52 protein-coding genes (2 of these 52 only partly in view) are annotated in these 55,289 nt (G+C 73.1%); 39 read left to right on the top strand and 13 right to left on the bottom strand.

Annotated elements, in window-relative coordinates:
• The 4 genes from Tsedi_RS02710 to Tsedi_RS02725 all read left to right on the top strand — a co-directional run.
• Positions 1 to 188, top strand: the 3' portion of a protein-coding gene (locus tag Tsedi_RS02710) for a DUF1289 domain-containing protein (protein ID WP_143893353.1). Its footprint begins 55 nt before the window's first position; 188 of the gene's 243 nt are visible here — the last part of the coding sequence; the start codon falls outside the window, past its left edge; the stop codon is at positions 186 to 188.
• Between the two features lie 206 nt (positions 189 to 394).
• Positions 395 to 2,155 carry an NAD(P)H-dependent oxidoreductase subunit E gene (locus tag Tsedi_RS02715; protein WP_143893355.1) on the top strand — a complete coding sequence of 587 codons (1,761 nt, stop codon included), beginning with the start codon at positions 395 to 397 and terminating at the stop codon, positions 2,153 to 2,155.
• Positions 2,152 to 5,007: a molybdopterin-dependent oxidoreductase gene (locus tag Tsedi_RS02720; RefSeq protein WP_143893357.1), complete on the top strand. Its 2,856-nt coding sequence runs from the start codon at positions 2,152 to 2,154 to the stop codon at positions 5,005 to 5,007. Before Tsedi_RS02715 ends, Tsedi_RS02720 begins: the two co-directional genes overlap by 4 nt.
• A gap of 91 nt (positions 5,008 to 5,098) precedes the next feature.
• Positions 5,099 to 5,545 carry a universal stress protein gene (locus Tsedi_RS02725; RefSeq protein WP_143893359.1) on the top strand — a complete coding sequence of 149 codons (447 nt, stop codon included), beginning with the start codon at positions 5,099 to 5,101 and terminating at the stop codon, positions 5,543 to 5,545.
• Here the strand turns inward: Tsedi_RS02725 and Tsedi_RS02730 are convergent.
• Positions 5,526 to 6,080 carry a thioredoxin family protein gene (locus Tsedi_RS02730; protein WP_143893361.1) on the bottom strand — a complete coding sequence of 185 codons (555 nt, stop codon included), beginning with the start codon at positions 6,078 to 6,080 and terminating at the stop codon, positions 5,526 to 5,528. The two genes, Tsedi_RS02725 and Tsedi_RS02730, sit on opposite strands and share 20 nt — an antisense overlap.
• A 137-nt stretch (positions 6,081 to 6,217) precedes the next feature.
• Here Tsedi_RS02730 and uvrA point away from each other — a divergent pair, with 137 nt between their 5' ends.
• Positions 6,218 to 12,001, top strand: coding sequence for an excinuclease ABC subunit UvrA (uvrA, locus tag Tsedi_RS02735; RefSeq protein WP_143893363.1), 5,784 nt, complete (start codon positions 6,218 to 6,220; stop codon positions 11,999 to 12,001).
• Between the two features lie 39 nt (positions 12,002 to 12,040).
• On the opposite strand, the gene Tsedi_RS02740 is transcribed toward uvrA, so the two are convergent.
• From Tsedi_RS02740 to Tsedi_RS02755, 4 genes are read right to left on the bottom strand one after another with little or no spacing between them, the layout of a single operon-like run.
• On the bottom strand, positions 12,041 to 12,346 hold the full coding sequence (locus tag Tsedi_RS02740) for an addiction module antidote protein (RefSeq protein ID WP_143893365.1): 306 nt from the start codon (positions 12,344 to 12,346) through the stop codon (positions 12,041 to 12,043).
• On the bottom strand, positions 12,343 to 12,498 hold the full coding sequence (locus tag Tsedi_RS02745) for a type II toxin-antitoxin system RelE/ParE family toxin (RefSeq protein ID WP_143893367.1): 156 nt from the start codon (positions 12,496 to 12,498) through the stop codon (positions 12,343 to 12,345). Before Tsedi_RS02745 ends, Tsedi_RS02740 begins: the two co-directional genes overlap by 4 nt.
• 13 nt (positions 12,499 to 12,511) lie before the next feature.
• Positions 12,512 to 12,961, bottom strand: coding sequence for a hypothetical protein (locus Tsedi_RS02750; protein ID WP_143893369.1), 450 nt, complete (start codon positions 12,959 to 12,961; stop codon positions 12,512 to 12,514).
• The gene (locus Tsedi_RS02755; protein ID WP_143893559.1) at positions 12,891 to 13,328 is read right to left on the bottom strand and encodes a winged helix-turn-helix domain-containing protein; all 438 of its coding nucleotides are present in this window, start codon (positions 13,326 to 13,328) and stop codon (positions 12,891 to 12,893) included. The genes Tsedi_RS02750 and Tsedi_RS02755 overlap by 71 nt, the downstream gene beginning before the upstream one ends.
• 137 nt (positions 13,329 to 13,465) lie before the next feature.
• Between Tsedi_RS02755 and modA the strand changes: the two genes are divergently transcribed.
• The 7 genes from modA to Tsedi_RS02790 all read left to right on the top strand — a co-directional run bounded on the left by modA (position 13,466) and on the right by Tsedi_RS02790 (position 22,231).
• Complete coding sequence (gene modA / locus Tsedi_RS02760) at positions 13,466 to 14,269, top strand: molybdate ABC transporter substrate-binding protein (RefSeq protein WP_143893371.1); 804 nt, start codon at positions 13,466 to 13,468, stop codon at positions 14,267 to 14,269.
• 12 nt (positions 14,270 to 14,281) lie between these two features.
• A complete protein-coding gene (gene modB, locus Tsedi_RS02765) occupies positions 14,282 to 14,935 on the top strand; it encodes a molybdate ABC transporter permease subunit (protein WP_342781085.1) in 654 nt (217 codons plus the stop codon).
• Between the two features lie 10 nt (positions 14,936 to 14,945).
• Positions 14,946 to 16,097 carry an ABC transporter ATP-binding protein gene (locus Tsedi_RS02770; RefSeq protein ID WP_143893375.1) on the top strand — a complete coding sequence of 384 codons (1,152 nt, stop codon included), beginning with the start codon at positions 14,946 to 14,948 and terminating at the stop codon, positions 16,095 to 16,097.
• Positions 16,098 to 16,168: 71 nt separating this feature from the next.
• The gene (locus Tsedi_RS02775) at positions 16,169 to 19,651 is read left to right on the top strand and encodes an MHYT domain-containing protein (protein WP_143893377.1); all 3,483 of its coding nucleotides are present in this window, start codon (positions 16,169 to 16,171) and stop codon (positions 19,649 to 19,651) included.
• Entirely contained in the window at positions 19,644 to 20,684 is a 1,041-nt protein-coding gene (locus tag Tsedi_RS02780; RefSeq protein ID WP_143893379.1) for an HD domain-containing phosphohydrolase, read from the top strand. Before Tsedi_RS02775 ends, Tsedi_RS02780 begins: the two co-directional genes overlap by 8 nt.
• A gap of 25 nt (positions 20,685 to 20,709) precedes the next feature.
• On the top strand, positions 20,710 to 21,057 hold the full coding sequence (locus Tsedi_RS02785; RefSeq protein ID WP_143893381.1) for a hypothetical protein: 348 nt from the start codon (positions 20,710 to 20,712) through the stop codon (positions 21,055 to 21,057).
• A 73-nt stretch (positions 21,058 to 21,130) separates the two neighbouring features.
• The gene (locus tag Tsedi_RS02790) at positions 21,131 to 22,231 is read left to right on the top strand and encodes a YeeE/YedE family protein (protein WP_143893383.1); all 1,101 of its coding nucleotides are present in this window, start codon (positions 21,131 to 21,133) and stop codon (positions 22,229 to 22,231) included.
• A gap of 9 nt (positions 22,232 to 22,240) precedes the next feature.
• On the opposite strand, the gene Tsedi_RS02795 is transcribed toward Tsedi_RS02790, so the two are convergent.
• Complete coding sequence (locus Tsedi_RS02795) at positions 22,241 to 23,461, bottom strand: MFS transporter (protein ID WP_185970558.1); 1,221 nt, start codon at positions 23,459 to 23,461, stop codon at positions 22,241 to 22,243.
• A gap of 136 nt (positions 23,462 to 23,597) precedes the next feature.
• Between Tsedi_RS02795 and rplU the strand changes: the two genes are divergently transcribed.
• The 4 genes from rplU (at position 23,598) to proB (ending at position 26,672) form a co-directional block, all read left to right on the top strand.
• Positions 23,598 to 23,912, top strand: a complete 315-nt coding sequence (gene rplU / locus Tsedi_RS02800; RefSeq protein WP_143893386.1) for a 50S ribosomal protein L21 — start codon at positions 23,598 to 23,600, stop codon at positions 23,910 to 23,912.
• 11 nt (positions 23,913 to 23,923) lie between these two features.
• Complete coding sequence (gene rpmA / locus Tsedi_RS02805; RefSeq protein ID WP_143893388.1) at positions 23,924 to 24,184, top strand: 50S ribosomal protein L27; 261 nt, start codon at positions 23,924 to 23,926, stop codon at positions 24,182 to 24,184.
• Positions 24,185 to 24,314: 130 nt separating this feature from the next.
• Positions 24,315 to 25,436 carry an Obg family GTPase CgtA gene (cgtA, locus tag Tsedi_RS02810; protein WP_143893390.1) on the top strand — a complete coding sequence of 374 codons (1,122 nt, stop codon included), beginning with the start codon at positions 24,315 to 24,317 and terminating at the stop codon, positions 25,434 to 25,436.
• Between the two features lie 120 nt (positions 25,437 to 25,556).
• On the top strand, positions 25,557 to 26,672 hold the full coding sequence (gene proB / locus Tsedi_RS02815; protein WP_246099159.1) for a glutamate 5-kinase: 1,116 nt from the start codon (positions 25,557 to 25,559) through the stop codon (positions 26,670 to 26,672).
• Positions 26,673 to 26,693: 21 nt separating this feature from the next.
• Here proB and Tsedi_RS02820 read toward each other — a convergent pair whose 3' ends face one another.
• Positions 26,694 to 27,224 carry a CNP1-like family protein gene (locus Tsedi_RS02820; protein WP_143893394.1) on the bottom strand — a complete coding sequence of 177 codons (531 nt, stop codon included), beginning with the start codon at positions 27,222 to 27,224 and terminating at the stop codon, positions 26,694 to 26,696.
• Positions 27,221 to 27,919: an RNA pyrophosphohydrolase gene (locus tag Tsedi_RS02825; RefSeq protein WP_143893396.1), complete on the bottom strand. Its 699-nt coding sequence runs from the start codon at positions 27,917 to 27,919 to the stop codon at positions 27,221 to 27,223. Before Tsedi_RS02825 ends, Tsedi_RS02820 begins: the two co-directional genes overlap by 4 nt.
• Positions 27,920 to 27,980: 61 nt before the next feature.
• Between Tsedi_RS02825 and Tsedi_RS02830 the strand changes: the two genes are divergently transcribed.
• Positions 27,981 to 29,726, top strand: coding sequence for a proline--tRNA ligase (locus Tsedi_RS02830; RefSeq protein ID WP_143893399.1), 1,746 nt, complete (start codon positions 27,981 to 27,983; stop codon positions 29,724 to 29,726).
• Positions 29,727 to 29,728: 2 nt separating this feature from the next.
• The gene (locus Tsedi_RS02835; protein ID WP_143893401.1) at positions 29,729 to 30,430 is read left to right on the top strand and encodes a lytic transglycosylase domain-containing protein; all 702 of its coding nucleotides are present in this window, start codon (positions 29,729 to 29,731) and stop codon (positions 30,428 to 30,430) included.
• A gap of 13 nt (positions 30,431 to 30,443) precedes the next feature.
• Here the strand turns inward: Tsedi_RS02835 and Tsedi_RS02840 are convergent, their stop codons facing one another.
• The 5 genes from Tsedi_RS02840 to hemA all read right to left on the bottom strand — a co-directional run bounded on the left by Tsedi_RS02840 (position 30,444) and on the right by hemA (position 35,268).
• The gene (locus Tsedi_RS02840) at positions 30,444 to 31,451 is read right to left on the bottom strand and encodes an AAA family ATPase (RefSeq protein ID WP_143893403.1); all 1,008 of its coding nucleotides are present in this window, start codon (positions 31,449 to 31,451) and stop codon (positions 30,444 to 30,446) included.
• A gap of 104 nt (positions 31,452 to 31,555) precedes the next feature.
• On the bottom strand, positions 31,556 to 31,882 hold the full coding sequence (gene grxD / locus Tsedi_RS02845; protein ID WP_143893405.1) for a Grx4 family monothiol glutaredoxin: 327 nt from the start codon (positions 31,880 to 31,882) through the stop codon (positions 31,556 to 31,558).
• Positions 31,883 to 31,922: 40 nt separating this feature from the next.
• Positions 31,923 to 32,831 carry a peptide chain release factor N(5)-glutamine methyltransferase gene (prmC, locus tag Tsedi_RS02850; RefSeq protein ID WP_143893406.1) on the bottom strand — a complete coding sequence of 303 codons (909 nt, stop codon included), beginning with the start codon at positions 32,829 to 32,831 and terminating at the stop codon, positions 31,923 to 31,925.
• A gap of 11 nt (positions 32,832 to 32,842) precedes the next feature.
• Complete coding sequence (gene prfA / locus Tsedi_RS02855; protein WP_143893408.1) at positions 32,843 to 33,958, bottom strand: peptide chain release factor 1; 1,116 nt, start codon at positions 33,956 to 33,958, stop codon at positions 32,843 to 32,845.
• Positions 33,955 to 35,268, bottom strand: coding sequence for a glutamyl-tRNA reductase (hemA, locus tag Tsedi_RS02860; RefSeq protein WP_143893410.1), 1,314 nt, complete (start codon positions 35,266 to 35,268; stop codon positions 33,955 to 33,957). Before hemA ends, prfA begins: the two co-directional genes overlap by 4 nt.
• A 28-nt stretch (positions 35,269 to 35,296) precedes the next feature.
• Here hemA and Tsedi_RS02865 point away from each other — a divergent pair, with 28 nt between their 5' ends.
• The 21 genes from Tsedi_RS02865 to flhA form a co-directional block, all read left to right on the top strand.
• Positions 35,297 to 35,572, top strand: coding sequence for a hypothetical protein (locus Tsedi_RS02865; RefSeq protein WP_246099149.1), 276 nt, complete (start codon positions 35,297 to 35,299; stop codon positions 35,570 to 35,572).
• Between the two features lie 143 nt (positions 35,573 to 35,715).
• Complete coding sequence (locus tag Tsedi_RS02870) at positions 35,716 to 39,615, top strand: DUF3683 domain-containing protein (protein ID WP_143893414.1); 3,900 nt, start codon at positions 35,716 to 35,718, stop codon at positions 39,613 to 39,615.
• On the top strand, positions 39,612 to 40,052 hold the full coding sequence (locus Tsedi_RS02875; RefSeq protein WP_143893416.1) for an HIT family protein: 441 nt from the start codon (positions 39,612 to 39,614) through the stop codon (positions 40,050 to 40,052). Before Tsedi_RS02870 ends, Tsedi_RS02875 begins: the two co-directional genes overlap by 4 nt.
• A gap of 12 nt (positions 40,053 to 40,064) precedes the next feature.
• Positions 40,065 to 40,484, top strand: a complete 420-nt coding sequence (locus Tsedi_RS12145; protein WP_185970559.1) for a hypothetical protein — start codon at positions 40,065 to 40,067, stop codon at positions 40,482 to 40,484.
• 25 nt (positions 40,485 to 40,509) lie between these two features.
• Positions 40,510 to 40,917: a gamma-butyrobetaine hydroxylase family protein gene (locus Tsedi_RS02885; RefSeq protein ID WP_143893418.1), complete on the top strand. Its 408-nt coding sequence runs from the start codon at positions 40,510 to 40,512 to the stop codon at positions 40,915 to 40,917.
• A 63-nt stretch (positions 40,918 to 40,980) separates the two neighbouring features.
• Positions 40,981 to 41,715, top strand: a complete 735-nt coding sequence (locus Tsedi_RS02890; protein WP_143893420.1) for a class I SAM-dependent methyltransferase — start codon at positions 40,981 to 40,983, stop codon at positions 41,713 to 41,715.
• Positions 41,716 to 41,734: 19 nt separating this feature from the next.
• Positions 41,735 to 42,709, top strand: a complete 975-nt coding sequence (locus tag Tsedi_RS02895) for a Tim44 domain-containing protein (protein WP_143893422.1) — start codon at positions 41,735 to 41,737, stop codon at positions 42,707 to 42,709.
• Positions 42,710 to 42,786: 77 nt separating this feature from the next.
• Positions 42,787 to 43,404 carry a hypothetical protein gene (locus tag Tsedi_RS12150; RefSeq protein ID WP_185970560.1) on the top strand — a complete coding sequence of 206 codons (618 nt, stop codon included), beginning with the start codon at positions 42,787 to 42,789 and terminating at the stop codon, positions 43,402 to 43,404.
• Positions 43,401 to 44,954, top strand: coding sequence for a ubiquinone biosynthesis regulatory protein kinase UbiB (ubiB, locus tag Tsedi_RS02905; RefSeq protein WP_143893424.1), 1,554 nt, complete (start codon positions 43,401 to 43,403; stop codon positions 44,952 to 44,954). Before Tsedi_RS12150 ends, ubiB begins: the two co-directional genes overlap by 4 nt.
• Positions 44,955 to 45,067: 113 nt before the next feature.
• A complete protein-coding gene (locus Tsedi_RS02910; protein ID WP_143893426.1) occupies positions 45,068 to 45,379 on the top strand; it encodes an FmdB family zinc ribbon protein in 312 nt (103 codons plus the stop codon).
• Positions 45,366 to 46,040, top strand: a complete 675-nt coding sequence (locus Tsedi_RS02915) for a DUF502 domain-containing protein (RefSeq protein ID WP_246099150.1) — start codon at positions 45,366 to 45,368, stop codon at positions 46,038 to 46,040. Before Tsedi_RS02910 ends, Tsedi_RS02915 begins: the two co-directional genes overlap by 14 nt.
• Before the next feature lie 39 nt (positions 46,041 to 46,079).
• Positions 46,080 to 47,873, top strand: a complete 1,794-nt coding sequence (gene aspS / locus Tsedi_RS02920; RefSeq protein ID WP_143893430.1) for an aspartate--tRNA ligase — start codon at positions 46,080 to 46,082, stop codon at positions 47,871 to 47,873.
• Between the two features lie 43 nt (positions 47,874 to 47,916).
• Positions 47,917 to 48,228 (top strand): ElaB/YgaM/YqjD family protein, encoded by a 312-nt coding sequence (locus Tsedi_RS02925; protein WP_143893432.1) that lies wholly within the window; start codon positions 47,917 to 47,919, stop codon positions 48,226 to 48,228.
• Positions 48,229 to 48,258: 30 nt separating this feature from the next.
• The gene (locus Tsedi_RS02930) at positions 48,259 to 48,669 is read left to right on the top strand and encodes a phage holin family protein (protein ID WP_143893434.1); all 411 of its coding nucleotides are present in this window, start codon (positions 48,259 to 48,261) and stop codon (positions 48,667 to 48,669) included.
• Positions 48,638 to 49,000 carry a YqjK family protein gene (locus Tsedi_RS02935; protein ID WP_185970561.1) on the top strand — a complete coding sequence of 121 codons (363 nt, stop codon included), beginning with the start codon at positions 48,638 to 48,640 and terminating at the stop codon, positions 48,998 to 49,000. The genes Tsedi_RS02930 and Tsedi_RS02935 overlap by 32 nt, the downstream gene beginning before the upstream one ends.
• Before the next feature lie 4 nt (positions 49,001 to 49,004).
• The gene (gene motA / locus Tsedi_RS02940) at positions 49,005 to 49,862 is read left to right on the top strand and encodes a flagellar motor stator protein MotA (protein ID WP_143893438.1); all 858 of its coding nucleotides are present in this window, start codon (positions 49,005 to 49,007) and stop codon (positions 49,860 to 49,862) included.
• Between the two features lie 35 nt (positions 49,863 to 49,897).
• On the top strand, positions 49,898 to 50,860 hold the full coding sequence (motB, locus tag Tsedi_RS02945) for a flagellar motor protein MotB (protein WP_143893440.1): 963 nt from the start codon (positions 49,898 to 49,900) through the stop codon (positions 50,858 to 50,860).
• Positions 50,861 to 50,889: 29 nt separating this feature from the next.
• On the top strand, positions 50,890 to 51,276 hold the full coding sequence (gene cheY / locus Tsedi_RS02950) for a chemotaxis response regulator CheY (protein ID WP_143893442.1): 387 nt from the start codon (positions 50,890 to 50,892) through the stop codon (positions 51,274 to 51,276).
• A 25-nt stretch (positions 51,277 to 51,301) separates the two neighbouring features.
• Positions 51,302 to 51,955 (top strand): protein phosphatase CheZ, encoded by a 654-nt coding sequence (locus Tsedi_RS02955; RefSeq protein ID WP_143893444.1) that lies wholly within the window; start codon positions 51,302 to 51,304, stop codon positions 51,953 to 51,955.
• 105 nt (positions 51,956 to 52,060) lie between these two features.
• Complete coding sequence (flhB, locus tag Tsedi_RS02960; RefSeq protein ID WP_143893446.1) at positions 52,061 to 53,200, top strand: flagellar biosynthesis protein FlhB; 1,140 nt, start codon at positions 52,061 to 52,063, stop codon at positions 53,198 to 53,200.
• A 32-nt stretch (positions 53,201 to 53,232) separates the two neighbouring features.
• A protein-coding gene (flhA, locus tag Tsedi_RS02965) for a flagellar biosynthesis protein FlhA (RefSeq protein ID WP_143893448.1) crosses the window boundary here: on the top strand, positions 53,233 to 55,289 show its 5' portion. 37 nt of this gene lie beyond the right edge of the window; the window shows 2,057 of its 2,094 coding nt (coding positions 1-2,057); its start codon is at positions 53,233 to 53,235; the stop codon falls past the right edge of the window.

Raw genomic sequence — 55,289 nt, forward strand, 5'->3', positions numbered from 1 at the left:
GCCAGCCGGCCGGCGCGCCGGTGCCGTCACCGTGCGTCGGTGTCTGCCGCATCGACGACGCCACGGGCCTGTGCGCCGGCTGCTGGCGCACGCTGGACGAGATCGCCGCCTGGGGCGGCAGCGACGACGCCACCCGTCGCCGCATCTGGCAGGCGGTGGAGGCGCGGCAGGCCGCCGCCGCGCGCTGAAGGCCCGCCGCTGGCGCGGCGCGTGACCGGGGGGCTGGCGCCGCGGCCCGAAACCCGGGATGATTCGACCGGGCCGGCCCTTGTGTGGCGGCTGCCGCGCCGCCCTCATCGGCGCGGGCCGGGCGCCTCAGCGGCCGAGGCACATGCATGAAAATGCATAATCGTGACCAAAAGCCGGGGTTCGTCCCGCTTCAAGAGGATGTGGCATGAATCATGATGCATTGGAAGGCGCTGCGCGACCGCGTGGCGGGCGTCCGTTTCCCAAGGGGCGGACGCCGACGCCGCAGGCCCGCGCCACGGTGGCCCGGCTGTGCGCGGGACTCGAGCCGCGGCGCGACCTGCTGATCGAGCACCTGCACCGGCTGCAGGATGCGCTGGGCGGGCTCACGCGCGACGTGCTGGCGGCGCTGGCCGAGCGGCTGCGCCTGAGCCAGGCCGAGGTCTACGAGGTCGCCACCTTCTACCACCACTTCCGTGTGCTGGAGGAGGCCGAGGCGCCGCCGCGCGTGACGGTGCGCGTCTGCACCAGCCTGCCGTGCGCACTGGCCGGCGCCGAGGGGCTGCTGGCGCGCGTGCGCGCCGCGCTGGCCGCGGACGACGGCGTGGCGGTGGAGGCGGTGCCCTGCATCGGCCAATGCCACGCGGCGCCCGCGGCCTGCGTCGGCCGCCGGCAGGTGGCGCCGGCCGAGGAAGAGGCGGTGGTGGCGCTGGCCCGCGCCGGCGCGACCGCGCCACGCCGTGCCCCGGCGCACGGCGCGCCGCCGCAGCCGCACGACTACGCGCAGCTGGAGCGCCTGCTGCGCGGCGAGCTGCGCCCGATCGACGTGCTGCGCGAGCTGGAGGCCAGCGGCCTGCGCGGACTGGGCGGGGCGGGCTTTCCGGCCTGGCGCAAGTGGGCCACGGTTGCCGGCCAGCCGGGGCCGCGCCACGGCGTCGTCAACGTCGACGAGGGCGAGGTCGGCACCTTCAAGGACTGGCACCTGCTGGCGCACGACCCGCGCCCGGCGCTGGAGGGCATGCTCATCGCCGCCGCCGTGGTGGGCCTGCGCCACCTGTGGATCTACGTGCGCGACGAGTACCCGGACGTGCACGCGCTGCTGGAGGAGGAGCTGCGGGCGCTGCGCGAGCGCCTGGCCGTCTGGCAGCAGCGCCACCCGCATGCCTTCGGCGACCCGGACGCCCCCCGCCCGGACGGCACGCGCGCGCTGCTGCCGGCAGGCGGGCCGGCGATCGAGCTGCGCCGCGGCGCCGGCGCCTACGTCTGCGGCGAGGAGTCGGCGCTGATCGAGTCGCTCGAGGGCAAGCGCGGCCTGCCGCGCCTGCGCCCGCCGATCGTCGCCCAGCGCGGCGTCTTCGGCCGTCCGACGCTGGCGCACAACGTCGAGACGCTGGCGTGGCTGCCGACGCTGCTGCGTGACGGCGGCGCGGCCTGGGCGGCCGGCGGCGTGCGCGGCCGCTCCGGCTGGCGGCGCTACAGCGTCAGCGGCCGCGTGCGCCGGCCCGGCTGCTACCTGCGCCCGGCCGGCACCACGCTGCGCGAGCTGATCGAGGCCGCCGGCGGCATGGCCGACGGTCACGAGCTGTACGCCTTCCTGCCGGGCGGCGCCTCCGGCGGCATCCTGCCGGCGGCGCTGGCCGACGAGCCGCTGGACTTCGACACGCTGGCCGCGCACGGCGCCTTCGTCGGCTCGATGGCGGTGGTGGTGCTGTCGCAGGCCGACCGCGCGCGCGACGCCGCGGCGTCGCTGCTGCGCTTCTTCGCGCACGAATCCTGCGGCCAGTGCACGCCGTGCCGTGCCGGCACCGCGCAGGCGCTGGCGCTGCTGCAGGACGAGGTGTGGGACCGCGAGCGCCTGGCGGACCTGTCGCAGGTGATGCGCGAGGCCTCCATCTGCGGGCTGGGGCAGGCCGCGCCCAACCCGTTCGACAGCGTGCTGCGCTTCTTTTCGCATGAGGTGACGCGATGAACGCCCCCGCCGAGGCTGCCGCGATCGAGTTCACGCTGGACGGCCGCGCCGTCGCGGCCCGCCCGGGCGAGACGCTGTGGGACGTGGCGCGCCGCGTCGGCGTCGAGCTGCCGCACCTGTGCCACCGGCCGGGCCTGCCCCCGGCCGGCAACTGCCGCGCCTGCGTCGTCGAGGTGGCGGGCGAGCGCACGCTCGCGGCCTCGTGCTGCCGCGCGCCGCAGCCTGGCATGCAGGTGCGCACCGACAGCGAGCGCGCCGTGCGCGCCCGCCGCACGGTGCTGGAGCTGCTGCTGGCCGACGCGCCCGGCAGCGCGGAGCTGAAGCTGGACAGCGAGCTGGCCCACTGGGCGCAGCGCGCCGGGGCGGCGGCCGGCCGCTGGCCGGCGCGCGGGGCGGTGCAGGCGCACGCGGCGCCCGACGCCAGCCACCCGGCCTTCACCGTGCGGCTGGACGCCTGCATCCAGTGCACGCGCTGCGTGCGCGCCTGCCGCGACGTGCAGGGCAACGACGTGCTGGGCCTGGCCGGCCGCGGCGGCCACGCGCGCATCGTCTTCGACCAGGGCGACCGCGTGGCCGACAGCACCTGCGTGGCCTGCGGCGAGTGCGTGCAGGCCTGTCCGACCGGCGCGCTGGCGCCGGCCAACGGTGCCTACGCGCGCCGCGCCGAGCGCGTGGTGCGCTCGGTGTGCCCGTTCTGTGGCGTCGGCTGCGCGGTGGATCTGCACGTGCGCGGCGGACGGCTGGAGCGCGTCGACGGCGCCCCCGGGCCGGCCAACGACGGCCGGCTGTGCGTCAAGGGCCGCTTCGGCATGGACTACGTGCACCATCCGCAGCGCCTGACCACGCCGCTGATCCGCCGCGCCGACGCGCCCAAGGACCCGTCGCTGCTGACGCGCGGGCCGGACGGCCGCCCGGATCCCGCGGCGCTGCGGGCGCAGTTCCGCCCCGCCACGTGGGAGGAGGCGCTGGACGTCGCCGCCGCCGGGCTCGCCCGCGTGCGCGACGCCGCGCGCGCGCAGGGCCTGCGCGGCCGCGCGGTGCCGGTGGCGGGCTTCGGCTCGGCCAAGGGCAGCAACGAGGAGGCCTACCTGTTCCAGAAGCTGCTGCGCAGCGCCTTCGGCACGCACAACGTCGACCACTGCACGCGCCTGTGCCACGCCTCCAGCGTCGCGGCGCTGATGGAGGGCATCGGCAGCGGCGCGGTCAGCAACCCGGTGCGCGACTGCGCGCACGCCGACCTCATCCTGGTGATCGGCGCCAACCCGGTGCAGAACCACCCGGTGGCGGCCACCTGGATCAAGAACGCCGTGCGCCGCGGCGCGCGCCTGGTGCTGGCCGACCCGCGCCGCACCGAACTGGCGCGTCACGCCTGGCGCACGCTCACCTTCACCCCCGGCACCGACGTGGCGCTGCTCAACGCGCTGCTGCACGTCATCGTCACCGAGGGGCTGGTCGACGAGGCCTTCGTCGCGCAGCGCGTGCGCCCCGGCGACCTCGAGGCGCTGCGCGCGCACCTGCAGGCCTTCAGCCCGGAGGCGATGGCGCCGATCTGCGGCATCGACGCCGCCACGCTGCGCGAGGTGGCGCGCGCCTACGCCACGGCGCCGGCGGCGATGATCTTCTGGGGCATGGGGGTGGCGCAGCACGCCCACGGCACCGAAAACGCGCGCGCGCTGATCGCGCTGGCGCTGCTGACCGGCCAGATCGGCCGCCCCGGCACGGGGCTGCACCCGCTGCGCGGCCAGAACAACGTGCAGGGCGCCAGCGACGCCGGGCTGATTCCGATGGTGCTGCCGGACTACCGCCGGGTGGCCGACCCGGGCGCGCGCGCCGCCGCCGAGGCCGCCTGGGGCCTGCCGTCCGGCTTCCTGCCCGAGGAGCCCGGCCTGACGGTGGTGGAGATCCTCGACGCCGCCCACGAGGGCCGCATCCACGCGATGCTGATCCAGGGCGAAAACCCGGCGATGAGCGACCCCGACGCGGCGCACGCGCGCGCCGCGCTGGCGCGGCTGCAGCACCTGGTGGTGATCGACATCTTCCTGACCGAGACCGCGGCGCTGGCCGACGTGGTGCTGCCCGCCACCGCCTGGCCGGAGAAGACCGGCAGTGTCACCAACACCGACCGGCTGGTGCAGCTCGGCCGCCCGGCGCTGGCGCCGCCCGGACAGGCACGCGCCGACGCCTGGATCCTGGAGCAGCTGGCGCGCCGGCTGGGGCTGGACTGGGACTACGGCATCGACCCGCTGGGCGGCGCGCCCGAGCCGGGCAGCGGCATCGGCCGCGTGTTCGACGAGATGGCCGGGCTGATGCCGGCGCTTTCCGGGCTGTCGTGGGCGCGGCTGCTGCGCGTCGGCGCCATCACGCACCCGGTGCCTTCCCCGGACGACCCCGGCCACCCGATCGTCTTCACCGAGCGCTTTCCGACCGCCGACGGGCGCGCGCGCCTGGTGCCGGCGCGGCTGGTGTCGCCTGCCGAGGATCCGGACGCCGCCTATCCCTACGTGCTGATCACCGGCCGTCAGCTCGAGCACTGGCACACCGGCGCGATGACGCGCCGCAGCGCGGTGCTGGACGCGCTGGAGCCGGCGCCGCACGTCAGCCTGCATCCGGCGCTGCTGGCACGGCTTGGCCTGCGCGCCGGCCAGCCGGTGCGCCTGCGCACGCGGCGCGGCAGCGTCACGGTGGCCACACGCGCCGACGAGGCGGTGCCCGACGGCGTGGCGTTCCTGCCGTTTGCCTACGCCGAGGCGGCGGCCAACCTGCTGACGATCGCGGCGCTCGATCCGGTGGCCAAGATCGCCGAGGTCAAGCACTGCGCGGTGGCGATCGAGCCGGTGGCGGTCGACGCTTGACGCGGCGCAAGCCGTGCCGCCGCCACCGTGCACCGCTGCGGCGGCGCTGGGCTAAGATGGCGCCATCTCACCCCAGGCAGGAGGCATTCCGATGTTCAAGAAGATCCTCGTCCCCGTCGACGGCTCCCGGCTCTCGCACGCGGCGGGCGAATTCGCCGCCGACCTGGCGCGCCAGCACGGCGCGCAGGTGATCGGCGTCTACGTCATCGACCCGTTCCCCTACATCGGCATCGGCGACGCCTCGGCCGTGGGGCTGCAGGCCTACCTGGCCGAGGCCAAGGCGGCCGCCACCCAGGCGCTGGAGGATCTGCGCCAGGCGTGCGCGCAGCGCGGCGTACCGTTCGCCGGCGACACCATCGAGCGCAACGTCGTCTACGAGGGCATCCTCGAGACGTGCGACACCGAGGGCTGCGACCTGATCGTGATGGCCTCGCACGGCCGCAAGGGCGTGCAGGCGCTGATCCTGGGCAGCGTGGCGCAGAAGGTGCTCACGCACGCCAAGGTGCCGGTGCTGGTGGTCAAGCCTGCCGCCACTTGATCGAGCAGCCGATGCTGGCGACCTGCTCGCGCGGGCCCTGGCCCGTGGCGGCGATCAGCTTCATCGCCTCCAGCAGGTCGCACGGCGTGCCCTCCGGCGCGGTCTCCTTGCGCGAGGCGTCGAAGCGGCCGCGGTACTGCAGCTCGTCGGCGGCGTTGAGGCCGAAGAAGTCCGGCGTGCACACCGCGCCCCAGGCGCGCGCCACGTCCTGCGACTCGTCGTACAGGTACGGGAACGGAAAGCCGCGCTCGCGCGCGACGCGCTGCATCTGCTCGAAGGAGTCCTCCGGGTAGGCGGTGGCGTCGTTGGACGAGATCGCCGCCACGCCGATGCCCAGCTCGAGCAGCTGGCGCGTCACCGGCACCAGCCGCGGCAGGATCGCCTGCACGTACGGGCAGTGGTTGCAGATGAACATCACCAGCGTGCCCTTGGGGCCGCGCACGTCCTCGTAGCGCCAGCGCCGGCCGTCGACACCGGGCAGGTCGAAGCCAGGGGCCTTCCAGCCAAAGTCGCACACGGGGGGGATGGCTGCCATCGGTTCGTCGCTCCTCGGGAGTGAAACCAGGTTACAGAAGCGCAGTGTAACGGCCCCCGCCCGGGTGTGCAGCGGCCTCGCCCCGGGGTCATCCGGGCGCTCCTAGAATGTCGGGCCACTCCGCCGCCGTGCCTGCCATGACCGCGCGTCCCGCCCTGCCGACCCCCGATCCCGCCACCCCCGACGGGGAAGGCCGCCCGCTGCAGGGCGTCATCCGCATCCGCGGCGCGCGCCAGCACACGCTCAAGAACCTCGACCTCGACCTGCGCACCGGCGAGATCACGGTCGTCACCGGCGTGTCCGGCTCGGGCAAGTCGTCGCTGGTGTTCGACACCCTGTTCGCCGAGGGGCAGCGGCGCTACGTCGAGACCTTCTCGGCCTACGCGCGCCAGTTTCTCGACCGCATGGACAAGCCGGCGGTGGACCGCATCGAGGGCGTGCCGCCGGCGATCGCGATCGACCAGGTCAACCCGGTGCGCAACTCGCGCTCCACGGTCGGCACGATGACCGAGCTCAACGACCACCTCAAGCTGCTGATGGCGCGCGCCGGGCGGCTGTTCGACCGCGTCACCGCGCAGGAGGTGCGTCCGGACACCCCGGCCAGCATCGCCGCCGACGTGCGCGCGCGCGCCGCGGCGGCGGGCGACCCGCGGCTGGTGGTGACGTTCGCGGCGCGCATGCCCGCCGACACCCCGGACGACACGGTGCAGCAATGGCTGGCCGCCGGCGGCTGGACGCGCGTGCAGCACGACGAGGTGCAGGGCGGCGCGCGCGTGCTGGAGGTGGTGGTCGACCGCCTGCGCGCCGGCACGGCCGAGCCGGCGCGCCTGCTGGAGGCGCTGCAGACCGCGCTGCGCCATGGCGGCGGGCGCCTGACCGTGTGGGCGCAGGACGGCGACGGCTGGCAGCGCTGGCGCTATTCGGAGGGCTGGCACTGCCCCGACAGCGACGAGCGCTACCAGGCCCCGCGGCCGGCGCTGTTCTCGTTCAACAGCCCGGCGGGGGCCTGCGAGACCTGCCGCGGCTTCGGGCGCGTCATCGGCGTGGACTGGGACCTGGTGATCCCGGATCCGAAGCTGACGCTGCGCGCCGGCGCCATCAAGCCGATCCAGACGCCGGCGTTCCGCGAGTGCCAGGACGACCTGCTGCGCCATGCGGAGGCGGCGGGCATCCCGCGCGACACGCCGTGGTCGCACCTGAGCGAGGCGCAGCGCCGCTGGGTGCTGGAGGGCGACCCGGCCTTCAGCGGCGACTGGCAGCGTCAGTGGTATGGCATCCGGCGCTTCTTCGACTATCTGGAGAGCAAGGCCTACAAGATGCACATCCGGGTGCTGCTGTCCAAGTACCGCAGCTACACGGAGTGCCCGGCCTGCCGCGGCGCGCGCCTGAAATCCGAGGCGCTGCTGTGGCGCGTCGGCACCCAGGCCGACGCCGACGCGGTGCTGCCACCGGCGCAGCGCTTTCTGCCGAACGGGGTGGCGTGGAGCCGCGCCCAGCTGGAGGCGCTGCCGGGCCTGTGCCTGCACGACCTGATGCGCCTGCCGATCGGGCGGCTGCGCGCGTTCATGGAGCGGCTGGCGGCGGGGCTTGGGCCCGAGCGCGGCGCCGACGCGCAGGCGCTGCGGCTGGTGCTCGACGAGATCCTGGCGCGGCTGCGCTACCTCGGCGAGGTGGGGCTCGACTATCTGACGCTGGATCGGCAGAGCCGCACGCTCTCCGGCGGCGAAGTGCAGCGCATCAACCTGACCACGGCGCTGGGCACCTCGCTGGTGCATACGCTGTTCGTGCTCGACGAGCCCTCCATCGGCCTGCACCCGCGCGACCTCGAGCGCATCAACCGCGCGATGGCGCGCCTGCGCGACGCCGGCAACACGCTGGTCGTCGTCGAGCACGATCCGGCGGTGATGCTGGCCGCCGACCGCATCCTCGACATGGGCCCCGGCCCCGGCGAGCAGGGCGGCCGCATCGTCTTCGACGGCACGCCGGGGGAGCTGCTGCGCGCCGATACGCTGACCGCGCAGTACCTGAGCGGGCGGCGCCAGATCGGCTTCGGCGTCAAGCGCGCCGTCACCGAGGCCACGCCCAAGCTGATCGTGCAGGGCGCGCGCCAGCACAACCTGCAGGGGCTGGACGTGGCGATCCCGCTGCAGCGGCTGGTGGTCGTCACCGGGGTGTCGGGTTCCGGCAAATCGACGCTGGTGCAGGACATCCTGGCCCCGGCGCTGCGGCGCCACTTCGGCCAGCCGACCGAGGCCCCCGGCGCGCACGACGCGCTGCTCGGCGCGGACTGGCTGGAGGACGTGGTGTTCGTCGACCAGTCGCCGCTGGGCAAGACGGCGCGCTCCAACCCGGTCAGCTACGTCGGCGCCTGGGATCCGATCCGCGCCTTGCTGGCGGCGGCGCCGCTGGCGGTCTCGCGCGGCTGGACCGCGGCCAAGTTCAGCTTCAACACCGGCGACGGGCGCTGCCCGACCTGCGGCGGCTCGGGCTTCGAGCACGTCGAGATGCAGTTCCTCTCCGACGTCTATCTGCGCTGCCCGGACTGCGGCGGCACCCGCTACCGCCCCGAGGTGCTGGAGGTGACGCTGGAGCGCGGCGGCCGCACGCTCAGCGTGGCGGACATCCTGGAGCTGACGGTGGCCGAGGCGGTGCGGCTGTTCGCCGACGACGTCGACGTGGTGCGCGCGCTGCAGCCGTTGCTGGACGTGGGGCTGGACTATCTGCGGCTCGGCCAGCCGCTGCCGACGCTGTCGGGCGGCGAGGCGCAGCGGCTCAAGCTTGCCGGCCACCTGGCCGAGGCCGCCACCCGGCGCGCGGCGCCGTCCGGGCGGCGCGGCGCCCGCCGCGCGGCCCCGTGGGCCGGGCCGGCGCGCGGCGCGCTGTTCCTGCTCGACGAGCCGACCACCGGGCTGCACTTCGACGACATCGCCAAGCTGATGCGCGCGCTGCGCAAGCTGCTGGAGGCCGGGCATTCGCTGGTGATCATCGAGCACAACCTCGACGTCATCCGCGCCGCCGACTGGGTGATCGACCTCGGCCCCGAGGGCGGCGACGGCGGCGGGCGGCTGGTGTTCGCCGGCACGCCGGAGGATCTGCGCGCCCACCCCACCAGCCACACCGGCGCGGCGCTGCGCGCCTACGCCGAGGCGCTGGGCGCGGCGCAGCGCGTGGCCGAGGCCGGCGCCGCCTGGCCGCAGGCCGCCCCCGCGCGGCCCGCCGCGCCGCAGGCGGTGCAGATCGTGCACGCGCGCGAGCACAACCTGAAGAACGTCAGCGTCACCGTCCCGCACGGCTGCTTCACCGTCGTCACCGGGGTGTCGGGCTCGGGCAAATCGACGCTGGCGTTCGACATCCTGTTCCAGGAGGGCCAGCGCCGCTATCTCGAAAGCCTCAACGCCTACGCGCGCAGCATCGTGCAGCCGCCCGGCCGGCCCGACGTGGACGCCGTCTGGGGCATCCCGCCGACGGTGGCCATCGAGCAGCGCCTGAGCCGCGGCGGGCGCAAGTCCACCGTCGGCACCGTCACCGAGATCTGGCATTACCTGCGGCTGCTGTGGGTCAAGCTCGGCGTGCAGCACTGCGTGCACGACGGCGCCGCGGTGCAGCCGCAGAGCGCCGATGGCATCGCCGCCCAGTTGCTGCGGCGCCACCGCGGCCAGCCGATCGCGCTGCTGGCGCCGCTGGTGGTGGCGCGCAAGGGGCTCTACACCGAATGGGCGCAGTGGGCGGCGCAGCGCGGCATCACGCACCTGCGGGTGGACGGCGCCTTCGTGCCGGTGCAGCCGTTTCCGCGTCTGGATCGCTACAAGGAGCACACGTTGGAGCTGCCGGTGGCGGTGCTCGCGCCCGACCCGGCGCAGGAAGACGCGCTGCGCGGCGCGCTGCGGTTGGCGTTGCAGCACGGCCGCGGCGTGGTGCACGTGCTGGCCGGCGTGGCCGGGCTCGATGGGCTGATCCCGGGAGCGCCCGGCCCCGCGGGTGGCACGGTGGACGTGTTCTCCACGCAGCGGGCCTGTCCGGTGTGCGGCACCAGCTACCCGCAGCCCGATCCGCGCCTGTTCTCCTACAACAGCCCGCACGGCTGGTGCCCGGACTGCGTCGGCACCGGGCTGAAGCTGACGCGCGCGCAGCGCGAGCTGCTCGACGACCGGCTCGCCGGCGACGAGCGGGGCCGCGCGCGCACGCTGGCCGAGCCGGAGCTGGACGACCTCGCCGACGAGCCGTGCCCGAGCTGCGGCGGCGCGCGCCTGAACCCGGTGGCGCGCGCGGTGCGCTTCCGCGGTCAGTCCATCGCCGACGTGGCGCGCCTGACGCTGGAGGCGCTCGCGGACTGGGTGGCGGCGCTGCGCGCCCCGGGCGCGCTGGACGAGCGCGAGGCCGCCATCGCGCGCGACCTGCTGAACGAGATCGAGGCGCGGGTGGGCTTCCTGCGCCGCGTCGGGCTGGGCTACCTGACCCTGGATCGCGGCGCGCCGACGCTGTCGGGCGGCGAGGCCCAGCGCATCCGCCTGGCCGCGCAGCTCGGCAGCACCCTGCAGGGCGTGTGCTATGTGCTGGACGAGCCGACCATCGGCCTGCACCCGCGCGACAACCGCATCCTGCTCGACGCCCTGCACGCCCTGCGCGCGCACGGCAACACGCTGGTGGTGGTCGAGCACGACGAGGACACCATCCGCCGCGCCGACCACGTCATCGACATGGGGCCGGGCGCCGGGCGGCAGGGCGGGCGCGTCGTCGCGCAGGGCACGCTGGCCGACGTGATGGCCGCGCCCGAGTCCCTCACCGGCCGCTACCTGGCGCAGGCGATGCGCCACCCGTTCCAGCCGCGCCGAGCGGTGGATGAGGCCACCCCGAGCCTGTGGGTGCGCGGCGCGCAGCGCCACAACCTGCAGCGGCTGGACGTGCGCGTGCCGCTGCAGCGGCTGGTGGTCGTCACCGGCGTGTCGGGCTCGGGCAAATCGACGCTGGCGCGCGAGGTGCTGCTGGCCAACCTGCAGCGCGCGCTGGCCGCGCCGCCCCCCGACGCCAGGCCGGGCCGCGGGCGGCGCCGCGCCGCCGCCACCGGCCCCGTCTGGAGCGGCTGCGACGCGCTGGAGGGCTGGGCGCAGGTGCAGCGCGTGCTGGAGGTCGACCAGACCCCGATCGGCAAGACCCCGCGCTCGTGCCCCGCCACCTACGTCGGCTTCTGGGACGCGATCCGGCGCCTGTTCGCCGAGACGCTGGAGGCGCGCGCGCGCGGCTGGGGGCCGGGGCGCTTCAGCTTCAACGCCGGCGAAGGGCGCTGTCCGGTCTGCGAGGGGCAGGGCCTGCGCACCATCGAGATGGCCTTCCTGCCCGACGTCAAGGTGCCGTGCGAGGCGTGCGGCGGCGCGCGCTTCAACGACGAGACGCTGGCCGTCACCTGGCGCGGCAGGACCATCGGCGACGTGCTGGCCATGCCGGTGGACGAGGCGGTCGAGTTCTTCGCCTCGATGCCGGCGATCGCGCAGCCGCTCAGGCTCCTGCAGGACGTGGGTCTGGGCTACCTGACGCTCGGCCAGCCGAGCCCGACGCTGTCGGGCGGCGAGGCGCAGCGCCTCAAGCTCGTCACCGAACTGACCAAGGTGCGCGACGACGTCGGGCGGCGCGGCCAGAAGGCGCCGCACACGCTCTACGTGCTGGACGAGCCCACCGTCGGCCTGCACATGGCCGACGTCGAGCGCCTGATCCGCGTGCTGCACCGGCTGGTGGACGCCGGCCACAGCGTCGTCGTCATCGAGCACGACCTCGACCTGATCGCCGAGGCCGACTGGATCCTCGACCTCGGCCCCGAGGGCGGCGCCGGCGGGGGCCGCCTGGTCGGCGCCGGCACGCCGGAGGAGCTGGTGCGCCTCGGCACCCACACCGGGCGGGCGCTGGCGCCGGTGCTGGCGCGGGCGTGAGCGGCGTGCGCGGCCGTGTCCGCGTCGCCCGCACGGGCGTCAGGACGTCGAGGCCGGCTGCGCCACCAGCTTGACGCCCAGCGCCTTGCAGACCCGCAGGATGGTGTCGAAGCGCGGGCTGGCCCCCGGGCGCAAGGCCTTGTAGAGCGCCTCGCGGCCGAGGCCGGATTCCTTGGCGATCTGCGTCATGCCGCGCGCGCGGGCGATCGTGCCCAGCGCCTGCGCCAGTGCCGATGGATCTTCTTCCTCCAGCACCACCGACAGGTAGGCGGCGATGTCGGCCTCATCGTGCAGGTATTCGGCCGCATCGAACTCGGGCAGGCTGGTGATGTCGAGTTTGTTCATGGGCGATCCTCCACCAGAGACGCGGCAACTCTCTGCGCGGCGGCGATGTCGGTTTGCTGGGTGCTCTTGTCGCCGCCTCCGAGCATGACGATCAGCACATCGGCGTGCTGGACGTAGTCCATCCGCCAGCCGGGACCGAAGTGCTCGCGCATCTCCCACACGCCTTCATTCACCGGCCGGACGCCCCGGCCGGGCGGCCGCCGGGTTGCCTTTGACCGACAGCGTGAGCCGCGGCCGCGCGATCGGCGGGCAGCCGTCGCGGTCGGGTTTTCCCAGACGCACCGATGCGACCCGCAGCTCCCCGCGGCCGTAGCGGGCGATCGCCTCGACCGGCGACGCGGCGTCGCGCACCTGCGCGACCGCGGGCGAGAAGATGAAGCGGCGCGGCTCGTCCGGTCCGGCCTCGGCCCGGTAGGGGCGCGCGGTGCAGGCGCGGGGGTCGGCGAGAAAGTGCCAACCCTCGATCTCGCGCGGGTTCGGCTGGAAATGCAGCGGCGGGGTCAGGCGCGCGAGGTTGTCGGCGTCGGGCCGCTGCGGCGGGACCTCAGGAGCTGGACCCTGGCGCCACCTCGTCCGGCCCGTCGTTGGCCTCGTCGTCGGTGTCCAGCCCCGCATCCTCGCGGATCAGCGTCAGCAGCTCGCGCAACGGCGCTTCCACCGCCGCGGCGGCGCGCGCCTCCACCTCGCGGTACAGCGCCAGCACGCGCCGCCCCAGCGGCGTCAGCTCCGCGCCGCCGCCGTGGCTGCCGCCGCGCTGCTTGGTCACCAGCGGCTCGACGAAGTCGCGGTTCATCGCCTGCACCAGCGACCAGACGCGCTGGTAGCTCATGCCCAGGCGCCGCCCGGCCTCGGCGATCGAGCCGGTCTCGGCGATGCCCTGCAGCACGTCGGCCTTGCCGGGGCCGATCGCCACCGCGTGCTTGACCTGGATGCGAAAGCGCGTGCGCGTTTCCAGCGGCGAGACGTGCAGGGAGGGCTTCATGGCGGCAGGGGGAGGTTTCGCGATGGTCATTATCTGCCATTGGCGATATCGCGATGCTAAGATATCGAGAGCATGTCCGCGAGCGCCTTGCCCGGCCCCGTTCTGCCACCCTCCCGCTGCCTCCCGAGGAGCCTTCGATGCCATCGCCCCTGCGCCGCTGGATCACCGTCGCCGCGCTGACGCTGGCCGCCACGGCCGGCCTGCAGCGCCCCGCCTTGGCCCAGTCCTCTTCCGCCGCCCCGCCGACCGTGGCCGCCGCCGCCGACCTCAAGTTCGCCGTGGAGGAGGTCGCCAGGCTGTTCGAGCAGCGCACCGGCCACAGGCTGCGGCTGGTGTTTGGCTCCTCGGGCAACTTTTACTCGCAGATCCTGCAGGGCGCGCCGTTCCATCTGTTCATGTCGGCCGACGAGGACTTCGTCTTCAGGCTGGCCGATGCCGGCAAGACGCTGGACCGCGGCCGGCTCTACGCCTACGGCCGCATCGGCATCATCGTGCCCAAGGGCTCGCGCCTGAAGGCCGACGGCGAGCTGAAGGACCTGGCCGCGGCGCTGAAGGACGGCCGGCTGCGCAAGTTCGCCATCGCCGCGCCGGATCATGCACCGTACGGCAAGCGCGCCAAGGAGGCGCTGCAGCACGCCGGGCTGTGGGAGGCCATCGAGCCCAGGCTCGTCTACGGCGAGAACATCGCGCAGACGGCGCAGTTCGCCACCTCCGGCTCCACCGAGGGCGGCATCATCGCGCTGTCGCTGGCCAAGGCGCCGCAGGTGGCCGCACTGGGCGACTTCGCGCTGATCCCGGAGTCCTGGCACCGGCCGCTGGCGCAGCGCATGGTGCTGATGAAGGATGCGCCCGAGGCAGCCCGGCAGTTCTATGCGTTTCTGAGCACGCCGGAGGCGCAGGCCATCATGGTGCGCTACGGCTTTGCGATGCCGAAGGAGTGAGTCTTGGACTGGATGGCGCTGGCGCTGTCGCTGGAGCTGGCGCTGGCCACGCTGCTGGTGCTGCTGCCGCTGGGCCTGTGGATGGGGCGCTGGCTGGCGCGCGCCCGCTTCGTCGGCAAGTCGCTGGTGGAGGCGGCGGTGGTGCTGCCGCTGGTGTTGCCGCCGACGGTGCTCGGCTACTACCTGCTGGTCTCGCTCGGTGCCGCGTCGCCGCTGGGGGCGTGGATGCTGGAGCATTTCAACATCCGGCTCACGTTCAACTTCCTGGGTCTGCTGATCGCCTCGGTGGTGTTCAACGTGCCGTTCATGGTGCAGCCGATCCAGCGCGCGTTCGAGGCCATCCCGGCCAACCTCACCGAGGCCGCCGCGGTGCACGGCCTGTCGCGCTGGCAGACGCTGTGGCGGGTGGAGCTGCCGCTGGCCTGGCCGGGCATCCTGTCGGCCGCGGTGCTGACCTTCGTGCACACGCTGGGCGAGTTCGGCGTCGTGCTGATGGTCGGCGGCAACATTCCCGGCGAGACCAAGACGATCGCCATCAGCATCTACGACCGCGTGCAGGCGTTCGACCTGCAGGCGGCCGACCGCATGGCGCTGCTGCTGCTCGTCCTGTCGCTGGTGGCGGTGGCGGCGTCGTTCTTCGCCGCGGCGCGCACGGTCAAGCGATGAGGGCCCCCTCATGAGTGGTGCCTTGCACGTCGAGATCGACCAGCACGAGCCGATGCCGCTGCACGGCACGGTGCAGTGCCAGCCCGGCGAACTGCTGGCGCTGGTGGGGCCGTCGGGCGCGGGCAAGACCTCGCTGCTGCGCTGCCTGGCCGGGCTGATGCGCCCGCAGCGCGGCGTCATCCGCGTCGGCGACGAGGTCTGGGTGGACACGCAGGCCGGGGTATTCGTGCCGCCGCAGCGCCGCCACGTCGGGCTGGTGTTCCAGAACTACGCGCTGATGCCGCACCTGAGCGCGCTGGACAACGTGGCGCTGGCGCTGCTGCACCGGCCGCGCAGCCAGCGCCGCGCCGAGGCGGCGCGCTGGCTGGAGCACGTGCGCCTGACGCCGGAGCAGATGCAGCGCCGGCCCGCCAGCCTCTCGGGCGGGCAGCAGCAGCGCGTGGCGGTGGCGCGGGCGCTGGCGCGCCAGCCGCGCCTGCTGCTGCTGGACGAGCCGTTCTCGGCGGTCGATCAGATGAACCGGCAGGGTCTCTACGACCTGCTGGCCGACCTGCGCAAGGATCTGGCGATCCCGATCATCCTCGTCACGCACGACCTGATCGAGGCGCGCCACCTGGCCGACCGGCTGGTGGTGATGGACCAGGGCCAGGTGCTGCAAAGCGGCACGCCGGCGCACATCTACCGCAGCCCGCGCAACGCGCGCGTGGCCGACCTGGTGGGCGTGCAGAACCGCTTCCAGGGTGTGTGGCTGGGGCCGCGCGACGACGCCGACCGCGCCGCCGGCGCCGGCTGGCTGCAGTGGCTTTTGCCGGACGGCTCGCCCGCGCCGCTGAAACTGCGCGTGCGCGACAAGGGCAAGATTCCGGCCGGGCAGCGCGTCACCTGGGTGGTGCAGGGCGACGGCCTGCACCTGGACAGCGAACGGGCCGCCGGTTCCTACACCCCCGGCACCTGCGAGCAGGCGCTGGCCACCACCGTGCGCACGGTGCGCAACCTCGGCGAGACGACCATGGCCAGCGCCAGCGTCGATGGCCTGCCGGGCGTGGAGCTGCGGCTGGTGCGCTCCGGCCCGCTGCGCCAGGCGCTGCAGCCGGGCCAGCCGCTGCGCGTCTGGCTGGACTGCGACTGGGTGCACGTGATGCCGACGCGCGGCGCGCGCTGAGCGGCCGCGCGCGCCGCCCCGCGCGCGCCACGGCATGCCTTTATGATGGTCGCGAAGCGGTCGGGGGCGGCATGGACGCGTGGTGGCAGCGATGGTTCGCGTGGCGGGATGAGGCCGGGCCGCTGGCCCCGGTGGTCTACGACCCGTGGCTGGTGGCGCTGTCGCTGCTGATCGCCTGCGCCGGCGGGGTGGCGGCGATGCAGCTGGTCAGCCTGGCGCGCCGCGCGGACCGCTTCGGCCCCGCGGTGGCGCGCGGCGCCTACGCGCTGGCATCGCTGGCGCTGGGCGTCAGCGTCTGGGCGATGCACTTCATCGGCATGCTGGCGGCGGACCTGTGCCAGCCGGTGCGCTACGACCCCTGGATCACCGCGCTGTCGATGCTGCCCAGCGTCGCGGCCTCCGCGGCCGGGCTGCGCCTGTACGCGCGCCCCGGCGCCGACGGACGGCCTGACGTGCGCGCGGTGGTCGTCGCGGGCGCGTGGGTCGGTGCCGGCATCGGCGCGATGCACTACAGCGGCATGGGCGCGCTGCGCCTGGCCAGCACGCTGCGCTACGACCCGGCGGGCTTCGCGCTGTCGATCGTCGTCGCGGTGGCGCTGGCGGTGGCGGGGCTCGGCGCGCGCGAGTGGCTGCGCCGCCACACGCGCCTGCCGGGGCTGGCGGCGATCGTCGTCGCCGGCTGCATCCTGGGGCTGGCCACCAGCGGCATGCACTACACCGCGATGCAGGCCTCCCTCTTCATCGGGCCGTTCGATCCGGCGTTCCCGCGCTGGTCCAGCCGCCAGTTCGAGCTGGCCGTGGTGGTGGCGGTGGTGGTGGCGGTGACGTTCGGCTTCGCCTGGGGGCTGCTCGGCATCGCCACCTACCGGGCGCTGGCGCGGCGCCTCGGCGAGCGCGAGGCGCTGCTGAGCGACATCCTGAACCACCTGCCCGGTGCCATCGTGCGCCTGCGCGCCGACGGCGGTTTCGAGCGGTTGCTGGTGTCACCGTCGCTGCAGGCGCTGACGGGCCGTTCGCTGGCGGACTACCAGCGCGGCGAGTGGTCGCTGCTCGATCTGGTGCACCCGGACGACCGCGGCGTCGTCGCGCGCGCGATCCCGGATCAGCGCCCGGCCTTCTACCAGACCGAGCTGCAGGTGCGCGTGCGCCACGCCACGCAGGGCTGGCGGCACGTGCGCGTGCGCGCGGTGGCGCACGACTTCCAGCCCGACGCGCGCGGGCGTGCCGCGCCGATCCCGGTGCTGGACCTGTACCTGACCGACGTCACCGACGAGCACGAGGCGCGCGAGCGCGAGCGCGCGCTGCTGGCCGCGATCGACAACGTGGTGGGCCGCGCCGTGCTGACGCCGGAGGGCACCTTCGTCGAGGTCAACGCCAAGCTGGCCGGTATGCTCGGCTGGGCGCCACAGGAGCTCGCCGGCCAGCCGCACCACGTGGTCTGGACCGACGAGGCGCAGGAGGCCGACATGGCCGCCTTCTGGGCCGCCCTGCGGCGCGGCGAGCCGCAGCCGGGCGAATTCGTCCGGCGCGCCAAGGACGGCCGCACCGTGCACCTGTCGGGCTGGTACCAGCCGATGTTCGACGCCGACGGCCGCGTGCGCGCGGTGCTCAAGCTCGCCTTCGACGTCACCGAGCGCGTGCACATGGTGCAGGCGCTGCAGCGCAGCCAGCGCGAGCTGCAGCAGGCGCTGGCCAGCCGCAGCGCCTTCTTCGCCAACGTCAGCCACGAGATCCGCACGCCGATGAACGCCATCGTCGGCTTCGCGGAGCTGCTGCGCGAGCGGCTGCCGGACGCAAGCCCCGAGCGCGAGCAGGCGCGCACCATCCTGGAGTCGGCGCGCGCGCTGCTGCGCATCCTCAACGACGTGCTGGACGCGGCCAAGCTGGAGCGCGGCGAGTTCCGCATCGTGCCGGCGCCGTTCCGGCTCGACCGCCTGCTGCACGACCTGGTGTCGCAGTTCGGCGTGCTGGCCGCGCGCAAGGGGCTGGACCTGCGGCTGGAGGCGGCCGCCGCGCTGCCGCGCTGCTGGCACGGCGACGCCGACCGCGTGCGCCAGATCCTGACCAACCTGCTCGGCAACGCGCTGAAATTCACCGAGCGCGGCGGCGTGACGCTGGGCGCGGCGGTGGCCGGGGAGTTCCTGCTGCTGTGGGTGGAGGACACCGGCATCGGCATCCCGCCCGAGCGCCAGCGCGCCATCTTCGACCCCTTCGTGCAGGCCGATGAGGGCACCGCGCGCCGCTACGGCGGCACGGGCCTGGGCATGAGCATCGTGCAGCGCCTGACCGAGCTGATGGGCGGGCGCGTGGCGCTCAGCAGCGAGGTCGGCGTCGGCACGCGCGTGGAGGTGCGCCTGCCGCTGCCGACGCTGCCCGATGACCTCTGCGCCGAGGCGGCCGAGGCCGTCGACGCCATGGCGGCGAAGGGGGCGCCGCTGCGCGTGCTGGCCGCCGACGACGTGGCGCAGAACCGCGAGCTGCTGGCGCGGCTGCTGGAGCGCGAGGGACACCGCATCACCGTGGTGGAGGACGGCGCGGCGCTGCTGGCGCGCTACCAGGCCGAGCCGCACGCCTGGGACGTGCTGCTGCTGGACCTGCAGATGCCGGGGCTGGACGGCGTGACGGCCTGCGCGCGGCTGCGCGCGTGGGAGCGCGCGCAAGGGTTGCCGCCGGTGCCGGTGCTGGCGCTGAGCGCCAGCGTGCTGGAGGCCGACCGCGCCGCGGCGCAGCGCGCCGGCATGGACGGCTTCCTGGACAAGCCGATCGACCCGGCCGCGCTGCGCCGCGCGCTGGCCGACGTGGCGCGGCGCCGCCACGAGGCGGGGACGCTTCCGAGTGGTGGGGATCGATCCGGCGCCGTGGCCGCCGACGCGGTGGCGCCGGCTGCGGGCGCCGCACCGGCCGGATCGTCCGACGCCGGGCCACCGCCTGCCACGGCCGGCGCCGTGCCGGATGCGGCGCCCCCGTCGGCCCCCATGCCGCCCCTGCCCGTGGCCGACCCCGCGCGCGGCCGCGCGCTGTGGGGCGAGGCGTGGCTGGCACAGCTGCGCCGTTGGCACGCCGAGCAGGCCCCGGTGTGGGCCGGGGCCGCCGGCTGGGGCCGCGCCGAGTGGCACCGCGTGGCCGGCGCCGCCGCCAACCTGGCGCTGCCGGCGCTGGCGCAGGCCGCGCGCGCGCTGGAGCTGGCGCACGCGCGCGGCGAGACGCCCGACCCCGCGCCGGCGGTGCAGGCCTGGGCCGCGCTGACGGACTGGCTGGCCGCCCAGCCGGTCGTCGCCGATGCGCCGCCGGCTCCCGCCACGGCCACCGAACCGCTGACCCCGCCCGCCGCGAACGCCGCGCCGTCGCTCGCGCGCCTGGCGGCAGCCTGCCGCCGCGGCGAGATCGACGACGCCGCGCTGGCCGCGCTGGCGGCCGACCACCCGGCGCACGCCGCCGCGCTGCGCGCGGCGCTGGACGCCTTCGACTTCGACGCCGCGCTGGCGCTGCTGGCGCGCTGGTCACCCCCGCCCCCGTCCGATCCCCCCGCCGAGGAGCCCGAGCCCGATGCCTGACGCCACTCCGACCCCCGCCGACTTCGCCCCGTGGGCCGAGCTGGACGCCCCGCCGCGCCTGCTGCTGGTGGACGACGAACCGGCCAACCTGCAATTGCTGCGCCAGGTGCTGGAGGGCGACTACCGCCTGTCGTTCGCGCGCAGCGGCACCGAGGCGCTGGCGCGCGTGCGCGAGCTGCAGCCGCGCCTGATCGTGCTGGACGTGATGATGCCCGGCATGACCGGCCACGACGTCATCCGCATCCTGAAGGCCGACCCCACGACGGCGTCCATCCCGGTGCTGTTCTGCACCGCGCTCGGCGCCGACGAGGACGAGGCCGCCGGGCTGGCGCTGGGGGCGGTGGACTACGTGACCAAGCCGATCTCGCCGCCGGTGCTGCGCGCGCGCATCCGCACGCACCTGGCGCTGGTGCAGCGCGACGAGGTCGAGCGCACCCGGCTGGAGGTGATCCGCCGTCTGGGCCGCGCCGCCGAGTTCAAGGACAACGAGACCGGCCGCCACGTCATCCGCATGAGCCACTTCAGCCGCCTGATCGCCGAGGCGCTGGGCGCGCCGCGCAGCTATTGCGAAACCCTGCTGGCCGCCGCGCCGATGCACGACATCGGCAAGATCGGCGTGCCCGACGCCATCCTGCTCAAGCCCGGCAAGCTCGACGAGGCCGAGTGGGCCGTGATGCGCCAGCACCCGCAGATGGGCGCCGACATCATCGGCGACGACCCCAGCCCCCTGCTGCGCATGGCGCGCACCATCGCGCTGCAGCACCACGAGAAGTGGGACGGCAGCGGCTACCCGCACGGCTTGCGGGGCGAGGCGATCAGCGCCGAGGCGCGCATCGTGGCCGTCGCGGACGTGTTCGACGCGCTGACCAGCGCGCGCCCGTACAAGCCGGCCTGGCCGCGCGAGCGGGCGCTGGCGCTGCTGCAGGAGCAGGCCGGCCGCCACTTCTGGCCCGACGCGGTGCAGGCGCTGCTGCGCCGGCTGGACGACATCTGGGCCGTGCACCTGGCCTGGCGCGACGAGGAGGCGGCGTGACGCCGGTCGGCGGTACGGGGCGGCCATGAACACGCGGCGGCCCGAGGACGGGGCGGTCGTCTGGCTCCACCCCGAGGCGCCGTCCAAGCCGCCACCGGGCGCGCCGTGCAACGGCTGCGGCGTCTGCTGCGCGTGGCGGCCGTGCCCGCTCGGCGTCGTGCTGTCGCGCCGGTGGCGCGGGGCCTGCGCGATGCTGCGCTGGGATGCCGGGCAGGCGCGCTACCGCTGCGGGGCGCTGCCGGCGCAGCCGGCGGGCGCCGGCGCGGTGCGGCGGCTGCTCGTGGTCCTCGGGCAGCGGCTGGTGGCGCGCTGGATCGCCGCCGGCGCTGGGTGCGATTGCGACGTCGAGGTCGCGCACCCCCGGCATTCTTGACGCGCGTCAACCGCGCGCCGTGCCACCGGTTCACAATGCCGTCATATTTGCATGGACTGAAGAAGGGGCAGCCATGGACATGACGGCATGGATCGAGCGCTGGGGCGAGGCGGCCGTGCTGGCGATGGGCGGGCTGGTGCTCGGGTTCGGTTTCGGGTTCTTCGGACAGCGTTCCAAGTTCTGTCTGCGCGCCGCGGTGATCGAGTTCTGGCACCGCCGCTTCGGTGACAAGCTGGCGGTGTGGCTGCTGGCGTTCTCCACCGCGGTGGTGGCGGTGCAGGGCATGATCCTGCTGGGCTGGCTGGACGTCTCCAGCGCGCGCCAGCTAGCCTCGCGCGGCAGCCTGTCGGGAGCCCTGGTCGGCGGGCTGCTGTTCGGCCTCGGGATGGTGATGACGCGCGGCTGCGCCAGCCGGCTGCTGGTGCTGTCGGCCAACGGCAACCTGCGCGCGCTGCTGTCCGGGCTGATCTTCGCGGTGACGGCGCAGGCCTCGCTGTCGGGGGCGTTGGCGCCGTGGCGCGAGGCGGTCAGCAGCTGGTGGGTGGTGGAAGGCGGCCCCTCGCGCGACCTGCTGGCGCTGATCGGCGGCGGCCCCAAGGTCGGCCTGCTGTTCGGGCTGGTGTGGATGGCCGCGGCGCTGTGGTTCGCCGTGCGCAGCGGCTGGAGCTTCTGGAAGTGGGTCGGTGGTGCGGCCACCGGGCTGATGGTGGCGCTGGCGTGGTGGTTCAGCTACCAGGTGATGACGCACTCGTTCGAGCCGGTGCAGATCCAGGGCATGACCTTCAGCGGCCCGTCGGCCGAGTGGCTGATGCGCGTGCTGGCCGAGCCGGGCAAGCCGTGGTCGTTCGGGCTCGGGCTGATGCCGGGGGTGTTCCTCGGCTCGCTGGCCGGCGCGCTGGTCGGCCGCGAATGGAAGCTGGAGGGCTTCGGCGGCGCCTACACGATGCCGCGCTACATCGTCGGCGCCATCCTGATGGGCTTCGGCTCGATGCTGGCCGGCGGCTGCGCGGTGGGGGCGGGGGTCACGGGCGGCGCGATCTTCGCGCTGACGGCGTGGGTGACGCTGGTGGGCATGTGGGTCGGCGGCGGTGTCGCCGACCGTCTGATCGACCGCCCGCATCCCCGCGCCGCCACGGCCGTGCCGGCCGGTGCCGAGCCGGCGCGCGCGCCCTGACGGCGGCGCTCAGACCCGGCCGCCGGCGCGGGCGCGTGCCAGCAGCACCAGGCACGCCAGCGCCACCGCCAGCAGCAGGGCCGGAAAGCCCGCGCGCGGCGCCCACTGCAGCGCCGCGCCGGCCAGCGACGGCGCCAGCACGCCGCCCAGCGTGTAGGCCAGCACCAGCACCGCGGTGGCGTTGACCAGCGCCACCCCGCGCTCGCGCGCGCCGATGTCGATCATGGCCAGCGTGTACAGGGTGCCGCCGGCGCCGCCCCACAGGAACGCCACCGGCCAAGCCAGCCAGGGCGTGTCCGCCACCCACGGGATGACCAGCGTGGCCAGCAGCGTGGCGGCGGCCGCCAGCCGCATCAGGAACAGTCGCGCGCCGCCTGCCCCGCCGCGTCGTGCCGGCCGGCGTCCCAGCCAGTCCGCTGCCAGCCCGGCCGGCAGCATCAGCACGGCGCTGCCCAACCCGCTGGCCGACACCAGCAGCGCCGCCGCCGCCGCGCCCAGCCCGAGCGCCAGCCCGTACAGCGGCAGGATCGAGGTCAGGCCGCTCTCGAAGAAGCCGCCGCAGAAGCCCGCGGCCATGATCACCGGGTGCGCGCGCAGCGCCTGCCGCACGCCGCGCCAGCCCAGCGCGTGGCCCGCCTCGCCGGCGTGCGGCTCGGGCAACGCCGGCAGCGCCAGCGATCCCAGCCAGCCGCCGGTCAGCAGTGCCACCGACAGCACCAGCGCCGCCTCGCTCGACGGCCCCACCGCCGCCAGCAGCAGCGGCCCGAGCACGAAGGTGACGCCCACCATCGTCTCGAACAGCCCGACGTAGCGGCCGCGTCGCGCCAGCGGCGAGCACTCGGCCACGATCGACTCGGCCAGCACCCAGCGCAGCCCGGAGGCCATGCCGGCCACCAGCTTCAGCGCGAACCACAGCGCCAGCGTGGCCGTGCCCTGCCACGGCAGCGCGTAGCCCAGCCCCGCCAGCGCCGGCACCGCCGCCGACAGCGCCAGCGCGCGCCGTCGCCCCAGCCGCTGCGTCAGGGCCGAGGCCAGCGGTGTCACCAGCAGGATGCCGATCCAGGCGCTGGCGGCGAACAGGCCGACGACCGCCGGGCCGGCCCCCCGCTCGCTCAGGCGCAGCACCAGCCACGGCGTCAGCATGAAATAGCCCACCAGCTCGAGAAAGGTCGAGCCGAAGATGGTCAGCAGGCCGCGCGCGGCCAGCGGTGCAGGCAGGTCGGTGTGCATGGGGCTTTCCAGCATACCGCATCCATGGCTATAATTGCCGGTTCGCCGACCAGTCAATGGTTGGCGAGCACGTGAGACACGGGGCGGGCAAGCCGGTGGCTTGCCCGCCCCGCATCGATGCAACGAGAGGAAACCTATGTACGCGGTCATAAAAACCGGCGGCAAGCAGTATCGCGTCGCTGCCGGCGAAAAAATCAAGGTAGAACAGATCGCTGCGGACGTAGGCCAAGAGATCGTGATCGACCAGGTGTTGGCCGTGGGCAACGGCGCCGACATCCGGGTGGGCACCCCCTTGGTCAGCGGCGCGACGGTCACGGCCAAGGTGGTGGCGCACGGGCGCGGCGAGAAGGTGCGCATCTTCAAGCTGCGCCGCCGCAAGCACTACCAGAAGCGCCAGGGCCATCGGCAGAACTACACCGAGCTGGAGATCGGCTCGATCAACCTGGGATGAGGTGAGGCACCATGGCACAGAAAAAAGGCGGCGGCTCCACGCGCAACGGCCGTGACTCCAAGCCCAAGATGCTGGGGGTGAAGGTGTACGGCGGCGAGCAGGTCAACGCCGGCGCGATCATCGTGCGCCAGCGCGGCACGCACTTCCATCCGGGTGTCGGCACCGGCATCGGCCGTGACCACACCATCTACGCCACCGTCGCGGGCAAGGTCGAGTTCGCCGTCAAGGGACCGCTGAACCGCAAGGTGGTCAACGTCATCGCCGCGGCCTGAGCCACGCGGCCGGTGTGCGGCGTCCAGCGGCGCGCCGGCCGGGTGATCGAAACCGCTGCGTCCCGACAAGGGCCCGCCCAGCGCGGGCCCTTGTCGCTTGCCTCCTTCTTGCGCCTGCGCGGAGCCGACCATGAAGTTCGTCGACGAAGCCTGGATCGACGTCGCCGCCGGCGACGGCGGCAACGGCTGCGCCTCGTTCCGTCACGAGAAGTTCAGGGAATTCGGCGGCCCCGACGGCGGTGACGGTGGCCGCGGCGGCCATGTCTGGGCCGAGGCCGACCCGAACCTCAACACGCTGGTGGACTTCCGCTACGCGCGCCGGCACGAGGCGCAGCGCGGCGAGCACGGGCGCGGCTCGGACCAGTACGGCGCCAAGGGGGCCGACCTGGTGTTGCGCATGCCGGTGGGCACCATCATCCGCGACGCCGACAGCGGCGAGCTGCTCGGCGAGCTGCTGGCGCCGGGGCAGCGCCTGCTGCTGGCCAAGGGCGGCGACGGTGGACTGGGCAACCTGCACTTCAAGAGCTCGACCAACCGCGCCCCGCGCCAGCGCACGCTCGGCAAGCCCGGCGAGCGCCGCCGTCTGCACCTGGAGCTGAAGGTGCTGGCCGACGTCGGGCTGCTGGGCATGCCCAACGCCGGCAAGTCGACGCTGATCGCCGCCGTCTCCAACGCGCGGCCCAAGATCGCCGACTACCCGTTCACGACGCTGCACCCCAACCTCGGCGTGGTGCGCGTCGGCCCGCAGCAGAGCTTCGTGATCGCCGACGTGCCCGGTCTGATCGAGGGCGCGGCCGAGGGCGCGGGGCTGGGCCACCAGTTCCTGCGCCACCTGCAGCGCACGCGGCTGCTGCTGCACCTGGTGGACGTCGCGCCGTTCGACGAGTCGGTCGACCCGGTGGCGCAGGCGCGCGCCATCGTCGCCGAGCTGAAGAAGTATGACCCGCAGCTGGCCGCCAAGCCGCGCTGGCTGGTGCTGAACAAGCTGGACATGGTGCCGGCAGACGAGCGCGAGGCGCGCGTGCGCGACGTCGTGCGCCGGCTGCGCTTCAAGGGGCCGGTGTACGCGGTCTCGGCGCTGACGCGCGAGGGGCTGGAGCCGTTGATGCGCGACATCCACCAGTGGCTCGCGGCGCAGCGTCAGGCCGAGGCGCCGGCGCCGGTCGATCCGCGCTTCGACGCCGCGCGCGCCGGAACCGACACGCCGGCGCCGGCGGGGCCCGCGGCGGACGATCCCCGGTTTCGCCCTTGAGGGCTGCGTATGATTGCCCGCACCATGAGTGCCTGCACGAAGACGTCCGCCCCCGCTTCCGCCGCCGACCGCGACCCCGCCACCGGCCTGAGCCTGCCGGCGCGCGCACCGGCTGAGGTGCTGCGCGCGGCGCGGCGCATCGTCGTCAAGGTCGGCTCCAGCCTCGTGACCAACGAGGGGCGCGGGCTGGACGAGGGCGCCATCGGCCAGTGGGCGCGCCAGCTCGCGCACCTGGTGCGCGACGGGCGCGAGGTGGTGATGGTCTCCAGCGGCGCGATCGCCGAGGGCATGAAGCGCCTGGGCTGGGCGGTGCGGCCCAAGGAGCTGCACGAGCTGCAGGCGGCCGCGGCGGTGGGGCAGATGGGGTTGGCGCAGATGTGGGAGACCAAGCTGCGCGGGCAGGGGCTGCGCAGCGCGCAGGTGCTGCTGACGCATGCGGACCTGGCCGACCGCGAGCGCTACCTCAACGCCCGCTCCACGCTCTTGACGCTGCTGGCGCACGGCGTGGTGCCGGTCATCAACGAGAACGACACCGTCGTCAACGACGAGATCAAGTTCGGCGACAACGACACGCTGGGCGCCCTGGTGGCCAACCTGATCGAGGCCGACCTGCTGGTGATCCTGACCGACCAGCGCGGCCTCTACACCGCCGACCCGCGCAAGCGGCCCGACGCCGCCTTCGTGCACGTGGCGCGTGCGGGCGATGCGGCGCTGGAGGCGATGGCCGGCGGCGCCGGCACGCGCGTGGGCACCGGCGGCATGATCACCAAGGTGCTGGCGGCACGGCGCGCGGCCGGCTCCGGTGCCTCCACCGTGATCGCCTGGGGGCGCGAGGCCGACGTGCTGCCGCGGCTGCTGGGTGGCGAGCCGATCGGCACCGTGCTGGTGGCCGACGCGCCCAAGCAGCAGGCGCGCAAGCGCTGGATCACCAGTCAGCTGCAGCTGCGCGGCGCGGTGACGGTGGACGACGGCGCGGTGGAGAAGCTTGTGCGCGAGGGCAAGAGCCTGCTGCCGATCGGCATGACGGCGGTGGAAGGCGAGTTCCACCGCGGCGACGTGATCGCGGTGCGCGCGCCCGACGGCCGCGAGATCGCGCGCGGGCTGGCCAACTACGCCGCCGCCGAGGCGCGCCTGCTCTGCCGCCGGCCGTCGGCGGAGATCGAGCGCCTGCTCGGCTACACGGCCGAGCCGGAGATGATCCACCGCGACAACCTGGTCGTGACGGCGGCGGCCTAGGCCAGCGCGTCGAGGGCTGCCTCAGCGGTCCGCCGCACGGCCCTGTCGCAGCGCGCGCAGCATGTCGGCCGGACGGCCGTTGGGCGTGGCGCCGTCGCAAAAACCCCCGCGCGCCAGCGCCACCGCCGGACGCGAGGCGAACTCCCCGCCCAGGTTGCGCCACGCCGGCTCCGGGTTGACGCGCCAGCCGGGCGGTGGGCCGGGGTTCCAGTGCGCATAGGTCTTGACCTGCGCGGTGGCGCAGCGCAGCCCCTCGTACCAGGCGTTGAGCGCGCCGCCGTCGCCCTGCGCGACGATGACGTAGCGGATGACGCCGTCGGACCCCAGCGTGACGCTGTCGGGGTCGACGCCGAAGCGCAGCTGGCTGTGCACCGACGGGGTGAACGGCACCAGCCGCTCGGTGCGCAGCGGCGGCGGGGGCGGGACCTCGGCCTCGCGCCAGTCGCGGTTCGGGTCGGTCAGCAGCTGGGCCTGCGCGCCGGCGGCCAGCAGCAGCGCCAGCGCGGCGGTGGCGCGGCGCCGACGGAAGGGCAGGGGGAGAAGGTGACTCACGGTACGGTGGGCTTCGGTTGCCGCGGGCGCACGGCCGGCACCGCGCCGGGCGGGCTGCCGCGGCTGGCGCCGGGCGGCAGCTCGGCGTCGGAGGGCACACCGAGCTGCGGCGGCAGCGCACGCGCGCCGCGTGCCGGGGCTGCCTCGCCCCGCGCTGCCGGCGGCCGGGCGTTGCGCAGGAAGCGGTTGCCGCGGCCGTCACGGCGCACCGGCCCGTTTTGTACCGGCGGCAGGTAGGCGGCCAGCTCCTGCAGCGCGCGCTGGTAGACCTCGCGCTTGAATTCGATCACCAGGTCCAGCGGCACCCAGTAGTCGTTCCAGCGCCAGGCGTCGAATTCGGGGTGGTCGGTGGCGCGCAGGTTCAGGTTCCAGTCGCCGCCGACCAGCCGCAGCAGGAACCAGATCTGCTTCTGGCCGCGATAGTGGCCGCGCGCCTCGCGGCGGATGTAGCGGTCGGGCACCTCGTAGCGCAGCCAGTCGCGCGTGCGCGCGATGATCTCCACGTGCTCCGGCTTCAGGCCGATCTCCTCGTGCAGCTCACGGTACATCGCCTGCTCGGGCGTCTCGCCGCGGTCGATGCCCCCTTGCGGAAACTGCCACGAATGCGTGCGGATGCGCTTGCCCCAGAAGACCTGGTTGCGGTGGTTGAGCAGGATGATGCCGACATTCGGCCGGAAGCCGTCCCTGTCAAGCATAATCAACCCCAATCTTGTAAAGCTGGCCCGATTATGCAACGCGGGTCATCGTCATGTCGACATGAGAGCCTCCCAGTATCACATCGCCACCCTCAAGGAAGCCCCGGCCGACGCCGAGGTCGTCAGCCACCGCCTGATGCTGCGCGCCGGCATGATCAAGAAGCTGTCGGCCGGCATCTACACCTACATGCCGCTGGGGCTGCGTGTCATCCGCAAGGTCGAGCGCATCGTGCGCGAGGAGATGGACCGCGCCGGCGCCATCGAGCTGACCATGCCGATCGTGCAGCCGGCCGAACTGTGGCAGGAGACCGGCCGCTTCGCGAAGATGGGTCCGGAGCTGCTGCGCATCAAGGACCGGCACGAGCGCGACTTCGTCATCCAGCCCACCAGCGAGGAGGTCGTCACCGACATCGCGCGCCAGGAGCTGAGGAGCTACAAGCAGCTGCCGAAGAACTTCTACCAGATCCAGACCAAGTTCCGTGACGAGCGCCGCCCGCGCTTCGGCCTGATGCGCGGCCGCGAGTTCATCATGAAGGACGCCTACAGCTTCGACCGCGACGCCGCGGGCGCGCAGCGCAGCTACCAGATCATGGCGCAGGCGTACCGGCGCATCTTCGACCGCTTCGGGCTGCGCTACCGCGCGGTGGCGGCCGACAGCGGCGCCATCGGCGGCGACCTGAGCGAGGAGTTCCAGGTGATCGCCGCCACCGGCGAGGACGCCATCGTCTACTGCCCTACCAGCGACTACGCCGCCAACCTGGAAAAGGCCGAGGCGCTGCCGCCGCAGGGGCCGCGCCCGGCGCCCGCCCAGCCGCTGACCAAGGTCGCCACGCCGGGCAGGAGCACCTGCGCGCAGGTGGCCGAGCTGCTCGGCGTGCCGCTGGCGCGCACCGTCAAGTCCATCGTGCTGGCCACCGACGAGGTCAACGAGCGCGACGAGATCGTCGCCACCCGCATCTGGCTGCTGCTGCTGCGCGGCGACCACGACATGAACGAGGTCAAGGTCGGCAAGCTGCCCGGGCTGGAGCTGGGTTGGCGCTTCGCCACCGAGGCCGAGATCGTCGAGCACTTCGGCTGCCGCCCCGGCTACCTGGGGCCGGTGGGCATGCGCAAGCCGGTGACGGTGGTGGCCGACCGCGAGGTGGCGGTGATGGCCGACTGGATCTGCGGCGCCAACGAGGCGGACTTCCACCTGACCGGCGTCAACTGGGGGCGCGACCTGCCGGAGCCGGATCGGGTGGCCGACATCCGCAACGTCGTCGCCGGCGACCCGTCGCCGGACGGCAAGGGGGTGCTGGCGATCGAGCGCGGCATCGAGGTCGGGCACGTGTTCTACCTCGGCACCAAGTACAGCCGGGCGATGAACGCCACCTTCCTCGACGAGGACGGCAAGCCCAAGCCGTTCGAGATGGGTTGCTACGGCATCGGCATCACGCGCCTGCCGGCGGCGGCCATCGAGCAGAACCATGACGAGCGCGGCATCATCTGGCCGGATGCGATCGCGCCGTTCACGGTGGTGATCTGCCCGATCGGCTACGACCGCAGCGAGGCGGTGCGCGGCGCGGCGGATCGGCTCTACGCCGAGCTGCTGGACGCCGGCGTCGACGTGATCCTGGACGACCGCGGCGAGCGCCCCGGCGTGATGTTCGCCGACTGGGAGCTGATCGGTGTGCCGCACCGGCTGACGGTCGGTGACAAGGGGCTCAAGGACGGGGTGGTCGAGTACCAGCACCGGCGCGACGGCGCGCCGACGCCGGTGCCGCTGGCCGAGGCGGCCGGCTGGGTGCGCGCGCGGCTGCAGGTCTGACGATGGCGGCGGTGCCCGGTCCGGTCTTGCGGTTGACGCGCCGCGCCGGCCTGCGCGCCGCGGCCGGCTGGGCGCTGGCGCGTGCCGCCGCGCCGTGGGGGCTGGCCGCCGGGTTGCTGGCGGCGCCGCCGGCTGCGCGCGCCGGCGCGCAGATCGAGGAGCCGCTGTCGGATGCCGTGCGTCACGCGCTGCGCGCCGCGGTGGAGCAGCTCGACCCGCCCGAGCCGGTGCTGACCAGCGCCGAGGAGCGCGTGCACTACGTGCGCTGGCTGGCCGACGGCAGCTGGCGGCTGCGCCGGCGCAAGCCCGAGGCGCGCGCGCGCGAGGATTTCCTGCAGACCGTCTGGTACGAGAGCCGCCGCGCGGGCCTGGACACCGCGCTGGTGCTCGGGCTGATCGAGGTCGAAAGCGGCTTTCGCCGCTGGGCGATCTCGCGCGCCGGCGCACGCGGCTACATGCAGGTGATGCCGTTCTGGACGCGGCTGATCGGCGACGGCGATCCGGACAAGCTGTTTCACCTGCAGACCAACCTGCGCTACGGCTGCGTGATCCTGCGCCACTACCTCGACCGCGAGCGCGGCGATCTCTTTCTGGCGCTGGGGCGCTACAACGGCAGCCGCGGGCAGGCGGCGTACCCGAATGCGGTGCTGGCCGCGCGGCGCCGCTGGGCTGACCTGGGCCACGGCGCGGCGCCGCGCGCCTGAAGGCGCGGCCCGCCTAGGCCAGAAAGCCGATGCGCCCCTTGCCCGCCGCCGGCGCGGGCAGGTCACGCACCTCCAGGTGGTCGCGCTCGTCCAGCCGCGCGTTGCCGAACGCCGTCATCAGCGCGCGGCGCATCTCGCGCGGCGCCAGTTCCGCCAACCGCTCCAGCACGTCGTCGCCCGGCTCCTCATCGAACAGCCGCCCCCAGTCGTGCGCGGCGCGCAGCCGCTGGTAGAGCAGCCGCGCGATCGTGCGCGCCTCCTCGCGCGTCGGTGGCGCGATCTCGAACACGTTCATGCGGTTGAGGATCGGCTCGGGGATCGCGCGCTCGTCGTTGGCGGTGGTGATCCAGATCACCTGGCTGGCGTCGATCGGCACTTCAGCGAACTCATCGACAAAGCGCTGCGCGGTCTGCGGCTCCAGCAGCCCGTACAGCGCGCCCAGCGGGTCGTACTGCGCGTGCTCGCTGGCCTTGTCGATCTCGTCGACGACGATCACCGGGTTGGCGTAGTCGCCCTCCACCAGCGCCTCGAAGACCTTGCCGGGCTTGGCGCCCTTCCACTGCGAGGAGGAGCCCGACAGCAGCCAGCCGGCGGTCATCGCGCTCATCGGCACCAGCGTCATGGTGGTGGCCAGCAGCTCGGCCAGCTGCTGCGCGAAGTGCGTCTTGCCCACACCCGGCGGTCCCAGCAGCAGGATCGGCGTGACCTCCAGGCTGTCGCTGCCGGCCTGCGCCAGCGCCACGTGGCGCTTGATGTCGTCGAGCACGGCGCGGAAGTTGGGCAGCTGCTCGTACAGCGGCGCCATGTCAGGCACGCCGGAAGGCTTGACCGCGAAGCGCTGCGGTCCGCGCTCCAGCATGCGCTCGTAGGTCTGGCACAGGGTGGCCTGCTCGCGCTCGTGGCCCTGGGCCTTCAGGCGCTTCAGGCGCTGCTCGACGTCGTCCGGGTTGAAGATCTCGCGCACGCGCGCGATCGGCAGGCCGCGCGGCGGCGCGATCGTGGGCACGCTGTCGTGGACCATGGTGCACTCCTTCGAACGATCGGCTCGTCGACCATTGAAGCAAGCACCGTGCCGGCTGCGGTATCGGGACGGACCCGGGGTGTGGCGTGCGGCGCAGTGCCGCCTCACGCGGTTGGAGCCGCCAGCAGCTTCTGCAGTTCGCCGCTCTCGTACATCTCCATCATGATGTCGGAGCCGCCGATGAATTCGCCGCGCACGTACAGCTGCGGGATGGTGGGCCAGTTGCTGTACTCCTTGATGCCCTGGCGCACCTCGGGGTCGTCCAGCACGTTGACGGCGACGATGGCCTTGGGGTCGACCCCGCAGGCCTTCAGGATCTGCACCGCGCGGCCGGAGAAGCCGCACATCGGAAAGCTCGGCGTGCCCTTCATGAAGAGCACGATGTCGTGGTTCTTGACCAGCTGGTCGATGCGCTGTTGCACGTCGCTCATGGCTCGTCTCGCGTGGCGTGTCGGGTTGCGGATGCCGCCATTATCCCGCCGCCGGCGAGCCCGTGCCGCCGCCGGGGGTGCCGGGCCATGCCGCGCCGGTGCAGCGCACGTGGCCGCCCAGGTCGCGGCGGTGCGCCGGTGCACCGAAGCCGTGCGCGCGCAGCAGCGCCGCCACCGCGGCGGCCTGATCCCAGCCGTGCTCCAGCAGCAGCCAGCCGCCGGGGCGCAACCGCGCCGGCGCGCCGGCGATGATGGCGCGCAGCGCGTCCAGCCCGTCGGCGCCGGCCACCAGCGCCTGGCGCGGCTCGTGGCGCAGCGCGGGCAGGTGCGGATCGTTCTCGGCCAGGTAGGGCGGGTTGCTGACGACGAGGTCGAAGCGCGCCGGCGGCGCGGACGCGGCGGATTCGTCACCCCACGGCCGCCAGCCGTCCCACCAGTGGCCGTGCAGCCAGCGTACCGGCAGGGCGAGCCGCCGGCCGTTGGCCGCGGCCACCGCCAGCGCGGCGGGGCTCGCGTCCAGCGCCCACACACGCGCGGCCGGCCGGCGCGCCTGCAGCGCCAGCGCGATGGCGCCACTGCCGGTGCCCAGGTCCAGCACGTCGGCGGCCTGCCCCTGCGGCAGCAGTTCCAACGCCCAGTCCACCAGCGTCTCGGTGTCCGGGCGGGGGTCGAGCACGCGCGCATCCACCTGCAGCGTCAGGCCGTGAAAGCCGCGTTCGCCGACCAGGTAGGCCAGCGGCACGCCGTCGCGGCGCTGCGCGCACAGCGCGGCGTAGCGCGCCGCCGCCGGCGCCGGCAGCGGCTCCTCGCCATGCGCCAGCAGCCAGGCGCGCTCCTGCAGGCCGCGGCCCAGCGCGTGCAGCAGCAGCCACTGTGCTTCCAGCCGTGGCAGGCCGCGCGCCTGCGCGGCGCGCAGCGCCTCGTCGAGCGTGCGGGCGCGGTCGGGCATGCGCGGGGCCCTCAGCTCGCGCCGGCGGCGGCGCGCGCCTCCAGCTCCGCCAGCTGCTGCGCGCCGTGCGCCAGCCGCAGCGCGTGCACCAGGTCGTCGAGCTCGCCGTCCAGCACCGCCGGCAGCTGGTGCAGCGTCAGGTCGATGCGGTGGTCGGTGACGCGGCTCTGCGGGAAGTTGTAGGTGCGGATGCGGTCGCTGCGGTCGCCGCTGCCGATCAGGCTCCTGCGCGTGGCGGCCTGCTGCGCGGCGCGCGCCTGGCGCTCGCGCTCCTGCAGCCGCGCCAGCAGCACCTGCAGCGCGCGCGCCTTGTTGCGATGCTGGCTGCGGTCGTCCTGGCATTCGGCCACCAGGCCCGTGGGCAGGTGGGTGATGCGTACCGCCGAGTCGGTGCGGTTGACGTGCTGGCCGCCGGCGCCGCTGGCGCGGAAGGTGTCGATGCGCAGCTCGGCCGGGTCGAGCTGGATGGCCTGCTGCTCGTCGGGCTCCGGCAGCACCGCCACGGTGCAGGCGCTGGTGTGGATGCGGCCCTGCGACTCGGTGACCGGGATGCGCTGCACGCGGTGGCCGCCGGATTCGAAGCGCAGCCGCCCGTAGGCGCCCTCGCCGGCGATGCGCAGCACGACTTCCTTGTAGCCGCCGAGGTCGCTCGGCGAGGCGCTGAGCTCCTCCACGCGCCAGCCCTGGCGCTCGGCGTAGCGCGCGTACATGCGCGCCAGGTCGGCTGCGAACAGCGCCGCCTCCTCGCCGCCGGTGCCGGCGCGGATCTCGACGAAGGCGTTGCGCGCGTCGTCCGGATCGCGTGGCACCAGCCGCGCCTGCAGCTCGTCTTCCAGCGCGCGCAGCTCGGCCTGCGCGGCCTCGATCTCGTCGGCCGCCAGCGCCGCCAGCGCCGCATCCCCCTCGGCCATGGCCTCGTCGTGCAGCTGCAGCGCCGCCTGCCAGTCGGCCTCGCGCTGCAGGTAGCGCAGGTAAGGCTGCACCAGCGCGTCGGTCTCGGCGTGCTCGCGCGACAGCGCCTGAAAGCGCGCCAGGTCGGCGGTGGCGTCCGGCGCGGCCAGCTGGGCGTCGAGCTCGTGCAGCCGGCGGCGGCGCTGCTCCAGCGTCTGGCGGACGAAGGCTTTCATGCGCCCTGGGTCGCCGCGCCGTCGGCCGCGCCGGCCGGCCCGCGGCGGCCGCGCAGGAACAGCCGCTGCACCATCTCGGCGGTGTGCCGGCGTGCCGCCTCGTCGCCGCCGTGCAGCTCCGCCAGCGCCCCGTGCAGCATCTTCTGCGTCAGGCCGCGCGCCAGCGCCTGCAGCGCCTCCTCGGGGCTGGCGCCGCGCGCCAGCAGCCGGCGCGCGCGCGCCAGCTCGGCCTGCTGCCACGCCTCGGCCTGCGCGTGCAGGTCGCGGATCAACGGCACCACGCCGTGGCGCGGGTCGCGCTCGCGCAGCCAGAGCATGAAGCTCTGCACGCCGGCGTCGATGATCGCCTCGGCCTGCGCCACCGCGGCCTGCCGGCTGTCGCGGCCGGCCTGCACGACGGCGGCCAGGTCGTCCACGGTGTACAGGTAGACGTCGTCGAGCTGGCGCACCTCGGCCTCGATGTTGCGCGGCACGGCCAGGTCGACCATGAACATCGGGCGATGGCGGCGGCGCTTCAGCGCGCTTTCCACCATGCCCAACCCGATCAGCGGCAGCGTGCTGGCGGTGCAGCTGACCACGGCGTCGAACTCGTGCAGACGCGCCGGCAGATCCGACAGGCGCAGGGCCTCGGCACCGAAGCGCGCCGCCAGCCGCTCGCCGCGCTCCAGCGTGCGGTTGGCGATCGCCATCGCCCGCGGCTGGCGCGCGGCGAAGTGCGTGGCGGTCAGCTCGATCATCTCGCCGGCGCCGACGAACAGCACGCGGATCTCGCGCAGATCCTCGAACAGCTGGCCGCACAGGCGCACCGCCGCGGCGGCCATGCTGATGGAGTGCGCGCCGATCTCGGTGCTGCTGCGCACCTGCTTGGCCACCGCGAACGAGCGCTGGAACAGCTGGTGCAGCGTCGTGCCCAGCGTGCCGGCCTCGTCGGCGACGCGCACCGCGTCCTTCAACTGGCCCAGGATCTGCGGCTCGCCCAGCACCATGCTGTCCAGCCCGCTGGCCACGCGGAAGGCGTGGCGTGCCGCGGCGTCGTCGCGCAGCACGTAGGCGTGGCGCAGCAGCGCCTCGGCCGGCACGCCGCCGTTGTCGGCCAGCCAGCGCGCGCTCGACTCCACCAACGGTTCGTCGCTGGCGCAGTACAGCTCGGTGCGGTTGCAGGTGGACAGCAGCGTGGCCTCGGCCGGGCGCGCCAGCGCGGCGCGCAGGCGGCGCAGGGCGTCCGGGATCTGCTCCAGCGCGAAGGCGAACCGCCCCCGCACGTCCAGCGGAGCGGTCTGGTGGTTGATGCCGAGCGCCCAGACTGCCATGTCCCGGATTATAAAATCCGCCCCCTGCGTGGACGTCTTGACCGCCCTGTCGCACCTGATCCAGCTGGTGGCGCCCGCCTGGAGCGCCGGCGCGCTGCTGGCGGGGCTCGTGGCGGCGCGGCGGCGCGACGGCGCGTGGCCGCGGCGCTGGGCGCGCGAGACGCTGTGGCTGGCGCTGCCCGGCTCGGCGGTGCTGGTCGGCGGGCTGGTGCTGACCGGCGCCGACGGCCGCATCGCCACGTACGGCGCGCTGGTGCTGCTGCAGGGAGCGCTGGCGGCGTGGCGTGCCCGCCCGCGCGGCTGAGGCGTCGGTCCCCAGTGGCGGCAGGGATACCGGGCACGCCGGCCGGTCTGCATGCTGCGCTGCGGTAACATCCCGGTCCCCGCGTCGGCGCCCGAGACCGTCCCGGACCGGGTGGCCAGGCCGCGCGGGGCCGCCCCACAGCCATGAACGCGCCCACACCCCTGCACGCCCTGCTCGATGCCGCGCCCGACGCGCCCCGGCTGCGCGAGATCCCATACAACTACACGTCGTTTTGCGATCGCGAGATCGTGATCCGGCTGCTCGGGGAGCGCGCCTGGGCGTTGCTGGAGCAGCTGCGCAGCGAGCGGGCCACCGGCCGCTCGGCGCGCATGCTCTACGAGGTGCTCGGCGATATCTGGGTGGTGCAGCGCAACCCCTACATCCAGGACGACCTGCTGGCCAACGCGCGCCGCCGCAGCGCGCTGATCGAGGCGCTGCACCACCGCCTGCGCGAGATCGAGAAGCGCCGCCGCCCGCACGAGGACGCCGAGCGCGACGCCAAGGTGGGCGAGCTGCTGGCGCTGGCGCAGCAGGCGGTGCGGGCGTTTGCGGCCCACTTCGACGAGGTGGCGGCGCTGCGCCGCCGCGCGCTGCGGGTGCTCAGGCGCCACACGCACAAGGACAACATCCGCTTCGACGGCCTGTCGCGCGTCAGCCACGTGACGGATGCCACCGACTGGCGCGTCGAATACCCGTTCGTCGTGCTCACGCCCGACAGCGAGGAGGAGATCGTCGGCCTGGTGCAGGGCTGCATCGAGCTGGGGTTGACGATCATCCCGCGCGGCGGCGGCACCGGCTACACCGGCGGCGCGGTGCCGCTGACGTGGAAGAGCGCGGTCATCAACACCGAAAAGCTCGAGCGCCTGACCGAGGTGGAGCTGACGCCGATCCCCGGCCACGCCGAGCCGGTGCCGACCATCTGGACCGAAGCGGGCGTGGTCACGCAGCGCGTGGCCGATGCGGCCGAGCGCGCCGGCTACGTGTTCGCGGTCGACCCGACCTCGGCCGAGGCGTCGTGCATCGGCGGCAACATCGCGATGAACGCCGGCGGCAAGAAGGCGGTGCTGTGGGGCACGGCGCTGGACAACCTGCTGAGCTGGCGCATGGTCACGCCCCAGGCGCAGTGGCTGGAGGTCACGCGCCTGAACCACAACCTCGGCAAGATCCACGACGCCGAGGTGGCCAGCTTCGAGCTGAAGTATTTCGAGGCCGACGGCAAGACCCCCATCCGCACCGAGCGGCTCGACATCCCGGGCTCGGCCTTCCGCAAGGCGGGCCTGGGCAAGGACGTCACCGACAAGTTCCTGAGCGGCCTGCCCGGCGTGCAGAAGGAGGGCTGCGACGGCATCATCACCAGCGCGCGCTGGGTGGTGCACCGCATGCCGGCGCACACGCGCACCGTGTGCCTGGAGTTCTTCGGCAACCCCAGGGACGCCGTGCCCTCGATCGTCGAGATCAAGGACTTCATGTTCGCCGAGCAGCGGCGCAGCGGCACGCTGCTGGCCGGGCTGGAGCACCTGGACGACCGCTACCTGAAGGCGGTGGGCTACACCACCAAGAGCAAGCGCGGCACGCTGCCGAAGATGGTGCTGATCGGCGACCTCGTCGGCGACGATCCGGACGCGGTGGCGCGCGCCGCCAGCGAGGTGGTGCGGCTGGCCAATGCGCGCGGCGGCGAGGGGTTCGTGGCCGTCAGCGCCGAGGCGCGCAAGAAGTTCTGGGCCGACCGCAAGCGCACCGCCGCCATCAGCCGCCACACCAACGCCTTCAAGATCAACGAGGACGTGGTGATCCCGCTGGAGCGCATGGGCGAGTACACGCTGGGCATCGAGCGCATCAACATCGAGCTGAGCCTGCGCAACAAGATCCGCCTGTGCGACGAGCTGGAGGCCTTTCTGCAGCGGCCGCAGCTGCCGCTGGGCAAGGTGGAGGACCGTGCCGAGGCCCCCGCGCCGGAGCTGGTGGAGGAGCGGCGCGAGCAGGCGCTGGCGCTGGTGCGCACGGTGCGTGCGCAGTGGCAGGGCTGGCTGGAGGGGCTGGATGCCGTGCCCGAAGGGCAGACGCGCACGGTGTTCGAGCTGCTGCAGGATCACACCTGGCGCGCGAGCTGGAAGGCGCAGCTGCGCCAGCCGCTGCGCGAGCTGTTCGGCGGTGCGGCGCTGGCGCCGGTGGCCGCGGAGTGCGAGGCGATCCACCGCCGCGTGCTCAAGGGCCGTGTCTGGATCGCGCTGCACATGCACGCCGGCGACGGCAACGTGCACACCAACATCCCGGTCAACAGCGACGACTACGCGATGCTGCGCACCGCGCACGAGGCGGTGGACCGCGTGATGGCGCTGGCGCGCAGCCTGGGCGGCGTGATCTCCGGCGAGCACGGCATCGGCATCACCAAGCTGCAGTACCTCACCGACGAGGAGCTGGCGCCGTTTGCCGCCTACAAGGCGAAGGTCGATCCGCAAGGCCGCTTCAACCGCGGCAAGCTGCTGCGCCAGCCCATGCCCGAGGCGCGCGCGGCCGACCTGCGCGACGCCTACACGCCGAGCTTCAACCTGCTCGGGCACGAGTCGCTCATCATGCAGCAGAGCGACATCGGCTCGATCGCCGACAGCATCAAGGACTGCCTGCGCTGCGGCAAGTGCAAGCCGGTGTGCTCCACGCACGTGCCGCGCGCCAACCTGCTCTACAGCCCGCGCAACAAGATCCTGGCCACCAGCCTGCTGATCGAGGCCTTCCTGTACGAGGAGCAGACGCGCCGCGGCATCAGCGTGCAGCACTGGGAGGAGTTCGAGGACGTGGCCGACCACTGCACGGTGTGCCACAAGTGCGAGAGCCCCTGCCCGGTCAAGATCGACTTCGGCGACGTGTCGATGGCGATGCGCAACCTGCTGCGCAAGATGGGGCGCAAGTCGTGGCGGCCCGGCAACGCGCTGGCGATGGCCTTCCTCAACGCCACCCACCCCGAGACCATCAAGCTGATGCGCACGCTGATGGTGGACGTGGGCTACCGCGCGCAGCGGCTGGCGCACGACCTGCTCAAGCGCGCGGCGCGGCGCCAGACCAGCGCCCCGCCGGCCACCGTCGGCGCGGCGCCGGTCAAGGAGCAGGTGATCCACTTCGTCAACAAGAAGATGCCGGGCAACCTGCCCAAGAAGACGGCGCGCGCGCTGCTCGACATCGAGGACCGGGCCTACGTGCCGATCATCCGCGATCCGCAGCGCACCAGCGCCGACAGCGAGGCGGTGTTCTACTTCCCCGGCTGCGGCTCGGAGCGCCTGTTCAGCCAGGTGGGTCTGGCCACGCAGGCCATGCTGTGGCACGTCGGCGTGCAGACGGTCCTGCCGCCGGGCTACCTGTGCTGCGGCTACCCGCAGCGCGGCAGCGGCCAGTTCGACAAGGCCGACAAGATCATCACCGACAACCGCGTGCTGTTCCACCGCGTGGCCAACACGCTGAACTACCTCGACATCAAGACCGTGGTGGTCAGCTGCGGCACCTGCTACGACCAGCTGCAGCACTACGAGTTCGACAAGATCTTCCCCGGCTGCCGCATCCTCGACATCCACGAATACCTGCTGGAGAAGGGCGTCAGGCTCGAGGGCAAGGAGGCCTACCTCTACCACGACCCCTGCCACAGTCCGATGAAGCTGCAGGATCCGCTCAAGACCGTCAAGGCGCTGGTGGGCGAGACGGTGGTGGCCAGCGACCGCTGCTGCGGCGAGTCCGGGACGCTCGCGGTGACGCGGCCCGACGTCTCCACCCAGGTGCGCTTCCGCAAGGAGCAGGAGCTGCGCAAAAACGAGCGCCAGTTGGCCGAATTAGCGCAGCGCACCGGCGCGCAGCTCACGCCGGGCCGCACCAAGATCCTGACCTCTTGCCCGAGCTGCCTGCAGGGCCTGAGCCGCTATAGCGAAGACTTGAGCAACGGCCTGTTGGAGGCCGACTACATCGTCGTCGAGATCGCGCGCCAGGTGCTGGGCGAGAACTGGCTGCCGGAGTACGTGGCGCGCGCCAACGCCGGCGGCATCGAGCGGGTGCTGGTGTGACCGGCTGCGCGCTGTGCCGCGACGACGGCGGCCTGACGCTGTGGCGCGGGCCGGGCTGGCGCGTGGTGCGCGCGCTGGGCGCCGAGGTGGCCGCCGCCCCGGCGTGGTACCGCGTCATCGCCGCCGCCCACGTGGCCGAGTGGAGCGACCTGCCCCCGGCCGAGCAGGCCCGCGCGATGGCGCTCGTGACGGCGGTGGAGCGCGCGCTGCGCACCACGCTCCTGCCCACCAGGGTCAACCTCGCGAGCCTGGGCAACGTGGTGCCGCACCTGCACTGGCACGTGATCGCGCGCTTCGACTGGGACAGCCGCTTTCCGGCGCCGGTGTGGGCGCCGGCGCAGCGCGGCGACGACGCGCTGCGGCTGGCGGCGCTGCGCGAGCGGCTGCCGGCGTGCGACGCCGCGGTCGTGCAGGCGCTGCAGGCCCAGCCGGGCTGAAAGGAAGCGGCGATGCTGCGCGCGCTGCTGGTGGGGCTGACGCTGCTGCACCTGGGGCCGGGGCTGGCGTTCGCGCTGCTGGCGTTCGGCTGCGACGGGGCGGCGCCATGGCTCGGTGCGCATTGCGGCGGCGACCCGGTGGGCCGCTTCGGCCGTCTGACGCTGGCCGCCTGGGCGGTGCTGGGGCTCGCGTGGCTGGCCTGGGGGGCGGTGCGGCGTGCGCGCCACCGTCCGCCCGGCGGCGCCGCCCGCTGGCAGGCGCTGGCTGCGGTGCTGGCCGCCGGCGGCGCGCTGGGCGGTGCCGGTGCCTGGCTCACCGGGGCGGCGGCCGCCTGGCTGGCCGTGCCGTTGGCGCTGGCCGTGGCGTGGCTGGCGCTGGCCAACCCCGCGGCGTGTCAGCCGCCGCGGGCCGACACGCCCCGACGTCCCTGATCCCCTGCTGGAGGAGGCTGCCGCGATGAATCCCGCATCCCATCCCCGTCCGACCGAACTGACCGTGCACGGCGCCTCGCGCGTGCTGGAGGTCGCCTTCGACGATGGCGCGCGCTTTCGCATCCCGTTCGAGCTGCTGCGCGTCTACTCGCCCTCGGCCGAGGTGCAGGGCCACGGCCCGGGTCAGGCGGTGCTGCAGACCGGCAAGCGCGACGTCACGATCGTCGCGCTGGAGCCGGTCGGGCACTACGCCATGCAGCCCACGTTCTCCGACGGCCACGACAGCGGCCTCTACACGTGGGAGTACCTGTACTTCCTGGGCAGCCGGCAGGACGAGCTGTGGGCGGAGTACGAGCGGCGGCTGGCCGAGGCCGGGCTGGACCGCGACGCGCCGATGCCGGCCAAGGGCGCCGGCGGCTGCGGTCGGCACTGAGCCGCGCGCCCGCCGTGGGCCGCGGGTGGCACGGCGCGCCCCGCTTTGGCGTAGGATGGCGCCATGACGCAGACCCATTTCGGCTTCGAGACCGTCGACGAGCGCGAGAAGGCGCGGCGCGTGCGCGCCGTCTTCGATTCGGTGGCGCCGCGCTACGACCTGATGAACGACCTCATGTCGGTCGGCCTGCACCGCTGGTGGAAGGCCTGCGCCGTGATGGTGGCCGCGCCGCAGCCGGGCCAGCGCGTGCTGGACATCGCCGGCGGCACCGGCGACCTCGGCCTGGCGCTGGCGCCCAAGGTGCAGCCCGGCGGCGTGGTGGTGCACACCGACATCAACGAGACCATGCTGCGCGAGGGCCGTGACCGGCTGCTCGACCGCGGCTGGGCGCTGCCCACCGTGGTGTGCGATGCCGAGCGGCTGCCGTTTCCCGACGGCGCGTTCGACCTCGTCACGGTGGCCTTCGGCCTGCGCAACATGACGCACAAGGAACTTGCGCTGCGCGAAATGAATCGAGTGCTGAAGGTCGGCGGCAAGCTGCTGGTGCTCGAATTCTCCAAGGTCGCGCCCCCGCTGCGCAAAGCCTACGACTGGTACAGCTTCCACGTGCTGCCGCGCCTGGGTCGCTGGGTGGCCGGCGACGAGGCCAGCTACCGCTACCTGGCCGAGTCGATCCGCATGCACCCGGACCAGGAGACGCTGCGCGGGATGATGCGCGAGGCGGGCTTCGGCCACGTCGACGTGCACAACCTGACCGGTGGCGTCGTCGCGCTGCACGTGGGCATCAAGACCGCATGACGTCGAGGAGAGCGATCGCATGAAGGCTCACGTGGGAACCTGGGTAGTGGTGGCGGCGCTGGCGCTGGGCTCGGCCGATGCGTCGTGGGCCAAGCGCCTGGGCGGTGGTGGCTCGGTGGGCAAGCAGTCCGCCAACGTGACGCAGCGCCAGGCCACGCCGGCGCAGCCGACCCCCGCCCAGCCGGCGCAGGCCCCGGCGGCGAAGCCGCAGCCACAGCCCGCACAGGCTGCCAGCCAGGCCGGCGCTGCTGCGGCCAAGCCGCGCACGCCGTGGGGCGCGATGCTGGGCGGGCTGGCCGCCGGGCTGGGGCTGGCGTGGCTGGCCTCCGCGCTGGGCTTCGGCGAGGCGTTTGCGCAGTTTCTGCTGATCCTGCTGCTGGTCGGCGCGGTGCTGGCCGTGGTGGCGCTGCTGCGCCGCGGCCGCGTGGCGGCGCCGCGGCCGGCGCTGGCCGGTGCCGGCGCCGGCGCCGAGCCGGTGATGCCGCGCAGCTACCAGCCGCACCACGTCGGCAACGACGCGGCGGCGCGGCCGTGGGAGCAGACCCAGTTCCAGGGCGCAGCCGCCGGCGGCCTGATCGGCAGCGCGCTGCAGGGGCCGCAGACCTGGGGCATTCCGGCCGGCTTCGACGTCGAGGGCTTCCTGCGCGCCTCGCGCGACAACTTCGTGCGCCTGCAGGCGGCGTGGGACCGCGGCGACGTGGCGACGCTGCGCGCGCTGATGACCGACGACATGCTGGCCGAGATCCGGGCCCAGCTGGCCGAGCGCGAGGCGCAGGGCGGCGCGCCCAACGTCACCGAGGTGGTGGCGCTGGACGCGCAGCTGCTCGGCATCGAGGACCGCGGCGACGAATACATGGCCAGCGTCGAGTTCTCCGGCCTGATCCGCGAGGATCCGGCCGAGGGACCGGCGCCGTTTCGCGAGGTGTGGAACATCACCAAGGCCAAGGACGGCCGCAGCGGCTGGCTGGTGGCCGGGGTGCAGGCGCTGCAGTGACCTGACGGGCCGCCCGCGGGGCGGCGAGCCGGAAAGAGCAGGGCGCGGGCGACGCCGATCCGGCACAATCCGCGGGCATGGACACGCCCCCGTTCCCCCGTCTGCGGCTGCCCGCGCTGCCGCCACCGCCGCCGTGGCTGCTGGCCGAGCTGCGCAACCGCGTCGTGCTGCTGCTCAACCACGTGCTGCAGCAGGAGCCCGAAGCGCAGCAGCGCCTGCGGCGTCAGGCCGGCAAATGCATCACCGTGCGTGCGCCCGCTCTGCTGCCGCCTGGCTGGGCGGCGGGGGCGGAGGGTGAGGCCCTGACGCTTCAGGTGACGTCGGCCGGTCTGCTGGCCGAGGCCGCGCCAGGGCAGGCCGCCGATCTCACGCTGAGCCTGCAGGCGGATTCGGCCACGGCGCTGGCGCAGCGGCTGCTGGCCGGGCAGCGTCCGCCGGTGGCCATCGCCGGCGACGTGCAGCTGGCCGCCGAGGTGGCGTGGCTGATCGACCACGTGCGCTGGGACGTCGAGGAGGATCTGGCGCGTCTGGTGGGTGACGCGGCCGCGCACACGCTGGCCGGATGGGCGCGCGCGCTGGCCGAGGCGCTGCGTACGCACGTGCTGCCGCGCGCCCGCACGCTGGCCGGGCGTGCCGCCGCGTGGCGCGGCGCGGCGAAGGAGGAACGCGCCGCCGGCGACGGAGCCGCCGCATGAGGCGCTGGCTGCGTGGCTGGTTCATCGTCTGGGTGCTGCTGCGCTACGGCCTGGACGAGCTGATCCTGTCCGGGTTCCGCCATCCGGCGCTGGCGCTGCTGCGCCGGCTGCTGACCATCGGGCGCGACCTGTCGGCACCGCGCGGGCAGCGCCTGCGCGAGGCGCTGGAGAGGCTCGGGCCGATCTTCGTCAAGTTCGGCCAGGTGCTCTCGACCCGGCGCGACCTGCTGCCGCCCGACATCGCCGACGAGCTGGCGCGGCTGCAGGACCGCGTGCCGCCGTTTCCGACCGAGGTCGCGGTGGCCACCATCGAGCGAGCCTACGGCCGGCCGCTGCACGAGGTGTTCGCCACCTTCGAGCGCGAGCCGGTGGCCAGCGCCTCGATCGCGCAGGTGCACTTCGCCACGCTGCGCGATGGCCGCGAGGTGGCGGTCAAGGTGCTGCGCCCCGGCATGCTGCCGGTGATCGAGAAGGACCTGGCGCTGATGCGCACGATGGCCGGCTGGGTGGAGCGGCTGTCGCGCGACGGCCGGCGCCTGAAGCCGCGCGAGGTGGTGGCCGAGTTCGACAAGTACCTGCACGACGAGCTCGACCTGATGCGCGAGGCGGCCAACGCCGCGCAGCTGCGCCGCAACATGGCGGGGCTGGATCTGGTGCTGATCCCGGAGATGCACTGGGACTGGTGCCGCAGCGACGTGCTGGTGATGGAGCGCATGCGCGGCGTGCCGATCAGCCAGGTCGAGCGGCTGCGCGCCGCCGGCGTCGACATCAAGAAGCTGGCGCGTGACGGCGTCACGATCTTCTTCACGCAGGTGTTCCGCGACGGCTTCTTCCACGCCGACATGCACCCGGGCAACATCCAGGTGTCGCTGGAGCCGCAGACCTTCGGCCGCTACATCTCGCTCGATTTCGGTATCGTCGGCACACTGACCGAGTACGACAAGGAGTACCTGGCGCAGAACTTCACCGCCTTCTTCCGGCGCGACTACAAGCGCGTGGCCGAGCTGCACATCGAGTCCGGCTGGGTGCCGCCGCAGACGCGCGTCGACGAGCTGGAGGCGGCGGTGCGCGCGGTGTGCGAGCCGTACTTCGACCGGCCGCTGAAGGACATCTCGCTCGGCATGGTGCTGATGCGGCTGTTCCAGACCTCGCGCCGCTTCAACGTCGAGATCCAGCCGCAGCTGGTGCTGCTGCAGAAGACGCTGCTCAACATCGAGGGGCTGGGCCGCCAGCTCGACCCCGACCTCGACCTCTGGAGCACCGCCAAGCCGTTCCTGGAGCGCTGGATGGTGGAGCAGGTGGGGCCGCGGCGGCTGTGGCGCGAGCTCAAGGCGCAGGCGCCGCATTACGCCAAGCTGCTGCCGCGGCTGCCGGTGCTGCTGCACGGTTACCTGCAGCAGCGCCCGGCCGACCTGCGCGCGCAGCTGGAGGCGCTGGTGCGCGAGCAGCGCCGCACGCAGCGCCTGTTGCTGATGGTGATCTACGTGCTGTTCGGCTTCGTCGCCGGGCTGATGGCGATGCAGTGGTGGCTGCGCGTGCGCCTGTGGTGAACGGCGCGCTGCGGGGGGCTTGAAAGGGCGCTCACGGGCCCGCACCTATAATGAGAAGTTTTGCATCCAAGCCTCCCGTTCGATTCGTTTTCTCATCACTTCCAGGTGCAGCCATGCCCATCTACGCGTACAAGTGCGAGTCCTGTGGCCACGCCAAGGACGTGCTGCAGAAGGTGTCGGACGAGCCGCTGAGCGTGTGCCCGGCGTGCGGTGCGCCGACGTTTCGCAAGCAGCTGACCGCCGCCGGGTTCCAGCTCAAGGGCACCGGCTGGTACGTGACCGACTTCCGCAACGGCAGCGGCGGGGCCGCCAAGGCCGCCGGCGCGGGCGCGGCAGCCGGTGCGACCGCCGAGTCCTCGGCGTCGTCGTCCGCTGGCGGCAAGGATGCCTCCACCCCCTGCGGGGCGGCCTGTGCCTGTCATTGAGCGCGCGCGCATCGGCGCGGCGCTGCGGCGCTGGCTGCTGTCGGGCCTGTTGGTGCTGGTCCCGCTCATCGTCACCCTTTGGGTGCTGGAGTGGGTCGTCTCGACGCTGGACCAGACGCTCAACATCCTGCCCGAGGCGTGGCAGCCGGAGCGCTGGCTCGGCATGCGCGTGCCGGGCATGGGCGTGCTGCTGGCGCTGGCCATCGTGCTCGGCATCGGGGCGCTGGCGTCCAACTACGTCGGCAACCAGCTGGTGGCATGGTGGCACGCGCTGCTGCAGCGCATCCCGGTGGTGCGCTCGATCTACTCCGGCGTCAAGCAGGTCTCCGACACGCTGCTGTCCGAGAAGGGCAACGCCTTTCGCCAGGCGCTGCTGGTGCAGTGGCCGCGCGAGGGCATGTGGACCATCGCCTTCCTGACCGGTGCGCCGGGTGGCGACGTCGCGCGCCACCTGCCGCCGCAGGACTACCTCAGCGTCTACGTGCCCACCACCCCCAACCCCACCGGCGGCTATTTCGTCATCGTGCACCGGCGCGACGTCGTGCCGCTGGCGATGAGCGTCGACGAGGCGCTGACCTACGTCATCTCGATGGGCGTCATCGTGCCGGGTGCACGCAAGCCCGGCGCGGCGGCGTCCGCCTCCCTGCCCGGCGCGGCCTGAAGCGGCGCCACCCCTGTTCCGTTGCAAGGTACCACTGCCATGCTCATGCGCTCCCACTACTGCGGTCTGGTCACCGAGGCCCTGATCGGTCAGGCCGTCACCCTGTGCGGCTGGGTCAACCGTCGGCGCGACCACGGCGGCGTCATCTTCATCGACCTGCGCGACCGCGAAGGCACCGTGCAGGTGGTCTGCGACCCGGACCGCCCCGAGATGTTCGCCACCGCGGAGGGGCTGCGCAACGAGTACTGCATCCAGGTCAAGGGCGTGGTGCGCGCGCGCCCCGAAGGCACCGTCAACGAGGCCATCCGCAGCGGCAAGGTCGAGGTGCTGTGCCACGCCATCGAGGTGCTCAACCCGAGCGTGACGCCGCCGTTCCAGCTCGACGACGACAACCTGTCGGAGACCACGCGCCTGACCCACCGCGTGCTGGATCTGCGCCGTCCCTACATGCAGCGCAACCTGATGCTGCGCTACCGCGTCGCGATGGAGGTGCGCAAGTTCCTGGACGCCAACGGCTTCATCGACATCGAGACGCCGATGCTGACCAGGAGCACGCCCGAGGGCGCGCGCGACTACCTGGTGCCCAGCCGCGTGCATGACGGCATGTTCTACGCGCTGCCGCAGTCGCCGCAGCTGTTCAAGCAGCTGCTGATGGTGGCCGGCTTCGACCGCTACTACCAGATCACCAAGTGCTTCCGCGACGAGGACCTGCGTGCCGACCGCCAGCCCGAGTTCACGCAGATCGACATCGAGACCTCGTTCATGACCGAGCAGGAGATCCGCGACCTGTTCCAGGCCATGATCAAGACGGTGTTCGCCAACACCATCGGGGTGGATCTGGGCGACTTTCCCGTCATGCCCTACGCCGAGGCGATGGCACGCTACGGCTCCGACAAGCCCGACCTGCGCGTCAAGATGGAATTCACCGAGTTGACCGACGTCATGAAGGACGTCGAGTTCAAGGTGTTCTCCGGGCCGGCCAACCAGCCGGGCGGCCGCGTGGTGGCGCTGCGCGTGCCGGGCGGCGCGCAGCTGTCGCGCAGCGAGATCGACGCCTACACCGAGTTCGTCAAGATCTACGGCGCCAAGGGGCTGGCCTGGATCAAGGTCAACGACCTGGCCGCCGGCCGCGACGGGCTGCAGTCGCCGATCGTCAAGAACCTGCACGACGCGGCCCTGCAGGCCATCCTGCAGCGCAGCGGCGCGCACAACGGTGACCTGCTGTTCTTCGGTGCCGACAAGGCCAAGATCGTCAACGACGCCATCGGCGCGCTGCGCGTCAAGATCGGCCACAGCGAGTTCGGGCGCAGGAACGGCCTGTTCGAGGACCGCTGGGCGCCGCTGTGGGTGGTGGACTTCCCGATGTTCGAGTACGACGAGGAGGAGGGCCGCTGGGTGGCGGTGCACCACCCGTTCACGGCGCCGAAGGACGGCCACGAGGAGCGGATGGCGACCGACCCGGGGACGTGCCTGGCCAAGGCGTACGACATGGTGCTCAACGGCTGGGAGCTGGGCGGCGGCTCGGTGCGCATCCATCGCGCCGACGTGCAGCGCAAGGTGTTCGCCGCGCTCAACATCGGTGAGCAGGAGGCGCGCGCCAAGTTCGGCTTCCTGCTCGATGCGCTGCAGTACGGCGCGCCGCCGCACGGCGGGCTGGCGTTCGGGCTCGATCGCCTGGTGACGCTGATGACCGGAGCCGAGTCGATCCGCGACGTGATTGCCTTCCCGAAGACGCAGCGCGCCCAGTGTCTGCTGACGCATGCGCCCAGCCCGGTGGACGAGAAGCAGTTGCGCGAGCTGCACATCCGCCTGCGCAACCCGCAGCCGGCGTGATACAGTGGGAGCGGATCGTCTGTTTGCGACAAAGGAGGTCACGATGACGGATACGACGCTCAACCCGAAGGACAAGCTGGTGGCCGACCTCAAGGTCGTGGTGGCCGACGCCGAGGAACTGCTGGCGGCCACCGCCCACAGCACCGGCGAGCGCGTGGCCGAGCTGCGCGAGCGGCTGCAGGAAAACCTGCGCAACGCGCGCCATCGTCTGGCCGACGTCGAGGCCGCGCTGCGCGAGCGTACGCGCGAGGTCGCCAAGGCCACCGATCACTACGTGCACGAGCACCCCTGGAAGGCCATCGGCGTGGCTGCCGGCATCGGCCTGCTGGTGGGCATGCTGATTGGGCGGCGCTGAGCGGCGCCGTCGACGGGGACGGCCACGGTCATGGCGACCCCCGGTCCGGGTGCCGACCCGGAACCGCTGGCGCAGGCTGCGCGCGGCTGGCTGCGCGACGCGCTGGAGCTGGCGCGGGTGCGGCTGGCGCTGCTCGGCGTGGAAGCGGGCGAGCACGCGCTCGCCTGGGCGCGCGCGCTGGCGTGGCTGCTGGCCGCCGCGCTGCTGCTGCCGGTGGGGCTGGTGTGCCTGCTGGTGCTGCTGACCGTGCTGCTGTGGGAATCGCACCGCGTGCTGGCGCTGGCGCTGGCCAGCGGGGTCCTGCTGGCCACCGGCGTGGCGGCGGCCTGGATCGGCTGGCACGGGCTGCGCGGGGTGGCGTGGTTCGCCGCCAGCCGTGCCGAGCTGGCGCGTGACGTGGAGCGGTTGCGTGGCGGGCGCGACGCGGCCCCCCGGGCCTGAGGTGCCGGCCGGCGCGCAGGCGCGGCTGGCGGCGCGCCGCGCGGCGCTGCTGCAGCGTTCGGCCGAGCTGCGCGAGCGGCTCGCGCTGCACGCCGCGGCGCTGGAGCCGGCGTTGGCCGCCGCCGACTCGGTGCGCGAGGGCTGGCGCTGGCTGCGTGCGCATCCATGGGTGCCGCTGGCCGCGGCCGGGGTGCTGCTGCTGCGCCGTCCGCGTCGGCTGTTCGGGTTGGTGCTGCTGGCGTGGCGCGGCTGGCGCCTGTGGCGGCGCGTGCCGCCGCGCTGGCGCGGCTGGCTGGCCGATAGAATGAGTGTGGGCTCAACCCTCAGGTAGCGCCATGTTCGTCATCATCGGCTGGGTGATCGTCCTCGCCTGCATCTTCGGGGTATTCATCGCCCACGGCGGCAACATCGGCGTCATCCTGAAGGCGCTGCCGTTCGAGATGGCCACCATCTTCGGCGCGGCCATCGGCGCCTTCATCGCCGGCAACATGATGCCGGTGCTCAAGGGCGTCGGCCGCGGGCTGGGGCGCTGCTTCAAGGGGTCGCACTACACCAAGGAGCGCTTCATGGATCTCCTGGCGCTGCTGTACGACATCCTGCAGAAGGCGCGCAAGGAGGGCCTGATGGCCATCGAGGGCGACGTCGAGAACCCCGAGGCCTCGCCGCTGTTCCAGAAATACCCCACGATCGCCAGCGACCACCACACGGTGGAGTTCATCACCGACTACCTGCGTCTGATGGTCTCGGGCAACCTCAACGCGCACGAGATCGAGGCCATCATGGACGCCGAGCTCGAGACCCACCACGCCGAGGAGCACGCGGCGGTGGCGGCGCTGGCGCGCCTGGCCGGGGCGCTGCCGGCGTTCGGCATCGTCGCTGCGGTGCTGGGCGTGGTCAACACGATGGGCTCGGTCGGCCAGCCGCCGGCGGTGCTGGGCGGCATGATCGGCTCCGCGCTGGTCGGTACCTTCCTCGGCATCCTGCTGGCCTATGCATTCGCCGAGCCGCTGGCCAGCCTGCTGGAGCAGAAGGTGGAGGAGGCCAGCAAGGAGTTCCAGTGCATCAAGACCACGCTGCTGGCCAGCATGCAGGGCTACGCGCCGATGACCGCGATCGAGTTCGGTCGCAAGGTGCTGTTCTCCACCGCCCGGCCCACCTTCGGTGAGCTGGAGCAGCACGTCAAGAAGAAGTGACCGCGGCTGTGGCCGCCTGCTGAAACCGAATCGCCATGGCCGCTTCCGGCAAGCCGCTGCAGCCGATCATCATCAAGCGCGTCAAGAAAGGCGGGCACGGCGCGCACGGCGGCGCCTGGAAGATCGCCTACGCCGACTTCGTCACGGCGATGATGGCGTTCTTCCTGCTGATGTGGCTGCTGGGCTCCACCACCGAAGGTGACCGCAAGGGCATCGCCGACTACTTCAACCAGCCGCTGAAGGTGATGCTGTTCGGCGGGCCGGGCTCGGGTGGCGCCACCAGCATCCTTCAGGGCGGCGGCGACGACCTGACCAAGAGCGTGGGCGAGGTGGCCAGCGGTGAGGTCGAACAGAAGGTGCGCGAGCTCGGGGCGCAGCTGGCGCGCGCCGAGGCGATCCGGCAGGACAAGCAGCGCATCGCCACGCTGCGCGACAAGATCGAGAACATCATCAACGTCAACCCGCGCCTGGCCGAGTACAAGAACCAGATCCGGCTGGAGATGGTGCAGGACGGGCTCTACATCCAGATCGTCGACGAGCAGAACCGCCCCATGTTCGACACCGGCAGCGCGCTGGTCAAGCCCTACATGCGTGACATCCTGCGCGCCATCGCCGAGGTGCTGCAGGAGGTCGACAACCGCATCTCGCTGTCGGGCCACACGGACGCCACGCCGTACGGCACCGGCGAGCGCGCCTACAGCAACTGGGAGCTGTCGGCCGACCGCGCCAACGCGACGCGGCGCGAGCTGGTGGCCGCCGGATTGCCGGAGGGCAAGCTGGCGCGCGTCGTGGGCATGGCCGACAAGCAGCTGCTGTTTCCGGACAACCCGTTCGACCCCCGCAACCGCCGCATCAGCATCCTGGTGCTGACCCGTGAGGCCGAGGAGCGCATGACCAAGTCGCTGGAGGCCGCCACCGAGGTGTCCGACGGCGGCGAGGCGCAGCAGGCGGTGGGCGAGGCCGCCGCGCGCGTCGGCGCGGGCGGCGCGTCGCGCTAAACTAGGCGCCCATCCGGACGGAGTCTTCCATGGCCCAAGTGCGCTTCCTGATCGTCGACGACTTCTCCACGATGCGGCGCATCGTGCGCAACCTGCTCAAGGAGCTGGGGCACACCGATGCCGACGAGGCCGAGGATGGCTCGGTGGCGCTGCACAAGCTGCGCAACGGCAAGTTCGACATGGTGATCACCGACATCAACATGCCGAACATGAACGGCTTCGAGCTGCTGACCAGCATCAAGTCCGACGAGAAGCTCAAGCACATCCCGGTGCTGATGGTCACCGCCGAGGCACGCAAGGAGGACATCATCGCCGCGGCGCAGGGCGGGGCGGCCGGCTACATCGTCAAGCCGTTCACCAAGGCGACGCTGGAAGAAAAGCTCACCAACATCTTCCGCAAGATGGGCTGGGCCTGATGCGCCGAGCCGGGGAGGACGGGCCGTGACCGAACATGCCACCACCAGCCCCGCCGACGGCAAGGGCGACATCTACCAGCGGCTGGGCGAGATCACGCGCCAGTTGCACGAGGCGCTCAAGGAGCTCGGCTACATGCCGGCGCTGAAGGACGCGGTGGGCGAGCTGCCCGACGCGCGCAGCCGGCTGGAATACATCGCCCGTCTGACCGGCGAGGCCGCCGAGAAGGTGCTCAACCACGTCGACGAGGCCAAGGCCGACCAGCAGACCGTCATCGAGGCCAGCCGCCAGCTGGTGCAGACCATCGGCGGCGTGCCGGGTCTGAAGTGGGCGATGCCCGAGCTGCTGGAGTGGTCGCACAAGATCCAGGCCGCCGCCGAGCGCACCGACCAGCACCTCACCGAGATCATGATGGCGCAGGACTTCCACGACCTGACCGGCCAGGTGATCAAGAAGGTGGTGGCGCTGGCCGGCACGCTGGAGCAGCAGCTGGTGCAGCTGCTGGTGGAGACGGCTTCGTACACGGCCGAGGGCGGCGCCGAAGCGGGCGGGCAGGCCGGGGGTGGCGCGGCGGGCGGCCGGCGTGAGCTCTCCGGCCCGGTGGTCAACCCCGAGGGCCGCACCGACGTCGTCACCAGCCAGCAGCAGGTCGATGACCTGCTGGCCAGCCTCGGCTTCTGAGGCCGGTGGCGCGATAACCGGGTCCGTGGCGGCCTTCCTCGCGCTTTAGAAAGCGCCGGCCGCGACCCACAATGCGGCTGAAGCAGCCCCGCTGCCTGAGCCGCCATGGAATCCACCCAGGACAAGAACCAACCCGCCACGCCACGGCGTCTGCAGAAGGCCCGCGAGCAGGGCCAGGTGCCGCGGGCGCGCGACCTGACGCACCTGGTGGTGCTGGGGGGCGGGTTGAGCCTGCTGTGGGCGACGCTGCCGTGGGGCTATGAGCGGCTGCGCGCCACGCTGCGCGCCGGCCTGCGCTTCGACGCCGCGGCGGTGCGCGAGCCGCGCGTGATGCTGGAGCAGCTCGCCGGGGCCCTGCTGCAGGGGCTCAGCCTGGTGCTGCCGCTGGGGCTGGCGCTGATGGCGCTGGTGGTGGTGGCGCTGGTGGCGGCCGGCTCGGTCACGCTCAGCGTCAAGCCGCTGGCACCGGACTTCTCCAAGATCGGCCCGCTCAGCGGTCTGAAGCGCCTGTTTTCGCGCCAGCAGCTGTTCGAGGTGCTCAAACTCCTGGCCATCACGGCGCTGATCGCCGCCATCGGCGGCTGGTACGTGGCCACGCACGTGGAGGACTTCGCCAGCCTGCTGCTGCGGCCACTGGAGGCGGCGCTGACGCAGGCCGGGCAGTGGTTCATGGTGGGCGTGGCGGCGATGCTGTCGATCGTGCTGCTGGTGGCGGCGGTGGACGTGCCGCTGCAGCAGTACCTGTATCGACACAACCTGCGCATGTCGCTGCAGGAGGTCAAGGACGAGTACAAGGAAACCGAGGGCAATCCGCAGATCAAGAGCCGCCGGCGCCAGCGCGCGCGCGAGATCGCCTACGGTCAGAGCGTGCGCCGCGTGCCCGAGGCCGACGTGGTGGTGATGAACCCGACGCACTACGCGGTGGCGCTGCGCTACGACGAGGCCACCATGGCCGCGCCGCACGTCATCGCCAAGGGCGCGGACCTGCTGGCGCTGCGCATCCGCGACCTGGCGCGCGAGCACCGCGTGCCGGTGCTGGAGGCGCCGATGCTGGCGCGCGCCCTCTACGCCCACACCGAACTCGACCAGCCGGTGCCGGCGGCGCTGTTTTCCGCCGTGGCGCAGGTGCTGGCCTACGTGTACCGCCTGCGTGCCGCGCTGCGCGGCCAAGGCCCGCTGCCCAAGCCGCCGCGGCCCGAGGTGCCGCTGGAGCTCGACCCGCTGCACGGCCGCGGGCCGCGCTGAGACCTCCTTCTGTCTGAACTCGAACGACGACGATGAACGCCGCCCTGCAGTCGCTGCAACAGACGCTGGCCCCGCTGCGCGGCCACGGCCAGGCGCTGGCCGCCCCGATCCTGGTGATGCTGGTGCTGGCTATGCTGGTGCTGCCGCTGCCGCCGTGGCTGCTGGACACCTTCTTCACGCTCAACATCGGCATTGCGCTGACCGTGATGATGGTGGCCGCCTACATGAAGCGGGCGCTGGACTTCACGGCCTTCCCAACCGTGCTGCTGCTGACCACGCTGCTGCGGCTGTCGCTCAACGTCGCCTCCACGCGCGTGGTGCTGATGGAGGGCCACACCGGCCCGGGCGCGGCCGGGGCGGTGATCGAGGCCTTCGGCACCTTCCTGATCGGCGGCAACTTCGCCGTCGGCCTGATCGTGTTCCTGATCCTGGTGGTGATCAACTTCGTCGTCATCACCAAGGGCGCCGAGCGCATCGCCGAGGTCGGCGCGCGCTTCACCCTGGACGCGATGCCGGGCAAGCAGATGGCCATCGACGCCGACCTCAACGCCGGCCTGATCGACCAGGCCGAGGCCAAGCGGCGCCGCGCCGAGGTCGCGGTGGAGGCCGACTTCTTCGGCAACATGGACGGCGCTTCCAAGTTCGTGCGCGGTGATGCCATCGCCGGCATCCTGATCCTGCTGATCAACATGATCGGCGGCTTTGCCATCGGCATGCTGCAGCACGGGCTGACGCTGGAGCAGGCCGCGCACAGCTACATCACGCTGTCGGTGGGCGACGCGCTGGTGGCGCAGGTGCCGGCGCTGTTGATCTCGGTGGCGGCGGCGATGGTGGTCTCGCGCGTCGGCAAGGACGAAGACCTGGGTCAGCAGATCGTCAGCCAGATGCTGGATTCGCCCAAGGTGCTGGGCGTCACCGCCGGCGTGCTGGCGCTGCTGGGCGTCATCCCCGGCATGCCCAACGGCGTGTTCCTGCTGTTTGCGCTGCTGGCCGGCGGCACGGCCTGGTGGCTGGTGCAGCAGCGCCGCCGCGCCGAGCAGGCCAAGGCGCAGGCGGCGCAGCAGGCCCCGGCGGCCGCACCGGATGCCGAGGCCACCTGGGACGACCTGCAGCCGGTGGACCTGCTGGGGCTGGAGCTCGGCTACCGTCTGATCACGCTGGTGGACCGCAGCCGCCGCGGCGACCTGCTGACGCGCATCAAGGGCGTGCGCAAGAAGTTTGCGCAGGACGTGGGCTTTTTGCCGCCGCCGGTGCACGTGCGCGACAACCTCGAGCTCAAGCCGAGCGGCTACCGCATCACGCTGCGCGGTGTGGTCGTCGGCGAAGGCGAGGTGTTTCCGGGTCAGTTCCTCGCCATCAACCCCGGTCACATCCGCACGCCGCTGATCGGCCAGGCCACCACCGACCCGGCGTTCGGCCTGCCGGCCACGTGGATCGACGAGCGCCAGAAGGAAAGCGCGCAAATGGCGGGCTACACCGTCGTTGATGCGGAGACCGTGCTGGCCACGCACCTGTCACACTTGATGCAGGTGCATGCGGCGCGGTTGCTGTCGCGCACCGAGGTGCAGGAGCTGGTGGAGCACGTGCGCAAGCTGGCCCCCAAGCTCATCGACGAAGTCATTCCGACCATGGTGCCGATCGGCGTGTTCCAGAAGGTGCTGCAGCTGCTGCTGGAGGAAGGCGTGCACATCCGCGACATCCGCACCATCGTCGAGACGCTGGCGGAGCACGCCGGCAGCACGCAGGATCCGCAGGAGCTGGCGCGGCGCGTGCGCGTGGCGCTGGCCCCGGCGATCGTGCAGCAGCTCTACGGCCCGCTGGAGGAGCTGGAGGTCATCGCCATCGAGCCGCAGCTGGAGCGCATCCTGGTGCAGGCGCTCAGCCCCAGCGGCAACGGGGTGCTCGATCCCGGCGTGGCCGACATGCTGACGCGCTCGGCCGCCCAGGTGGCGCAGCGGCAGGAAGAGGCGGGGCTGCCGGCCGTGCTGCTGGTGCCCGACGCCATCCGGCAGGCCATGGCGCGCCTGCTGCGCCGCGCCGCGCCGCGCCTGGCGGTGCTGGCGCACAGCGAGATCCCTGACACCCACAC

Origin of the sequence: Tepidimonas sediminis (assembly GCF_007556605.1) — a bacterium.
GTDB classification, from domain to species: Bacteria; Pseudomonadota; Gammaproteobacteria; order Burkholderiales; family Burkholderiaceae_C; genus Tepidimonas; species Tepidimonas sediminis.

What these genes read in the sequence shown, in the direction of transcription:
- Tsedi_RS02715 (WP_143893355.1), top strand. Translation starts at nt 395, where the DNA reads ATGAATCATGATGCATTGGAAGGCGCTGCGCGACCGCGTGGCGGGCGT.
- Tsedi_RS02720 (WP_143893357.1), top strand. Translation starts at nt 2,152, where the DNA reads ATGAACGCCCCCGCCGAGGCTGCCGCGATCGAGTTCACGCTGGACGGC.
- Tsedi_RS02725 (WP_143893359.1), top strand. Translation starts at nt 5,099, where the DNA reads ATGTTCAAGAAGATCCTCGTCCCCGTCGACGGCTCCCGGCTCTCGCAC.
- Tsedi_RS02730 (WP_143893361.1), bottom strand. Translation starts at nt 6,080, where the DNA reads ATGGCAGCCATCCCCCCCGTGTGCGACTTTGGCTGGAAGGCCCCTGGC.
- uvrA (WP_143893363.1), top strand. Translation starts at nt 6,218, where the DNA reads ATGACCGCGCGTCCCGCCCTGCCGACCCCCGATCCCGCCACCCCCGAC.
- Tsedi_RS02740 (WP_143893365.1), bottom strand. Translation starts at nt 12,346, where the DNA reads ATGAACAAACTCGACATCACCAGCCTGCCCGAGTTCGATGCGGCCGAA.
- Tsedi_RS02745 (WP_143893367.1), bottom strand. Translation starts at nt 12,498, where the DNA reads ATGCGCGAGCACTTCGGTCCCGGCTGGCGGATGGACTACGTCCAGCAC.
- Tsedi_RS02750 (WP_143893369.1), bottom strand. Translation starts at nt 12,961, where the DNA reads ATGCGGGGCTGGACACCGACGACGAGGCCAACGACGGGCCGGACGAGG.
- Tsedi_RS02755 (WP_143893559.1), bottom strand. Translation starts at nt 13,328, where the DNA reads ATGAAGCCCTCCCTGCACGTCTCGCCGCTGGAAACGCGCACGCGCTTT.
- modA (WP_143893371.1), top strand. Translation starts at nt 13,466, where the DNA reads ATGCCATCGCCCCTGCGCCGCTGGATCACCGTCGCCGCGCTGACGCTG.
- modB (WP_342781085.1), top strand. Translation starts at nt 14,282, where the DNA reads ATGGCGCTGGCGCTGTCGCTGGAGCTGGCGCTGGCCACGCTGCTGGTG.
- Tsedi_RS02770 (WP_143893375.1), top strand. Translation starts at nt 14,946, where the DNA reads ATGAGTGGTGCCTTGCACGTCGAGATCGACCAGCACGAGCCGATGCCG.
- Tsedi_RS02775 (WP_143893377.1), top strand. Translation starts at nt 16,169, where the DNA reads ATGGACGCGTGGTGGCAGCGATGGTTCGCGTGGCGGGATGAGGCCGGG.
- Tsedi_RS02780 (WP_143893379.1), top strand. Translation starts at nt 19,644, where the DNA reads ATGCCTGACGCCACTCCGACCCCCGCCGACTTCGCCCCGTGGGCCGAG.
- Tsedi_RS02785 (WP_143893381.1), top strand. Translation starts at nt 20,710, where the DNA reads ATGAACACGCGGCGGCCCGAGGACGGGGCGGTCGTCTGGCTCCACCCC.
- Tsedi_RS02790 (WP_143893383.1), top strand. Translation starts at nt 21,131, where the DNA reads ATGGACATGACGGCATGGATCGAGCGCTGGGGCGAGGCGGCCGTGCTG.
- Tsedi_RS02795 (WP_185970558.1), bottom strand. Translation starts at nt 23,461, where the DNA reads ATGCACACCGACCTGCCTGCACCGCTGGCCGCGCGCGGCCTGCTGACC.
- rplU (WP_143893386.1), top strand. Translation starts at nt 23,598, where the DNA reads ATGTACGCGGTCATAAAAACCGGCGGCAAGCAGTATCGCGTCGCTGCC.
- rpmA (WP_143893388.1), top strand. Translation starts at nt 23,924, where the DNA reads ATGGCACAGAAAAAAGGCGGCGGCTCCACGCGCAACGGCCGTGACTCC.
- cgtA (WP_143893390.1), top strand. Translation starts at nt 24,315, where the DNA reads ATGAAGTTCGTCGACGAAGCCTGGATCGACGTCGCCGCCGGCGACGGC.
- Tsedi_RS02825 (WP_143893396.1), bottom strand. Translation starts at nt 27,919, where the DNA reads ATGCTTGACAGGGACGGCTTCCGGCCGAATGTCGGCATCATCCTGCTC.
- Tsedi_RS02830 (WP_143893399.1), top strand. Translation starts at nt 27,981, where the DNA reads ATGAGAGCCTCCCAGTATCACATCGCCACCCTCAAGGAAGCCCCGGCC.
- Tsedi_RS02835 (WP_143893401.1), top strand. Translation starts at nt 29,729, where the DNA reads ATGGCGGCGGTGCCCGGTCCGGTCTTGCGGTTGACGCGCCGCGCCGGC.
- Tsedi_RS02840 (WP_143893403.1), bottom strand. Translation starts at nt 31,451, where the DNA reads ATGGTCCACGACAGCGTGCCCACGATCGCGCCGCCGCGCGGCCTGCCG.
- grxD (WP_143893405.1), bottom strand. Translation starts at nt 31,882, where the DNA reads ATGAGCGACGTGCAACAGCGCATCGACCAGCTGGTCAAGAACCACGAC.
- prmC (WP_143893406.1), bottom strand. Translation starts at nt 32,831, where the DNA reads ATGCCCGACCGCGCCCGCACGCTCGACGAGGCGCTGCGCGCCGCGCAG.
- prfA (WP_143893408.1), bottom strand. Translation starts at nt 33,958, where the DNA reads ATGAAAGCCTTCGTCCGCCAGACGCTGGAGCAGCGCCGCCGCCGGCTG.
- hemA (WP_143893410.1), bottom strand. Translation starts at nt 35,268, where the DNA reads ATGGCAGTCTGGGCGCTCGGCATCAACCACCAGACCGCTCCGCTGGAC.
- Tsedi_RS02870 (WP_143893414.1), top strand. Translation starts at nt 35,716, where the DNA reads ATGAACGCGCCCACACCCCTGCACGCCCTGCTCGATGCCGCGCCCGAC.
- Tsedi_RS12145 (WP_185970559.1), top strand. Translation starts at nt 40,065, where the DNA reads ATGCTGCGCGCGCTGCTGGTGGGGCTGACGCTGCTGCACCTGGGGCCG.
- Tsedi_RS02885 (WP_143893418.1), top strand. Translation starts at nt 40,510, where the DNA reads ATGAATCCCGCATCCCATCCCCGTCCGACCGAACTGACCGTGCACGGC.
- Tsedi_RS02890 (WP_143893420.1), top strand. Translation starts at nt 40,981, where the DNA reads ATGACGCAGACCCATTTCGGCTTCGAGACCGTCGACGAGCGCGAGAAG.
- Tsedi_RS02895 (WP_143893422.1), top strand. Translation starts at nt 41,735, where the DNA reads ATGAAGGCTCACGTGGGAACCTGGGTAGTGGTGGCGGCGCTGGCGCTG.
- Tsedi_RS12150 (WP_185970560.1), top strand. Translation starts at nt 42,787, where the DNA reads ATGGACACGCCCCCGTTCCCCCGTCTGCGGCTGCCCGCGCTGCCGCCA.
- ubiB (WP_143893424.1), top strand. Translation starts at nt 43,401, where the DNA reads ATGAGGCGCTGGCTGCGTGGCTGGTTCATCGTCTGGGTGCTGCTGCGC.
- Tsedi_RS02910 (WP_143893426.1), top strand. Translation starts at nt 45,068, where the DNA reads ATGCCCATCTACGCGTACAAGTGCGAGTCCTGTGGCCACGCCAAGGAC.
- aspS (WP_143893430.1), top strand. Translation starts at nt 46,080, where the DNA reads ATGCTCATGCGCTCCCACTACTGCGGTCTGGTCACCGAGGCCCTGATC.
- Tsedi_RS02925 (WP_143893432.1), top strand. Translation starts at nt 47,917, where the DNA reads ATGACGGATACGACGCTCAACCCGAAGGACAAGCTGGTGGCCGACCTC.
- Tsedi_RS02930 (WP_143893434.1), top strand. Translation starts at nt 48,259, where the DNA reads ATGGCGACCCCCGGTCCGGGTGCCGACCCGGAACCGCTGGCGCAGGCT.
- motA (WP_143893438.1), top strand. Translation starts at nt 49,005, where the DNA reads ATGTTCGTCATCATCGGCTGGGTGATCGTCCTCGCCTGCATCTTCGGG.
- motB (WP_143893440.1), top strand. Translation starts at nt 49,898, where the DNA reads ATGGCCGCTTCCGGCAAGCCGCTGCAGCCGATCATCATCAAGCGCGTC.
- cheY (WP_143893442.1), top strand. Translation starts at nt 50,890, where the DNA reads ATGGCCCAAGTGCGCTTCCTGATCGTCGACGACTTCTCCACGATGCGG.
- flhB (WP_143893446.1), top strand. Translation starts at nt 52,061, where the DNA reads ATGGAATCCACCCAGGACAAGAACCAACCCGCCACGCCACGGCGTCTG.